We start from the raw sequence: 53,250 nt of genomic DNA on the forward strand, positions 1-53,250 counted from the left end.
GTCCTGCCCGCTTCCAGGCGGGCCGGGTCGAGGGCGAGGGCGTAGCCGCCGTCGGAGATCTGCAGGCCGCCCGACACCGAGGCACTGCCCGTCCCGCCCTCCGGGTGCACCGCGCCTCCGGTCCGTGCCGGCGCGGGATGGCTCTCGTGCCGCGCCGGCTGCACGTCCTGCACCACGGGGTCCACGACCGCGCCTACGCCGTACGCCGTCCCGAAGGCGGCCACGACTGCCGCCGCGAAGGCGGTGATCTTGATGCCGCTGTTCATGACCCCACTCCTCGATCCCGGGCCGCTGGATCGCGACCACAGATAACCACAATACCCCTGGGGGGTATCAAGTCAAGCGGAAATCCGCTGGAAAAATACACCCCAGGGGTATAGGCCGCCAGGCGGTGAGCGCCTGCACCGACCGAGCAGCGCGTCAGGCGCGCTTCACCGATTTCAGATGCGCGAAGACGACCAGGTTGTGCGTGTAGTCCTTCACCTTGCGGTCGTAGTCGCCGCTGCATGTGATCAGCCGGAGCTGGGCGTCGGGGGTGTCGGCGTACACACGGTCGTCAGGAAACGCGGCCTTGCTGAAGTTCTCGACGGCGTCGACCTCGAAGGTGGCGACGGAGCCGTCCGCGCGGCCGATCTCCACCCTGTTCCCGGGCTTGAGCAGGCTGAGGCTCACGAACACGGCGGGACCGGTCTTGGTGTCGACATGCCCCGCCACGATCGCCGCACCGCGCTCCCCCGGCGTCACACCCTCCTCGAACCAGCCGACCAGGTTGTCGTCGTCAGCCGGCGGGGCATCCAGCTGACCGGACTTGCCGATGGACAGGCCGGTGAACGGAGCGTCGACCGCGATCGCGGGGATCTTCAGCCGCTTCGGCTCGGACGGCGCGAGCGCGAGGCCGCTCGCGCCGGCCGCACGGGTGGGGGTGCCTGCGGGTGCGCTCGCCGCGGGCCGCACGGCGGCGGGCTTGTCGTCCACGGTGACGCCGAACGAGTTGAAGATCAGCAGGAAGCCGAGACCGACCGCGGCGGCCGGCCAGAGCAAGGCCCGCCCGAACGAGCTGTGGGCGGGGGCGGTCTGCGACGGCACATCCGGTTGCTGCTGCACGGTCATACGGTGGCCTGCCTTTCACGGCCGGCAACGCGGCCACGGTGAGCGGTTCCTATGAGGTGAGGGGCGAGAGTGCCGACGTCGCGGCCGCCGTCCTGTGAGGGGCGGCGGCCGCGACGGTGAGCCCGTGGATGGCGATCCGGAACCGTTACGCGGCGGTTCCGTTCACACCACGACGGCGCACGATGTACGAGCCGGCGCCGACGCCGCCGAGGAGCAGCAGCGCGCCGGCGGCCAGGCCGCCGCCCGACATGGCCGTGCCGCCACCACCGGTGTGCACGCCACCGTTGGGCTTGTCGTAGTCGTCCTTGTCGTCCTTGTCGTGCTTCCAGTCCTTCTTGTCCGAGTCGTAGTCGTCCTTCTTGTCCGAGTCGTAGTCGTCCTTCTTGTCGGAGTCGTAGTCGTCCTTCTTGTCGGACTCGTAGTCGTCCTTCTTGTCGGAGTCGTCCTTGTCCCAGTCGTCGGCGTTGACGCCGGAGAGCGCGCCACCACCGGTGTGGACGCCACCATTGGGCTTGTCGTGGTCGTCCTTGTCGTCCTTGTCGTAATCGTCCTTGTCGTCCTTGTCGTGCTTCCAGTCCTTCTTGTCCGAGTCGTAGTCGTCCTTCTTGTCAGACTCGTCCTTCTTGTCAGACTCGTCCTTCTTGTCGGAGTCGTCCTTGTCCCAGTCGTCGGCGTTGACGCCGGAGAGCGCGCCACCACCGGTGTGGACGCCACCATTGGGCTTGTCGTGGTCGTCCTTGTCGTCCTTGTCGTGCTTCCAGTCCTTCTTGTCCGAGTCGTAGTCGTCCTTCTTGTCAGACTCGTCCTTCTTGTCGGAGTCATCCTTCTTGTCGGAGTCGTCCTTGTCCCAGTCGTCGGCGTTGACGCCGGTGAGCGCGCCACCACCGGTGTGGACGCCACCATTGGGCTTGTCGTGGTCGTCCTTGTCGTCCTTGTCGTAATCGTCCTTGTCGTCCTTGTCGTGCTTCCAGTCCTTCTTGTCCGAGTCGTAGTCGTCCTTCTTGTCGGACTCGTCCTTCTTGTCGGAGTAGCCGTCCTCCTCCTTGTCCGAGTCGTCCTTCTTCTCGGAGCTGGAGCTGGAGGAGTCGTCCTTGCTCCAGTCGTCGGCCGTGATCATCGCGTACGCGGGGCCAGACACGGCCAGGGCCGCGGTGGCCACGGCCGAGGCGAGCAGAATGCGGGCAGAGCGCATGGTGAGCCTTTCCTTGCGTTGCGACTGCGAGGGCCGGCACGTCGCTGGCCCGTCGGATCGCAGTGGCGACGTGATACACCGTCAGTCCGATTCGCGACTCTCACCACCGGAGAGCCTGGCATCCGGGCGACGCTCTGGTCCCGACGGGTGATCTCGGCGCGATATTCACCCGGGGGACTGCACGCCACGCCGAGGGGAGGTTTGACCGCCCGTCACCGCCCTCGCGTGGTTTCGGGCGGAGGCACATGCACATACACTGACCGTCACCAAAACGTGCCATGACCTGGCAGAACGTGGCCCCGGAGTCGATCCGGGCAGTTGGGAGCGCCGGCGGTGTTCTATTACGTGCTCAAATACGTCCTTCTGGGGCCGCTGCTGCGGCTGCTGTTCCGCCCCAGGATCGAGGGACTCGAGCACATCCCCGCCGAGGGCGCGGCGATCGTCGCGGGGAATCATCTGTCGTTCTCCGACCACTTCCTGATGCCGGCGATCCTGAAGCGGCGCATCACCTTTCTGGCCAAGGCCGAGTACTTCACCGGACCGGGCATCAAAGGACGGCTGACGGCGGCGTTCTTCCACAGCGCGGGCCAGATCCCGGTGGACCGTTCCGGCAAGGATGCCGGGCAGGCCGCCATCCGGGAGGGGCTCGGGGTGCTGAGCAAGGACGAGCTGCTGGGCATCTACCCGGAGGGCACCCGCTCGCACGACGGCCGGCTCTACAAGGGCAAGGTGGGTGTCGCGGTGATGGCACTCAAGGCGGGTGTGCCGGTGGTGCCGTGCGCGATGGTCGGAACGTTCGAGATCCAGCCGCCCGGGCAAGCGCTGCCGAAGATCAAGCGAGTGACGGTCCGCTTCGGTGAGCCGCTGGAATTCTCCCGCTACGCGGGCATGGAGAACGAGAAGGCGGCGATCCGCGCGGTCACCGACGAGATCATGTACGCCATTCTGGAGCTGTCCGGCCAGGAGTACGTGGACCGGTACGCCGCCGAGGTGAAGGCCGAGGAGCAGGAACAGCAGCAGCGGCCCAAGAGGTTCCCGCCGCGCCGCAGCCGCTAGGGCGTGTTTCGAAGGTCCCGCCTGGCCTGCGGGCGGACGGCGCTACGTTCGAAACACGCCCCAGGCGATGTCCGGGGCGGATCCGCGCGGGCGGCCGTCACCGCGCGCTCGCCGTACGCCAGGAGGGGGCCGGCCGGATATCGGCCGGCCCCCTCCCCTGTGCGGGTGCGTTACGGCTTCGGCGTGGCGTGCGGTGCGCAGGTCACGTCGCGGCTGTCCAGCTTGCCGCTGAGCAGGTAGGCGTCGACCCGCTCGTTGATGCAGGGGTTCGTCAGACCGGTCACACCGTGGGATCCCGCGTCCTTCTCGACGACGAGACGCGAGCCCTTCAGGCGCTTGTGCAGTTCGACGGCGCCCTCGAAGGGGGTGGCCGCGTCACGGGTGGCCTGCACGATGAGGACGGGCGGCAGGCCCTTGCCCGACTTCACGTTCACCGGGGTCCGCTGCTTGGCGGACCAGGTGGCGCACGGCAGGTTCATCCAGGCGTTGGCCCACGTCATGAACGGGTGGTCCCTGTGCAGCCGCGTGTTGTCGCGGTCCCACTTCTTCCAACTGGTGGGCCACTTGGCGTCGGCGCACTCGACGGCCGTGTACACCGCGTTGCCGTTCTCCGCGCCGATGTTGCCCGCGGTGTCGGAGAGGTCGGGCGCCGCGGCGTCGACCAGTGCCTGGGTGTCACCGGCAAGGTACTTGCTCCAGGTCTGGGCGACGGGCACCCAGGCGGAGTCGTAGTACGGAGCGCTCTGGAAGAAGCCGATGAGCTCGGCCGGTCCGACGACACCGCCGAGCGGGGCCTTCTTCGCGGTGGCCCGCAGCTTCACCCACTGCGCCTCGACCTTCTCCGGTGTGTCCCCGATGTGGAAGGTGGCGTCGTTCTTCGCGACCCACGCCTTCCAGTCGTCCCAACGCATCTGGAAGGCGACGTCCTGGTCCAGGTTCGCCTGATACCAGATCTTCTCCCGCGAGGGGTTGACCACACTGTCGACGATCATGCGGCGGATGTGGCCGGGGAACAACGTCGCGTAGACCGCACCGAGGTACGTGCCGTACGAGACGCCGAGGAAGTTGAGCTTCTTCTCGCCGAGGGCGGCCCGGATGACGTCCAGGTCGCGGGCGGTGTTCGGCGTGGTCATGTGCGGCAGCATCCAGCCGCTTCGTTCGGCGCAGCCGTCGGCGTACTCGGCGGCGAGTTTGCGCTGGGCGCGCTTGTCCGCCTCGCTGTCGGGCACCGGGTCGGGCTTCGGCGCCTTCACGAACTCCTGCGGGTCCACACAGGAGATGGGTGTCGAGTGTCCGACACCCCGCGGGTCGAAGCCGACGAAGTCGTACGCCTTCGCGGTCTTGGCCCACAGCGGATTCTTGGTCGTGACCCGAGCGGGGAAGCGCATGCCCGAGCCACCGGGGCCGCCCGGGTTGTAGATCAGGGCGCCCTGCCGCTCGCCCTTCGTGCCCGTGTTGCCGATACGGTCGACGGCGATCTCGATCTGCTTGCCGTCGGGGCGTGCGTAGTCGAGCGGCACCCGCACCGAGCCGCACTGGATGGGCTTGGCAAGCCCCCAGTCCTCGGGGCAGTCCGCCCAGTCGATGCCCTTCTTCGCCGCCCGCTCCGCGGCGACCCGGACGCCGTTGGCCTCAAACCAGCCGTGGTCACGGCCGGTGGCGCTCGCCGCCGGTGCGGCAATCGCCCCGGCTATGAGAGTGCACGCCATCAGCGTGCCGGCCGAGCCGAGCACTGCGGTGCGTCTCACGTGGAACCTCCCCCTGTTGCAGTCGGAATGCTCCGGGGGATCTTTCCGTCTGCGGGTGGGTCGGCAACAGACCGTAAGGGTGTTCTTTACCCAACCCATAACCGGAGAGCCGAGTCCCGCTGAGCGGTGCGCTCGTCGCCCCTGCCGCGCATGGCGGGCTACCGTCCTGCGGAATCCAGTTCGTTCAATGCCTCGTCCAGCACGGCTCGCAGTGCGCGGGCGTCCTCGGCGACCGCTGTGACAAGTGCCCCGGGCCCGGCGAGCGGGGCCAGGGCAGCGGTCGGTCCCAGCATGCGTGCGGCCGGGGGCTTTTCGGCGAACTCCGGGTCGACGACGAGGAGTTGCCCCACACAACGGTGACCGGCGAGCACGGCGGGGCCGTCCCATCCCCCGGCCGCCCCTGGGCCGCAGGCGAGTTCGGTGTCCAACAAGGGGCGTCCGGCGCACAGCACCGTCAGCCGGCTGACGAGTGTGCCGGGCTGCTCACCGCTGCGTCCGAGGATCTGCTCCTCGCGCAGCACCAGCCGTGCCGTGTCCGCCAGTCGGACGCGGGTGTGCATCCGCAGGGTGCTGCCGCGGGCGGCGATGAGCTGTTCCGGCAGCCAGCGCAGTACCGCGTTCTCACCCGCCGTCAGTGTGACGTCGTAGCGGGCGGGTTCGGGGACCGCGCCGGGCAGGGCGATGGTGGCGGCGACGGAGTCGACGGTGAGCTTCGTCCCCTCGCACACCTCGGTGTCGATCGCCAGCCGGTCACCCCCGAGCGGCGCGCTCATCGCGCCGACGACCGTGACACGGAGTCCGGGCCCGATGGCGCGGGTGCGCCGCAGTGCGAGCGGCCCCTCGCCGACGAGGACGGGCAGTCCGGTGCGGTCGGCGACGATGCGGGCGGTCGCCTCGATACCCATGGCCCGCTCAGGCGTTCCACGCGGCGAGCTGCGTCCGTACCCAGTCGGCGACCGGTGCGACGCCCTCGTCACCGCGCAGCGAGGTGAAGACGACGGGGAGTTCGCCGCGCTGTTCCTTCGCGTCGCGCGCCATACGGGCGAGGTCGGAGCCGACATGGTGTGCGAGGTCGGTCTTGTTGACGACGAGCAGGTCGGCGGTGGTGACACCCGGGCCGCCCTTGCGGGGGATGTCGTCGCCGCCCGCGACGTCGATGACGAAGATCTGGCCGTCGACGAGCCCCTTGGAGAAGGTCGCGGTCAGGTTGTCGCCGCCGGACTCGACCAGGATGAGATCGAGCGGACCGACGCCCTGCTCCAGGTCCTCGACGGCTTCGAGATTGGCGGAGATGTCGTCGCGGATGGCGGTGTGCGGACAGGCGCCGGTCTCGACGGCCTGGATGCGCTCGGGCGGCAGAACGGCGTTGCGGAGCAGGAAGTCCGCGTCCTCGCGGGTGTAGATGTCGTTGGTGACGACGGCGATCGAGACCGTGTCGCGCAGGGCGGAGCACAGGGCGGCCACCGTCGCCGTTTTTCCGGAGCCGACGGGTCCGCCGAGGCCGATGCGCAGTGCGCGCCGTGTGCCGTCGGGGCGGACGGCGTCGGCGCTGACGGCGGACGCGGGGTCGTGGTGGTGATCGAGGTGCACGGTGCGACTCCTTGGTACGTGCGATGCGGGATGCAGGCCGGGTCAGGACGCGAAAAGGCGTACCGGCCAGGCCGCATGCGCCTCGGCGGTGATCTCGAGAAGCGGAGCGGACGCGGCGGGCAGCGCGTCGATGCCGTCGCGGGCGGCGGCCGTGGCCCGCTCCACGGTCTCGTCCATCTGCGGTGCGAGGCGGGCGAGTACGGCGGTCGCCGCGAACGGGTCGAGGCCGAGCAGTCGGACGGCGGCGGTGACCGGCCCGCCGACCGTCTCGTAGACGACGCAGTGGGCGGCGTCCTGCGGCCCGAGTCCCGCCGCGCGAGCCGTGGTCCCGAGCACGATCGGCTGGTGCGCCCCGCGCGGGAACGCGGCTGCCAGCGCGTCGAGTTCGGGGCTGGGCCATGCGGCGCGGGCTGCGCGCATCAGCTGCCGGCCGAGTTTGCGGGCGGTCGCGCGCAGGGCGGGCGAGGGTGTGCGGGCGTCGGCGGCGATGTCGAGCGCGGTGTGGTCGTGGCCGAGTGCCGCGGCGGCGGCCAGGGCCGCCGACGTGAGGCCGGTGGTGTGCAGTCTGCCCCGGCAGAAGGCGGCGAGGTCGTCCGCGGTGCGGATGCGCCCCGCTTTCACCGCGGCTTCGGCACCGCCGGAGTGGGCATGTCCTCCGGCGGGGAAGCGGCCGTCGGACAGCACGAGCAGCGCGGCGCGACTCATGGGGCGGCCACCCGTGCTGCGGAGGGCACCGGACGTGGCATGCCGGCCTCCCCCGCGATCGCCGGGGAGGCGGGGAGGACGCGCGGCAGGGGTGCGGTGGCTACGGGTCGGGGTGCCATCAGAAGAGGAAGTACCTTTGCGCCATGGGAAGCTCGGCTGCCGGGGACGGCTCCACCGCCTCCCCCTCGATCGTCACCGTGAACGTGTCTGCGTCGACCTCGACACGCGGGAGTGCGTCGTTCTCGCGCATGTCCGCCTTGGTGACGCGCCGGGTGTTCTTGATCGGCACGAACTTCTTGTCCAGGCCCAGGCGCTCCGGCAGATCGTTCTCGATCGCCGCTTCGGCGACGAAGTTGAACGAGCCGCGGGCAGCGGCGCGGCCGAGTGCTCCGAACATCGGCCGTGGCAGTACGGGCTGCGGGGTCGGGATCGACGCGTTGGCGTCGCCCATCTGGGCGTAGGCGATCTGTCCGCCCTTCAGCACGAGTTGCGGCTTGACGCCGAAGAACGCCGGTTCCCACAGCACGAGGTCGGCGAGCTTGCCGGTCTCGACCGAGCCGATCTCGTGGTCGAGACCCTGGGCGACCGCCGGGTTGATCGTGTATTTGGCGACATAGCGACGTGCTCGGTGGTTGTCCGCGCGCCCGTCCCCGGGCAGCGCGCCACGCCGCTTCTTCATCACGTGCGCGGTCTGCCAGGTGCGCAGCACGACCTCGCCGATCCGCCCCATGGCCTGCGCGTCGGAGGAGATGATCGAGATGGCGCCGAGATCGTGCAGGATGTCCTCCGCCGCGATGGTCGAGGGTCGGATCCGCGACTCGGCGAAGGCGAGGTCCTCGGGAACGGCGGGGTTGAGGTGGTGGCAGACCATCAGCATGTCGAGGTGTTCCTCGATGGTGTTGACGGTGTGCGGGCGGGTCGGATTGGTGGAGCTGGGCAGGACGTGGGGCTCGGACACCACGGTGATGATGTCGGGTGCGTGCCCGCCGCCGGCGCCCTCGGTGTGGTACGCGTGGATGGTGCGCCCGGCGATGGCTGCCAGGGTGTCACCCACGAACCCCGCCTCGTTCAAGGTGTCCGTGTGGATGGCGAGTTGGGCGCCGGTCTCGTCGCACACACTCAGGCAGGCGTCGATGACGGCGGGCGTCGCGCCCCAGTCCTCGTGGATCTTGAATCCGAGTGCCCCGCCGCGCAGCTGCGAGTGCATGGCCTCGCGCGACATGGTGTTGCCCTTGCCGAGCAGGCCGATGTTGACGGGGTACGCCTCCAGCGCCTCGAACATCCGGGCGAGGTGCCAGGGGCCGGGGGTGATGGTGGTCGCCTTTGTGCCCTCGGCGGGCCCGGTGCCGCCGCCGACCAGGGTGGTCACTCCGGTGGCGAGCGCCTGCTCGACGACGGTCGGGGAGATGAAGTGGACATGCGCGTCGATCGCGCCCGCGGTGACGATCTTCCCGTTGCCCGAGATGATCTCGGTCTCGGGGCCGATGACGAGCGCGGGGTGGACGCCGTTCATGGTGTCGGGGTTGCCGGCCTTGCCGATCGCGGTGATACGGCCGTCGCGGATGCCGATGTCCGCCTTGACGATGCCCCAGTGGTCGATGACGACGGCGCCGGTGATCACGGTGTCCGGTGCGCCCTCGGCCCGTGTCGTACGGGACTGGCCCATCGACTCCCGGATGACCTTGCCGCCTCCGAACACGGCTTCGTCGCCGGCGCGTCCGGGCCCGCCGGAGCGGTCCTCCTCGATCTCGACGAGCAGATCGGTGTCGGCGAGCCGGACACGGTCGCCGGTGGTGGGCCCGAACAGGTCCGCGTACACGGCGCGGTTCAACTCAGCCATCGAGGTGGCCTCCGGTCTCTCCGCGCAGTCCCGCGACGATGCGATGCCCGGCCAGAGGGACGAGGTCGACGTCGACGGGGATACCCGGCTCGAAGCGCACCGCCGTACCGGCGGCGATGTCGAGCCGCTTGCCGCGGGCCGCGGCGCGGTCGAAGCTCAGGCCGGGATTGGCCTCCGCGAAGTGGTAGTGGGAGCCGACCTGGACGGGCCGGTCGGCAGCGTTGAGGACGGTGAGACGGGTGACCTCGCGCCCTTCGTTGATGAGTACGGGCTCGTCGGCGAGGAGAAACTCTCCGGGAATCATCCGCGGCCCCTCAGACGATCGGGTCGTGGACGGTGACGAGCTTGGTGCCGTCCGGGAACGTGGCCTCCACCTGCACGTCATGGATCATCTCGGGGATGCCCTCCATGACGTCGGCACGGGTGAGGACCTTGCGCCCGGACGCCATGAGTTCGGCGACGGTACGGCCGTCGCGGGCGCCTTCGAGGATGTGCGAGGTGATGAGGGCGACGGCTTCGGGGTGATTCAGCCTCACGCCACGCGCCCTGCGCTTCTCGGCCACGTCGGCGGCCACGTGGATGAGAAGTCGTTCCTGCTCGTGCGGGGAGAGTTGCACGCGTCCACCTCACTGTCGTCCGGCCTCGGCCGTCGGGCGCACGGGACCGCGTCGGCACACTGCCGACGCAGGCTCGGACATCTCACGACCAGGAGGTGAACGTTAGGACGCAAGTTTTTCCGGCGCGTTAACTGGCCGCGGGTACCCGCATGGACATCAGTGCGCGGAGCCCGTCCTCCAGGACCTCCACCCGCACATCGCCGAAGAGTGCCTGCTGTGTGATGAATCCCTGTGCGGTGGCGATGAGGGTGCGCGCCACATGGTCGGCGTCCACATCCGAGTCCATCTGCCCGTTGGCGCGGTAGGCGTTCACGAGCTCGGCCCAGGCGATGCGCATCCCGCCGTACCCCTCAGCGAGGGTGGCGGCGAGCGCCTCGTTGCGCATGGTCTCCCCCCACACCTGTACGACGATCCGGGCGAAAGCACGATGATCACCGCCGGGCACCTCGTCGATCAGCACCCGGCGCAGCACCCGCCCGAGGAGCACGTCGGGGGTGGGCGGCGGGGTCGTGCCTGCGGCGTTCTCGAAGGCGGCGCGGATCCCGGTGAACGCCTGGTCGGCGATGGCCGCGATCAGCTCCTCCTTGCTGCGGAAGTAGCGGTAGACCGCCCCTGCCGACAGGCCGGACTCACGCAGGATGTCCTGCATCGACGTGGCGTGGAAGCCGTTGCGGGCGAAGCAGCGGGCGGCGCCGTCGAGGATCTGCCGGCGGCGTGCGTCGAGGTGTTCCTGGGATACGCGGGCCATGCGGCAAATTTAAAACGAACATTCATTCTTGACAAGGAACACCGCCGGGGAGACAGTGGCCGCAAGAGTAAAACGAACGATCCTTCTCTTTGATCTGGAGTCGTCATGTCCGCTACGCCAGCCCGCCGCATGATCGCGGCGATGGTCCTGATCCCGGTCGTGGTGGCGCTCGCCCTGTGGGCCTTCGCCTGGCCCGCGGCCCGCACCGCACCGCGTGACGTGCCGATCGCAGTGGCCGGCCCGCCGGCCGCCGCGGCGGGGATCGAGCAGCGCTTCGAGCAGCACGAGGGCGCGTTCGAGATCCACCGCTACGACGACGAGGCGGCGGCCCGTACCGCCGTCGAGGACCGGGTCGTATACGGCGCGGTGGTGGCGACCCCCGAGGGAGCCAAGCTCCTGACGGCGCCCGCCGCGAGCCCCGTCCTCGCACAACTACTCAAGGAGGCCGCTGCGACGCAGTCCCCCGCCGGCACACCGGTGAAGGTGGAGGACGTGGTCCCGCTCCCCTCGGGCGACCCGCGCGGCAGCGCCCTCGCCGCGAGCGTGCTTCCGATCGCGCTGGCGGGGGTCGCCGCCGGAGCGGTGGTGACGATGCTGGGGTTGCGCGGGGCGCGGGGCGCGCTCACGCTCGCCGGAGCGGCCGTACTGGTGGGCATCACAGCGACGGCGCTCACCCACAGCTGGCTGGGCGTTCTGGACGGCAACTGGTGGGCGGAGGCGGGCGCGCTGAGCCTGACGGTGCTCGCCGTCGGATCGGCGGTCGCCGGTCTCGCCGCCCTGCTCGGTACGCCCGGCATGGGGCTCGGCGCGCTGCTGATGGTGCTGATCGGCAACCCGTTCTCGGGGGCGGCCGGTGCGCCCGAGCTGCTGCCCGAGCCCGCCGGGCTCATCGGCCAGTGGCTGCCGCCGGGCGCCGGTGCGTCGCTGCTGCGTTCGGTCGCGTTCTTCGACGGGAACGCCGCCGGTCAGGCCGTGCTCACACTCTCGCTGTGGGCCGCGCTGGGACTCGCCGCCGTCATGATCGGCGGCAGGCTCAAAGGCGCCGGAGCGGCGACCGCGGCCGTATCCGCACCGACACCTGCGACCGTCACGTGACCGCCTGACCGCCTCGGCCTCCGGCCGCATGACCGGCCGCGTGCCCCCGCTGTAGCGGACGGGGGCACGCGGCCTTCCTCATGCCCGGCTCCGCCCTTCGCCCCCGCGTCGGTTCAGTGGCGCCGGTCGTCGGGGCGCCGGTGCTCGGCCGCGAGGCCGAAGCGGCCGCGTTCGCCGGAAGCGGACCCGAGCGAGCCGAGAGAGGAGACCGAGCTGATCACGTGCTCCTCGGCGGCTTCTGCCGCACCCTCCCCCGCGGACTCGAGTCGCTCCAGGTCAGCGGCGGAAACGAGCGCCACGAGCGGCTTCCCGTGACGGGTCACCACGACGCGCTCCCCGCCGTAGACGACGCGGTTGATCAGATCGGCGAGCTCTGCGCGGGCTTGCGTCACCGGAATCTCGTAGGCCATGCTCCCCAGCTTATCCGGCGTCCATGGTGTTCATACGGTCCAGAAAGCAGGACGACAGCCCTGGTCAGAGGCTCCTAGCCCGGCCGCAAGCGTCGTGTTTGTGAGACGCGTGTGAGACGGGCGGCCCCGCCGGTGTTACCGCACCAAACGGGGCCTTGATCAGACCCTTCTGCATCAAGGAGTCCAACCATGTACGAAACCGTACCGTCCAACGTCAAGCCGTCTGGTGGCCTGGTGTTGCCGGCCATCCCCACTCAGCCGACCGCGAAGGCCGTCGCCGACGCCGCCGAGGCGCCCCGCACGTGGACGTTCATCGCCACCGACACGGGCAGCCTGAAGACGGTGACCTGCCCGGACTGGTGCACCGTCGACCACTCCAACGACATGGAGACGCCGACCCACCCCGACGACATCTGGTGCCAGGCGCACAGCCAGGACGCGACCCTGCCGATCAACGACACGGGTACGCCGGAGGAGACGTCGGTTCTGTCGTCGACGCTGAACGTCCGCCCGTTCGACCGTGACTTGAACGCCCGTATGCCGCGCGTCTCGGTCGAGGTCATGCAGGACGCGTGGATCGAGGACCTCGACCCGGACGCGTTCGAGGCGGTCATCGACACGCTGGAGGGTCAGGTCAGGGCGCTGCGGCAGGCGCACGCCGAGCTGGTCCGTGCTCGTGCCGCGTACAAGGCCGGCCGGTGAGCGCCCGCACGGTGACCGTGGCCACGACGGACCACGGGGACGTGACGATGCCGGAGCCGTCGTGGTGCGTCGGATCCCACCTGTTGGGCGCCCGGTCGGACCTGAGCCACTACGGGCGGCAGACGGTGATCGAGCTGTCGGACGAGTGTCTGGTGCTGACGGTGCAGCTGGCGCAGTTCCCGTTCAGCGTCCTCAGCAGGGTGCCGTATGTGGCGCTGGAGCTGGGTGACGCGGACGGCGAGTTCGACGATGCGGCTCTGCTGGAGCTGCAGCGGAAGCTGCTGACGTTCGCCGCGGTGACGATCCCTGAGCTTCGGGTTCGTCTGGCCGCTGCTGTCGAGGAGGCCCGGCTGTGAACGAGCGTGAAGCCCTCGACCTGGTGCAGCGGCTGCTGACGGATGCGGTCGCGCAGAAGGTCGGCCCGAACCCGTTCGTGCGGGACCTGGCCGGTCACATCGGCGACCTGCACGCGACCATCCGTGCGGCCCTGACGGTCATCGAGCTGGCCGACGACGAGGGGGATGGCCGGTGAGCACTGCCCTGGTGCGCCGGCCGACTGAGGAGGCCGCGGTCAACGCGGCCTCCCGGGTCCCCCGGCAGCTTCCCCCGATTCAGACGATCCTCGCCGACCTGCTCACCGCCAACCGGCTCGGTGACAGGCACGGCGTCAACCTTGCCGCGCACCTTGCTGCGCGCGTAGCCGGAGAGGTGGGCGAGTGATGGCCCGCATGGAGCTGAACGACCACGACCGCTACCGGATCGGCCAGGCCCGCAAGGCGCTCGCCGCGGCGGCCGTCGTAGACCTGTCGGACGACCGGGCTCTGTGCCGGATGCTCGGCCGTCTCGAGGTCACCCTGAGCCAGCTGCTCGACGTCATCGACGAGGAGGGCGGCCAGTGAAGAACGACTACCTGAAGTGGGGCGCTCTGGCTGCCGCTCTGATGGCCACGGCCTCCGCCGAGTACGAGCTGGCCCGCGCGGTCGGCTTCAACCAGTGGGTGGCCGCCGCTGTCCCGGCCGCCTTGGATCTGTACACCGTGCGGGCACTGCGGGCGCACCGTGAGGTGCTGGCGGCGGTCGCCGCGATGATCGGCGTGAACGCCGCTTCGCATCTCGTGACGACGGGGCTGCTGCCGGTGAATGTGTGGCTGGTCGTGGCGGTCGCTGCGATCGCCCCGCTGGTGTTGTGGCGGGTCCACAGCCTTGCCATCGAGGTGACCACCCCGGTGACCATCGAGCGGGCCGCCGATGACCGGCCGTCTGGGGAATTTTCCCCAGTCCCCATGCCGCTCGAGCCGGTCACTGCTCCGGTCATCGAGCTGCCCGCGGTGTCGCCTCTGTGGCACGACCGGACCCCGCGCAAGGTGACCACCGCCCCGTGGTCCGGAGATCACACGCGGGCGCCATTGAAGTTCGACGACGAGCGGCAGCGCTGGGTGCCAGCAGATGACGAGCCGGTGACCGCTGCTGTACCGACTGAGACGGCCCGCCGGGTGGTAACTGAGCCGGTCGGCCTGAACCCGTCTGAGCTGCGCAGGAAGGCGCGGCAGCTTCACCGCCAGGTGGTCAGGTCGGGTGGCCGTGGCGTGACCATCGATCAGCTGCGTGAGGAGTTCGGCCTGTCTCGCCGTGAGGCGACGGACCTGCGCCGTGAAGTGGTCATCGCGGAGATGGTCACAGGTGGCCAGTCATGACCGACATCGAGAAGGCCGCGCGGGACGCGGTCGAGGCGCAGGCCAACACGGAGCAGGTGGCCATAGTGATGGCCATCCTGCAGGCCCAAAAGCTCACCCAGCAGCAGCCCTGCCAGCACCAGCCGCCGGCCCCCGTACAGCAGTCGGGCAACGGCAAGTGGATCGCCGTCGGCGTCGCCGCCCCGTTCCTCCTCGTCACCCTGTCCATTTCGCTGGTCGCGTTCGCCATCTGTGCGGTGTCGCTGACCATCTGCGTTCTCGTTCTCCGCGGCCTGTGGGCCGACATGCAGAAGGGCCGGAAGTCATGACCAGTGCCGAGTACCGGGAGCGCGCCGTGAACGCGATGCGCCGGCCCGACGCCAACAGGCCGACCCCCGCGCAGGTTGCCGAAGCCGCCGTGTGGGCGCAGCTGGCGACCGCGGCTGCGATCGAGGAGCAGGGTCAGGCGGTGCGTGATGGCGAGTGAGTCGTTCCGCAGCTACACCCCGGCCGAGCGCCGGCAGCGCGCGTTCCTGGTCTTCCGTGGCGCCAAGCAGGCCGTTGCCGATGCGGTCGACCCGCGCATCGACCGTCGTATCGACCGCCTCGACCAGGCCGCCGAGGAACGCGGCGCCCGTGAAGTCGCCTCGATGCGCAGCGCACTGGACGCGGCCAAGAACGCTGTAGCCGCGGCCAAGACCAAGGAACGGATCGCCAAGCGTGAGGACCGGGCCGCCGCCCGGACCGCCCGCCAGCAGGCCGAGAAGGACCTGCGGCGCACCGAGCAGGCCGCCAGGCGGCTCGGACTCTGACCACCTCGCGGGGCGGCCGGGAACCTCCCCAGGTACGGCCGCCCCGCCCCATCTTCCAGAGACGGAGTGTCCATCATGACCGAAATGCTGACGGAGGTGCCCGACGTGGGCAGCCTGCACCACATCGACGACCACCGGGGCGGCCGTGAGACGGCGACCCCGCCTGTGACGCTGGTGAAGCCCGGAGACGGGCATAAGCCGATCAAGCCGCCCGCCTATGCCCGTGCAACCCGGTCCGTCCGTGCCTTCGTCACCCACGACCGCACCCGTACCGTCGGCCGCCTGGCGGTGCGTCACAGTGCCTACACGTGGGGCGGAGTGCGCATCGTCACGAAGCGGGCGTGGGACGGCCGTACAGCGGCCCGGTACGAGCGGCTCCTGCGTGCCGCTGAGGCCGCCGGGAACATGGAGCTCGCCGCCGAGTGGGAGGAGCGCGGTACCGCGTTCCGTGCGGCCCGCCACAAGCGGCGTATGGAGCTGCTGACGGCGCCGCAGCAGCTGGCGAAGGCGGCCGGTGTCGGCGTCATCGCCGGAGAGGCCGGCCTGCTGCTCCTGGGCGGGGCGATGGCCATAAGCAGCGGCGAGTTCGGCGACGTCTTGGTCCCGACCGTGTTCGTCCTCGACGTCATCCGCTGGGCTGTCGTCATCGCAGGAATCGTGTGGGGCCCGCTGATCGCGATCGGCCCGTGGGTTGCCCTGTGCGCCCTGTGGGCCGTCGGACGGCACCAGCAGGCTGCGCCCAACTGGGCACTGCCCGCGCAGCAGCAGAGCACGGACAACGTGCCCATCACTCCGTCGATCGTGGTCAAGGCCCTGAAGGATCTGGGAATCTCCGCTCTGTCCAAGGCCATCAAGGAGATGGGCGACGCGGGCGCGGCGATGCTTGGGCCGATTCGGATCGCCGGGTGCGGTGTTGAGGTCGACGTGACCCTGCCGTCCGGTGTCAGCACCGAAGAGGTGATGGGCCGCCGGCGGAAGCTGGCGGAGAATCTCAACCGCCACGAGCACGAGCTCCACCCGTCCATCCCGCCGCAGCCGCGCACGGTGCGCCTGTGGATCGCCGACTCCGGCGCGCTCGACGAGCCGATCGGCCCGTCGCCGCTCACCCTCGACGAGGACATGGCGGCCGACCTGTACACCGGTTCCGCGCCGTGGGGCGTCGACCTGCGCGGCGACGCGGCCCTGGTCAACCTGAAGCAAAAGATGCTGCTCATCACGGGTCTGTCGAACCAGGGCAAGACCGCCTCGCTGCGCGCGCTGGCGCTGTGGCTGGCGTTCGACCCGTCCGTCGAGTTCCGCATCGCCGACCTGAAGGGCGTGGGCGACTGGCGCATGTTCGACGGCCTGGCCACGGTCCTGATCCAGGGGCCGACGGACGAGCACGTCGCGCAGGCCGCGCACATGCTCGAGGGCGGCGTCGAGGAGATGAACCGTCGGATCGTCGCCCTCGAGGAGTCCGGCGCCACCGACGGTGTCACCCGGGAGATGGCCCGTACCGATGAGCGGTTCAAGCCGATCGTGTTCGTCGTCGACGAGGCGCAGGTCGCCTACGGATCCGGTGCGCAGGGCGACGACAAGCGGCCCTATGGCGGCAGCAAGGCGACCAGCCGCTACTTCCAGGCGGTGAAGCGCATCCACGACCAGGGCCGGGCGGTCAACGTCACCATCTGGGAGGGCACGCAGGACCCGACGAACGAGAACCTGCCGAAGCGCTCGAGGGAGGGCAACCACATCAGGGCGTCGCTGGTGCTGGGCACCGAAGCGCAGGCGAAGATGGCGCTGGGCGACACGGCCGTCGACGCAGGCGCCGCCCCGCACAAGCTGCGCCAGGGCCTCGACAAGGGCACGGTCGTGGTCGCCGGCGACGGAGTGAAGCTGCAGCCGGGTCAGCCGAGCATCACGATCCGCACGCACTTCATCTCCGGTGAGGACGCCGCAGAGATTGCCGACCGGGCGAAGGCACGGCGGGCGGGCGTGACCACGCTCGCGCAGCTGCAGGTTGTCGCCACGGTCGACCCGCTCGCCGACATCGCGTTCGTCCTCGGCACCGAGACGCGCATGCGGACGCAGGAGGTGTTGCAGCGGCTCGTCGAGAAGAACCCGGCCGAGTACCGGGACTGGAACTTCGGCACCCTGAGAGGCTTCCTCGAGCCGCTCGGCGCGGAGCCGAAGAAGACGGGCGGCGGCGTCATGCACGTCGTGCGCGAGCTCGTCGAGAAGGCCCTCGAGGAGCGCGGCCAGGACGACGAGGAGACCGCGGCCGGCTAGAGGGAGGCGCCGGGGAGGCAGGGAGTTCTCCCCGATCACCTCCCTGCACCCAACTCCCTGGCCTGACCTGCACAAACAGTCGATCAGGGAGGCAGGGAGGCACCCTGCTGACCACACCAGAAGGCCCCCGCCGGTGGGTTCGGCGGGGGCCTTCGTGCGTCCCTCCCTCAGCCCTTGCGGCCGCCACGGATGACGGACTGGCTCACCACCCGTTGGGGCCTGCGTTCAGCCTGTCGATCAAGCTCCGGCTGAACCTTTTCACGGCTCCGTCGGCCCGCTTGTCTACGTAGCCGTGGAACTGCTGGCCGTCGACCACGAGCGTCAGCTCGTCACCCGGCTGCAGCCCACCCGCAGAGACAGCGACGGCGCGACGGGCCACGTCCCACTGGCGGGCAGTGAGCACGGCTTCCGGCTGACCGGTGGCGTTCATCGCCGTCGTCATTCCGGGCTGCAGCCATCCGCCCTGGTCGTACTTCAGGGCGTAGACGTCGGTGAACAGGCCGTCGCGGTACGAGCGGGCTCGGTTGCCGACGACCACGCCGTCGCCGCCGCGGCTCTCGACGTTGACGCCGTTGATGGTGCCTGCGGTGTGGCCGACGCCAGCGTTCGTGATACCGATCATGTACGGGGAGCGGCCGTTGTGGACCCAGTTCGGCGGAGCGGTCCTCCCGGAGAAGGCGCCCGTGGCCCACCGGCGGTGCGGCTTCTGCCCCCTAACCACTGACTCGATGGCAGAGACGAACCCACTGCAGTCCCAGCTGGGGTTTCCATTGCCGCCCCACTGGTAGCGCTTCCCGTTCTGTGTGCGCGCCCATGAGAGGCCGGCCTTGTAGCCCTTGCCGCCGATCCCCGCCTCGGACAGCTTCTTGTCCGCCTTTCCGGAGAAGTCGAAGATGGCGGACAGCATGCGCTTCGGCATGCCGCTGACCATGGTCCGGTACAGGGACGCCGAGCCTGCGATCTTGTCGATCAGTGGGCGGACCACCATGTTCAGGCCCGCCATGGCGGACGCCTTCATGCCGTCCTTCAGCCACGACACCCCGGACTTCGCCAGGTCGAGCCCCCTGGACGCGGTCTTGCCGATCCATCCGAAGATGCCGCCGTCCGCGAATCCGGGCACGCCGAGGGCACGCTGCACGCCACGGATCCCACCGCCGCGCGCAGCCGAGTTCATCGCGTTCACGTAGCCGGGACCCACCGCGCGGGTCCACTCCGGGCGCATGACGGCCTCGCCGCCGGACAGGGCTGCCAGATGGACGTCGCGGCCCGGCGTGTATCCGGGCAGGACACCACCGGTAGCCCAGCCCTTGATGTTCATCGGGTCGAGCGTCGGGGCACCGAAAGCTTTCGCGACCTTGTTCCAGGTGGGGACGATGCCCGCGTTGTAGATCTTGTCGATGATGAACTTCACGGGCTTCTTTGCAATGTCCTGGACCTTCGTCCATGCCTTGCTGATGAAGTTCTTCGCGTCCTCGAAACTCTTACCGACCGCCTCGACGCCCTTCTTCACGTTGTCGAAGGCGGGCTTCAGGGCGGTGTTCCAGAGCCACTTGCCCTTGTCGCCGATCCAGCCGAACACCGGCTTCGCGTAGTCGTTCCACAGGATCTTCATCGCGTCGCCGAGGATCTTCAGGCCCAGCTGCCAGCGGTCCCACGCAGGCTTGATGCCCTTCTCCCACAGCCACTTCGCCTTCTCGCCGATGAACCCGAACACCGGGGACAGGACGTTCCGCCACAGCCACGACGCCGTAGCACCGACGGCTTTCAGGAGGAGAACGAAGTTGTCGAACAGAGGCTTCAGGGCGTTCTCCCACACCCACAGGGCAACAGTCTTGATGCCCTCGAACGCTGCCTGAACGATCGTCCGGAACGTCTCCGAGCGCTTGTACGCCACCACGACGGCCGCAGCCAACGCCACCAGCGCGATGACGACCAGGGCGATCGGGTTGAGCGCCATGACCGCGTTCAGGAGCGCCTGGGCGGCAGCCCAGCCCTTCGTAACAAGCGCAATGCCCTTGCTCGCCGCCGCATACACGGACATGACACCGGTCACGATGCCCGTAGCGATGGCCTGCGCGGTCAGGGCCAGCGTGATACCGCCGATCAGCAGAGCGATAGGGGCAAGCACGATGCCCCAGTCCTGGAACCACTTCACCGTCCCGGCGATCGCGTCGCCGATCGTGCGGACCGCCGGCCCCAGGTTGTCGTTCAGCCATCGGGCCACGTTCTGCACGATCGGCAGGACCGTGCCGCCCAGGAAGTCGACGAAGCCCTGTTGCAGCTTGCGCGTGAACACGGTCAGCTCAAGACCGGGGCCAGACCGGATCGTCTTGCCCACCTTGTCCGCCGCACCGCCGAGTTCTCCCAGCCCCTTCGCCGCGGTCGACGGATCCATCTTGAACAGAGCCTGCCCCAAATCCTCGGCCTGCGTGCCGAACAGAGCCACAGCCGCCTGAGACTGGGCCACCGGATCCTTGATGGCCCTCAGACGGTCCAACGTGAGATCCAGGGCCGCCTTCGACGTCTCGCCGCCCTTGCCGAACTTCGCGGCCATGTCGTCGGCGTTCAGCCCCAGGGCCTTGAAGCCGTCCGACGTCGTCTTGGAGCCGTCCACGGCCCGGATGCTGAACTCCTTGATCGCATCCGCTGCGACATCCGCGTCACGGGCGCCGCCAGCAATCGCCTGCTGAATGAGGCCCATCGCCGTCGACCCGTCCAGGCCGGCCTTCTTGAACTGGACCCCGTACTCGTTGATCGTGTCCAGCAGGTCGCCGCCCTTGTCGGCACCCGACTGGAAACCCTTCGTGATGAGGTCGAAAGCCTCCGTCGAGTTCTTCGCCAGGCCCGTCTTCATCATCTGCGAAACGGCGTTCGTCACGCCGCCCAGATCCTGGCCGAACACCGTCGCGACGTCGGAGGCCTTCGTCGCAATGGCCTGCAGCTGCTTCTGTGTCGTACCGGGCGGCGCCAGACCGGACTGCACCACCGACTTGATGGCGTCCGCCGCTTCCTGGAACGAGCCCGTCACCCCGGACGAGAACAACTTGCCCGCCAGCTTGCCCTGCTGCGACGCCACCTTGTCCGACGTGCCCAGCTGCGCCTGCAGAGTCGACGACACATTCGCCTGGCCGATCGCGTCCGTCAGCCCTTTGACGATGAGAGCGCCGGCCGCGATACCCGCAGCAGCAGCCCCCACCTTGAACTTGTCACTCAGTCCGCCGCCCGCAGCCTCACCGGCCCGAGAGCCCGCGTCACCAGCGGGGCCGACGAGCTGACGCTCGATGTCCCTACCGATGCCGCGGACGCTCGGAATGATGGCGAGGGTGGCGTAGCCCACGTTGGGCATCGCCGCCCCCTTACGCAGTCAGGTCGATTTCGACGATCGCGGAAGGCTGGAAAATCTTCAGCCCCGCGTCCATCTCCGCACGGAACCGGATCATGTTCCGCTGGAAGTCCGTCGCGCCGACACCCTCGCCCAGCGCGTCCGGGTCGTAGATGTTCTCGGACCAGTCGAGACGCACGTCCTCGACGACCTGCAGTTCGGTCGCCTGCCGGAAGTTCGCCAGGTGCGCCACACCGGCCGTCTGCGACGTCGACGTCACCACCGGCAGACCCCAGATACGACGAGAGTTGACGTCCACGGTCTGCACCGGGCCACCCAGGTAGTAGTCCGCCTCGTTGTTCGCGAGGAGCTCCACCGTCTCCCAGTCACTGGGGTGCATCACGTAGGCCGCGCCGTCGACGAACGACAGCAGCTCAAGCTTCGTCTTCGCCTTCCGCAGGGTCGTCAGCAGGTCCGTCGTCCACGCCTGCGACTGAGACCCGGACACGTTCGCGATACCGGTCATGTTCTCGCCCGACCCGGAACCGTTGATGATCTGAGCCTCGAGCGCCAGGTCCACACCGAGACGCATCTCGACGTCGAGGACGCGCTGCAGCGACGGCGCGTCACGCAGATCCTGGCGGGCGATCGGCTCCGACAGGTGCGCAATGGTGCGCGTGCGGTCGTCGACGCGCTCCCACGTGAAGACGCTGGTGGGCTTCAGCGCGCCACGGGCCACGACGGCCGCGTTGTTCGTGCGCGTGGTCTGCCGCATGTAGCCGAAGCGAGACGGGCCCGTCACCGTGGGGATGAGCTGCCTGATCGACAGCACCGGCACACCGATACGGATCGGCTCCGGGTCCAGCGGCACAGTCAGCGGCACCGCACCCGACGCCAGGATGCCCTTGTACCCGTCCGCGCCAGACACGGCGCCCAGAACCTTCTGGCCCCAGTCGGAGCCGCCGGACGCCTTCACCCGCGGGTGCAGACTGTCCGCCTTCATGCCGCCCATCGGCCGGCCCTGCCCGTCAGTCGGGACGCCTTCGCCGAGCGCCACCAGGGCGCCCCGCATCGTCTCCGACGCCTGCGCCCGCTCGTACTCGCCCTTCAGTCGCTTGCCTTCATCGATGCACTTCTGCGCCTCGGCGAGTTCCGCCGCGGTGAAGTCGCGCCCTTCAGCCTCGGCAGTGTCGGCCATGGCGCGGGCCTTTTGGAGAGTTGCGACCATCTCGTCGCGCAGCTGCTCAGCAGTCTTCTGCATGGTGGTGTTCCTTCGGGAAGTCGTAGTGATTTCCCGGCGGCACTGGAACGGGCGGCTCGACGGTGGCCTTATGCAGAGGCGGCCGGAGCTCGCTGGCTCGACAGTGGATGCCGGAGGTACCGACGTGCGGACTCCGGCGGGCGGATTGCCCCGGGCTTGCTCTGCGAGAGACGGACAGCGGGGCGGCTGAGGACTGCCGGCCGGACTGCTGGCCTCACGCAAGCTTCACGCTCACGGGGTATCTCGCGGGCCGAGTGGGCCGTTGATGAACCTTCGATCATTCTAGCGGGTCAAAGTGACAGAACGGCAGATCTCCACACCATCGCGGAACGTCGTCAACTCGGCATGCTCACAGCGGCAGGAGAGCGGCACCACGCGGCCCACCTCACCGTCGCCTACGAACCACACAGCGCCTGTACCGTCCACGACGGCCGCCAAGCCCAGCTGGGCCGTCCACGGGCCCTCAGGGACGCTCTCAGCGTGCTGATAGACATCCAGCACCAGCAGCGCGCCCGCAGCGTCCGTACCGTCCAGCGTGCGCACCATCATGACCGCCTCCAATTCCGGCGGTCCCAATGCTGAGCCGCGAGAGGATCCGTCCTGACGAACTCGCGGTGCCGGCCCGTCAACGGCTCCGGCTCATCGAGCGGAACCTCGACCAACTCCGGCTCCTGGTCCTCGTTCTCTTCCATGTCCCCTCCTAGGGGTGTTCCGATCCCGAAGCGAAACCCTCAGGGGCCCGCCGCGGTCAACTCCGGTTGTCTCGCCGGGGGTTTCCGATCTTTGTGAGGGCAGACCCCCTATCGGCCGATCTGTGCAGCGGTGTTTTTCACTGACCGCGGCGGGCCCCCAGGCTGAGAGTTCAGCGATCCGAACTCCCCTACCGGGTGGGCGGTCATGCTGCGGGCGGCTGGTCGGGGCCGGATGCTTCGATGCGGGCGAGTGCGTCGCGGGCTTTGGTGAGGTTGGCCGGCCTGGCTGTCAGGGCGAGTTCGGCCAGGGCCCCCAGGGCGACGGCCGCGGACTGCCTGACGGTGCCTGTCGGCGCGTAGTCGAGGAGTCTTGCGATGGTGTCGTGTTCGCGGTTGAGCGCGGCGAGTGCGAGCTTCGCGCCGTGCTGTTCGGGTGTGCTGACGTGGACGAGCTTGGCTCGGTATCGCTCGATGAGTCCGTCGTCGCGTGCGGCTTTGAGTGCTGCTCGTCGCTGTCGTATGGCTTGTGCTTGTCGGGTGGTGCGTGTGTCGGGCATCAGGTCTCCTGCGGGTTGTTGGTGTAGGTGGTGGTGCGGAGGCTGCAGTTGGGGTTGTGCTGGGGGATGCAGGGCTGGGGGTGGCGGCAGAGGCGGGCGCCGCAGCCTTTGGAGCAGAGGAGGTAGTCGCCTTTGCGGAGCCGGCGGGCACAGCTGGCGCAGAAGCCCATGAAGCGTTTCCGGTGGGTCATGGGGTCTCCTCTCAGAACCGCAGTGCCGGGTGGCAGCGGTTGCACATGGTGGGTTCGCCGTCCTCGAGGCGGGTGCGGCTGTACTCGTCACAGTCGGGGTCTCCGCAGTGGGGGACGCGGTCGGCGCCGCCGGGCCGGGTGCCGTTCGAGACTTGCTCGCCGATCCGGTCCCAGCCCTCGTTGCTGTACGGCTTGTGGCCGCGGGGGCTGGTCTTGGCGTCGTGCTCGGCCTGCAGGCGCCGGCCGACGTCAAGGGCCTGCTGCACGCGGATGTCGGATGTGGCGGGCTTGAAGTAGCTACTGGGGAGGTGCTCTCGCTCCTCCGGTCGGAACGAGTTGCTGAGCGCCATCCATCCGGCGACGCGCTCGTCCGTTCCTGCGCCGCTCCAGTCGCCCCCCGAAACCATGCGGGTCTGTGCGCGATCCATGGCGCGGTCCCACACGCCCCCGTCGCTGCTGTCTTTCATGCCGACGACGGACGGGTGGCAGTCGGGGCACGGCTCCCCGTTCCGCATCCGCAGCCGCATGTTGCTCTGTGCGGCCTCGCGGTAGGTGTCGTAGCACTCGGCGCACGGGGGCGGGAAGGACGGAGCAGCAGTAATAGGAGTCGGAGGCTCCGGGAGCTCGTCCTCCTTCAGCCGATGGGCGTACACGGCGGCCGGGTTGCGCACGCTCGGATCGTCGCTGACGTCGAGGTAGCGGCGGAGACCGTCCTCGGTCCACCCGGCTGCGAACGCAGCGCTTACGCGCATGTTCAGTCCGCGGGTGCGCTTCGACCCCGGAGGCTTGCCGCGGTAGTCGAGACTGCGCACGAACGTGCTAGCCCGGCTCGGCTGGGGGCGGTCGTTGTTGCTGATCTCTTCAAAGGAATCATCCCCTCCGCCTCCTCCTCCCTCGATCACCACGCCTTCGAGGACTTCCGACTCGACCTCAGCCACGGAGGAGGAGGAGGGAGAGTCCTTAGGAGAAGAACAAGGAGAGACAAGAGATGGGGACCCAACCACGGTTGGGCCTTCACCCACCACGGTTGGGCCTTCACCCACCACGGTTGGGCCTTCACCCACCACGGTTGGGCCTTGGTCTCCTTCTTCGGACATAGGCCCAACCACCGTTGGGTCTATAGGGCCAACCACGGTTGGGCCTTGCTCGGACGGAGCAGCAGTAGCCACCCCCTCGTTGCTGAAGGTGTCGACGATGGCCGGGACGTCGAAGTCAGGCACCCGGAACTGCATTGCGTAGCCCGGTACGGCGTACAGCGGACGTCCGTCCTTGCCCTTACCGATCGGCAGACGGAACTCCCAGCCGGCCACGGAGAGGCGGCGCAGCATCTCGCGGACACTCAGCTCGTCCTTCGCTGCCGTCCAGCGCACCAGGTCGGCCAGGCGCGCCTTGCTCCTGCGGCCCTTGACGGCGTCGTAGTTCCACTCGTCGTCCCATCGGGCGTCGTCGGCGAGCTCAAGAGCTACGGCCCGCTGCAGGCCCTTGATGTCCGGCCCGAGCGCTTCACGCAGCTGGCGGCGCAGCTCACTGCCCATGGCCCCCTCCTTCGGTACGGGTGGGCAGGTCGACTTGCTGGCCGTCGATGCAGTGGCGCCACCAGCCGGGCCGGCCAGGGATTGCGATGGGCGGCCAGCCGGGAGTGGCCCGCACCTCCCGGCGGCCCTGGGGCTGCGCTACGGTGGCGTCGAGCCCACCGCCCACAGCGAGGCTTTTCTGAAACGCCCCGGATTCGGCCCGGGGCGTTTCTGCGTTCGTCGTCATGCGGCTACGTCCTCCTCTCCGGAGAGCACTCGGATGAGGTGGGCCGTGATGACGACGGGGCGCTGCCCGAAGGTGAGCACCTTGACGGGTGATTCGCCGCGCTTGATGAGGTCGTACAGCTTCGTCTTGCTGCAGCCGAGGGCAAGTGCGGCCTGCGGCACCGAGACGGTGGCCGGCCAGGTGCGCACATCGGCGAGCGTGGGCGGGGTTTGTGTCATGCGGCATCCCGCACCCGGTGGCCGAGGTAGGCGTCTACGGCTGCGCGGCTGTATCGGACACTCCCCCGCGTGCCGGGCAGCTTGATGTAGCTGGGCCCGATGCCCTGGTAGCGCCAGTTGGCGAGCGTTCCGACGGTGACGCGGAGCTCTGCCGCGACCTCCGGCGGCTTAAGCCATTCGATCTTCACTACAACTCCTGTCGAGATTTTCTCGATGGGGACTTGCATCATGACGTGATGTTCCGTGATGATGTGAGAGTACCGACCGAGACAGAAACCCGCAAGATCCTGGATCACGTCGAGATAATCTCGACTAATACCATCCGGGATCATGACGACAGGACGCATTGAGTTGGGATCCAACGGACGAGCAGTAGCCGCGAACGTGGCGCGCCTGCGTAAGGCGAAGGGGCTGAGCCTTCGGGCCCTCTCTGACGCCCTAGGCAAGATCGGCCGCGGCCTCAGCGCGGATGCCCTGAACAAGATCGAGAACGGCGCCGCCACGGATGCGAAGCAGATCCGGCGCGTAGACGTCGATGACCTGGTGGCTCTCGCCGTGGTCCTCGGGGTCTCCCCCGTAACCCTGCTGCTCCCGGCGGATGCGCGTACTGACGTCGAAATCACAGGCGCCGGCCCCGTCGACGGCCGCCTCGCATGGCAGTGGGCATGGTGCAACGAACCGCTCTCGCTGCCGGAAGGCGAAGAAGAGGCGGAGCGGGCGCACACGGAGTTCCTGCTGAACTCCCGCCCTATCGGTCTCTTCACCAGCCAGGGCGACGACCGGATCCCTGGGCATATCCGGAGGGGAGGTAGCGATGGCTGACCCGATCAAGAAGGTGACGCTGCAGAGCGGGAAGGTCCGCTATCGCTTCGTCATCGACGCCGGCCGGGACGCCGACGGGAAGCGCAAGCAGGTCACGGTGACGATGGACACGCTGAAGGAGGCCCGCGACGAGTTGGCCCGGATGCGTCACGAACGTCGTACCGGACAGCTGATCCTCCCCAGCAAGATGACCGTCTCCCAGCTGCTCGACGCCTACATGGAGAGCAAGCGGGGTGACCTCGAGGAGTCCACGCTCGTCGGCTACCGCAACGCGCTGGTACACGTGTACGACCAGCTCGGGCACATCCGGCTGCAAGAGCTCACCGAGGATCAGGTCGAGGAGTTCGTGGGGTGGCTACTGACGGGCGCCAGGCGCCGCGGGGGCGAGAAGGGCACGGGTATCCGCCCGTCGACCGCTGACGGCGTCCTCGGACGCCTGCGGGCTGCGCTCCGACTGGCCGTGCGTCGCCGCCTGGTGGCCCGCAACGTCGCCGAGTACGTGGCCGTCCCCCGTATGGCCCGCAAGGCGGACCGTCGGGAGAACCAGCGTCAGAAGCCGTGGGGCGAGGCGGAGGTGAAGGCGTTCGTCGTCGGCATCCGCGACGACCGGATGTTCGCACCGCTGCTGCTCGGGCTGATGGGCCTGCGCCCTGCCGAGGTAGCCGGCCTCCGCTGGGAGGACATCGACTTCGAGGCAGGCGTCCTGTCGGTGGCGAACACCCGCACGATGATCGGGAACGCCCGGGTCCTGGAGAAGGACACGAAGAGTGAGGCGGGCGAGCGCACACTCCCCCTGCCGGAGCCGGTCCGCCTGGCGCTCCTGCAGTCGCAGGTTCTGCACGAGGCAGAGAAGGCAGCAATGGGCTCGTACTACCTGGAGTCGGGGTACGTGTTCGTCGACCTGCTCGGGCAGGCGATGAGCACCCGGCAGCTGCGGGAGCACGCGTACAGCCTCATGGCCAAGCTCGGGCTGCGGAAGGTGCGCCTGTACGACGCGCGCCACAGCTGCCTGACGTTCCTGGCGAACAGCGGCATCCCGGACCACATCCTCGCCGCGTGGGCCGGCCATACGAACGCGTCCTTCACGAAGCGCGTGTACGTCCATCCCACGGCCGCAGACATGGGCGAAGCCGTGGTCCATCTGAACGCTCTGCTTGGTGTCGGCGACGGGGCTCCTGAAGCCCCGATGTGAGACATCGTGAGATATTCACTCTCACGCTGAGAGTGAAATAGCCCCTGACCTGTAGCTTTCCTCGGATCCGTAGGCCATGCTCCCCATCATAACGGCCTGTACATCCTGTACATTTTTTACAGATGGACAGTGCCACGGACCTGAGGAGAGGTACGTCATGACCCGCCCTGCCGCCCGCTACGTCCTGCCGGAGTTCACCGAACGCACCAGCACGGGAACCCGCACTCTCGACCCGTACTCCAAGCTGCTCGGCGAGCGGATCGTCTTCCTCGGCACCGCCGTCGACGACACCTCCGCGAACGACGTGATCGCACAGCTGCTGCACCTCGAATACGCGGCCCCCGACCAGGACATCTGCCTGTACATCAACTCGCCGGGCGGCTCGATCAGCGCGATGACGGCGATCTACGACACCCTGCAGGTCGTCACCTGCGACATCGCCACCACCTGCCTCGGGCAGGCCGCTTCGACCGCCGCCGTACTGCTCGCGGCCGGCACCCCCGGCAAGCGCATGGCACTGCCGGGCGCCCGCATCGTCGTCCAGCAGCCCGCCGTCGAGGAGCCGTTGCGCGGCCAGCCCTCCGATCTGGAGATCCACGCCGCGGAGTTGCTGCGTCTGCGCGAACAGCTCGCCGCGATGCTGGTGCGCCACACCGGCCAGGACGCCGAGCGCATCGCCGCCGATCTGGAGCGGGACAAGATCTTCGACGCACAGGCGGCGAAGGCGTACGGCCTGATCGATCACGTCATCGAGAGCCGCAAGGCTTCGTCGGCAGCGCCCGGCGGGCGGTGACCCACGATGCTGCCGCCCGAGATGCCGCCGCTGCCCGCCCTGACCCGCGCCGAGGCCGAGTTCATCGACCGCTTTCTCGAAGTGGTCGATCTGGTGGGGCGCATCAACCCGGCCCGCGCCACGCACACGTACGGCGCGCTGCGTGCGGCACAGGCCCTGGTCGGGCGTGCCGCCGCCCTGAAGGACGCCCTGACTCTCATGCACATGCGCGGCGAGAGCGAGGTGTACGCGGACACGCTCGCCGAAGCACTGCGCATCCTGGACGGGGAACGCCGGGCGAACCGGGTGACCATGCCGTCCGTGCCGACAAGTTGACGATCGATCCGCTCTGTCAACCGCCGACGGGGTAACGGTGTTCGTACCCCGTTCGGTGGAGTTCGGGCGAAGTTGTTGCGTGTCGCAGGACTTGCGCGGCGAGACCACCGATTTGGCGGCATCGGCGGGCTACGCCGCTGGTACGACCATGATTCCGCGTCAGGCGAATGGGCCTCCAACGCCCCTGCCCACCCGAACAGATCAGTCGTGATTGCCTTCACAAAAGCCGTTTCAACTCGGAAATCGGACACGCGTGGGTCAGGATCCGTGGGACGACAAGCCCCCGCCACCTTGACGGGGCGGTCCGAGCGGACGCTGAGTCCTGCCGCCGCATCGGATGCCTGGTCGACAGAAGTGCATCGGCAGGAGTGGAGGACCCGAGCAGTACGGGGCGACCGGTGATCCCGGTCCTCTCTTGGGGTGAAGCCGCTTCGGCGGCCGGGCGTCTTCGCCGGTCCGAACCCGACAGGTCATCCTTCACAGGCGGCTGACGAAGGGTTGCGCATGACTGCGCAGACGCATCTCCCGCTCCTGTTCTCACGCGCGGGCGCCGTTTCGGCACTGACCATGGCCGTCTTCGGCGGCACGCTCGTGGCTCCTGGCGCCACCACCCCGGGCCATGCCATCACCAGCCACGCGAGCAAGGCACTCCAAGTCGCGGAATCGAAGAAGGGATCGCCGTACAGATACGGCGGGACGGGCCCGTCGAGCTTCGACTGTTCCGGACTGACTCTCTATTCGTACAAGGAGGCGGGCAAGCAGCTGCCCCGCACCGCCCAGCAGCAGTACAACCGCACCCAGCATGTCTCCGCCGCCGATCGGGAACGCGGTGACCTGGTCTTCTTCCACGCGGGCGGGCTCGTCTACCACGTGGGCATCTACGCCGGCCATGGACAGATCTGGCATTCGCCCAAGACGGGCGACGTGGTGCGGCTGGTCAAGATCTGGACGAGCAAGGTGTACTACGGCCGCGTGGACTGACACCCCGACAGACGCTGTTCCCCAGCGGTGGTGACAGCAATTGATCGGCCGTCAACGTCGAACGGCCGCTCGACCTCCACGTCAGTGGGCGAGCGGCTGGACCAGCAGGGTCGCGCCGAGCGCGGTGAGCGCGCCGCCCGTGACGCCTTCCACGGCACGCGTGGTGCGCGGCCTGCGCAGCCATCGGCCGAGCCGGTCGACCAGCAGTGCCACCGCCGGGAACCAGACCAGTGCGAGCACGACCACGATGGTGGCGAGCAGGAGCGTGCGCGGCAGGACCGCCGCGCCGTCCGGCACGAACTGCGGCAGGAGGCTGAGGAAGAGCACCGGCGCCTTGGGGTTGAGCACGTTGGTGAGAAAGCCCCGGCGCAGGCTGAGTGCGGCACCGCCGGCGGACCGGCCCTCGTCGGCACCGGTCTCGTCGGCGAGCGGGCGCAGCGCGGAACGCACCGCACGGATGCCCAGCCACAGCACATAGGCGCCGCCCGCGATCTGCAACGTCCGGTACAGCGCGGGCACCGCCACCAGCACCGCGGCAAGCCCTGCCACGGCCAGCGCGGTGTGGACGACCAGTCCGCCCGCCACCCCGACCGCGCAGGCAACCCCTGCCCGCCGCGAGGCGAGCGCGCTGCGTACGACCACGGTGAAATCGGCACCCGGCATGGCGACCATGCCCGCGGCGACCCCGATGAATGCGACCAGGTGTGCGTCCATGGCTTCCATCGTGACGGCGCGCAGGCCTTAACGTGTGCTTGCAATCTTCTGGGTCTGCCCAAAGCAATGCTTAAGGCTGCCGACGCTCGAGGGGTGCCATGTACGACCCGACACGGCTGGCGGCCCTGGTCGCGGTGGCGGAGGCCGGTTCGATCACCCGTGCCGCCGCACGCCTCGGCTACACCGCCCCTGCGCTCTCCCAGCAGCTGGCCAAGCTGGAACGGGAAGCGGGTGCCCCACTGCTGGTACGGCACCACCGCGGGGCCCGGCTGACGGCCGCGGGCGAGCTGCTCGCGGAGCGGGCCCGCCGCGTGCTGGACGAGATGGACCGGGCACGGCACGAACTGGCCCGGCTGTCCGGACTGTCGGGGGGACGGCTACGGGTGGGGACGTTCACCACCGTCGGCGTCCATCTGCTGCCACCGGTGCTCAGCGCCTTCCGCCGTGCCCATCCGGACGTGGAGCTGACCGTGGCCGAGTACGAGCCGCCGGCAGGGGTCGCCGCGGTGGCGACCGGCGAGGTGGATCTGGCGCTGACGCACGCCTATGAACCGGCCGAACCCGCGCCTCTGCCGCCGGGCGTGGCCGTGGAACCGCTGCTGGTGGAGGAGCTGGTGCTGATCACGGCCCCCGGGCATGCGCTGGGCGGGCGGCTCGGGCCGGCTGCCGGTGAGCGCGCTCGCGGGGCAGCCGCTGATCAGCAGCGCTCCGTCGCATCCGCCGCGCAAGGGCGTGGAGGGTGCGCTGGCGCAGGCCGGCGCGACACCGGCCGTGGTGTGCGAGTCGCCCGGTTACGCGCTCGTGTGCGCCCTGGTGAGTGCCGGGATCGGTGTGGCGGTGGTGCCGGAGATGGTGGCCGCGATGTCGGCGACGCCATTGCAGGTACGGCAGTTGGAGCCAACCTCGTTCCGCAGGACGATCTCCGTGGTGCACCGGGGCGAGGAGTCCGGCCCGGCGGCGCAGTCACTGAGGGCACTGCTGCGCGGCTCGTTCGGACGCGCCGGGCAGCAGACCGCGGGCGCCCGGCCGTTGTGACAGCACGGACGCGCTGGTTCAGCTCTGCACGGGGACCGACCACGGCAGGGCGATCCAGACGGTCTTGCCGCCCTCGTCGGTGGGGGTGACGGACAGCCGTCCGCCGTACTGCGCCGTGAGGCTGCGGATGATGACCATGCCCCGGCCGTTGTCCTGGCGGACCGCGGCGGGCAGGCGACGCGGCCAGCGCGGATGACTGTCGGTGACACCGATGCGCAGCTGTTCGTCCCGTTCGAGACACAGGTCGAGGGTGAAGGTCGGCGACTGGCCGAGGGTGTGCTGCACGGCGTTGGTGGCCAGTTCGGAGACGATGAGGCGCACCGTGTCGACGGCGTCGGCACCGTCGGGCATCCCCCATCCGCGGACGACGTCGGTGGCGTATCTCCGGGCGGCCGGGACCGAGGCCGGATCGCTCGGCAGAGTGACGGATGCTTCTTGACGGTCTGCCATGGCGACGCTGCCCCTTTCCCACCGGGCCGGGCTCCGACTCGTAGCGGATGACACACGAGGACGGCCGCGGATTGTGCTTCTGCGTCAGACTGCCACCTTGCACAGGACGCGGTCGGCGATCCACCGGATAGGCTCATATCTATCGCTCAAAGCGGTGAACTCTGCGACGAGAGAGCGTATTTGGGGCGGTCCGGACCTCCCCGGCACACGCTCACGAACCGGCCGCGGTCACGCGGCGGGTGGTGTCCGTGGACGCGACGGCGTCAGCGGAGGGCGCGGCGCCGGGAAGGCCGTCGGCACCTCGTCGGCATCGGGCAGCACCGTCACCGGGCGGGCGCCGTGCCGAGGATCGTCGCAACAGCCATGTCGATCTGCCCGGCGGTGAGGTCGGCGCGCGCGGTGAGCCGGATCCGGGAGATGCCGTCCGGTACGGACGGCGGCCGGAAACAGCCCACGACGAGACCCGCCGCACGGCAGTCCGCCGCCCATCGCAGCGCCGCCTCGGGCGAGGGGGCCCGGACGGACACCACCGCCGCGTCGGGCCGCGCCGCGGTCAGACCCGCGCCGGTCAGCCGCCGGTGCAGCTCGGCGGCGACGTCCCGGGCGCGCTCCGCGAGCTGCGGCTCGCGGCGCAGGAGCCGCAGGCTCGCGAGTGCCCCACCCGCCGCAGCGGGCGCGAGGCCCGTGTCGAAGATGAAGGTCCTGGCGGTGTTGATCAGGTGCTCGATCACGCGGGCGGGGCCGAGGACCGCGCCGCCCTGGCTGCCGAGGGACTTGGACAACGTGAGCGTGGCGACGACGCCGGCAGTTCCGGCGAGGCCCGCGGCGTGGAGTGCGCCGCGGCCGCCGTCGCCGAGCACGCCCAAGCCGTGGGCGTCGTCGACGAGCAGCGCGGCAGCGTGCTCCCGGCAGGCAGCCGCGAGAGCGGGCAGCGGCGCGGCGTCGCCGTCGACCGAGAACACCGAGTCGGTGACGGCGAGGGCCCGCCGGCCGGGGTGGGCGTCGAGCGTCTTGCGCACGGCGTCGGGCGCGGCGTGCGACACGACCGCGATCTCGGCGCGGGAGAGCCGGCAGCCGTCGACGATGGAGGCGTGGTTGGACGCGTCGGAGACGACGATCGCGTCGCGGCCGCTGAGAGCGGTGACCGCGGCAAGGTTCGCGGCGTATCCGGAGGACAGGACGAGGGCCGCCTCGAATCCGCAGAAGTCGGCCAGTTCGCGTTCGAGCTCCGTGTGGAGGGCGGTGGTTCCGGTGACGAGCCGGGAGCCGGTGGCGCCGGCTCCCCAGCTGCGTGCCGCGTCGGCGGCGGCCGCGGTGACCTCGGGGTGGCGGGTCAGGCCCAGATAGTCGTTGCTCGCGAGATCGAGGGCGGCGGAGTCGGCCTCGCGCGGCCGGAGCGTGCGGACGAGGCCCGCGCGCTCACGGCGGCGCGCCTCGTCGTCGATCCAGGCGAAAGGATCGTGAGGGGCCTGCGGCATGAGAGCTCCGGTCCTTTTGTAGGCAGCGCACAGACCCTAACCGGGTCTGTCCAAGGATCGGATGTGGCCATGCACACACCTCAAACAGCCGCTGTTGTGGAGTTCCTCCTTGGCCCGAGCCCGTGCCGTACGTCAGGATCAGCGCCATGGATCTGCTGAACACGCTGGTGGAGAAGGGGCTGCGGCGCGAGCTGCCGACCCGTGAAGAAGCGCTCGCCGTGCTGGCGACCTCCGACGACGATCTGCTCGATGTGGTGGCCGCGGCCGGCAAGGTGCGCCGCCAGTGGTTCGGACGGCGGGTGAAGCTCAACTATCTGGTCAACCTGAAGTCGGGCCTGTGTCCCGAGGACTGCTCGTACTGTTCCCAGCGGCTCGGCTCGAAGGCGGAGATCCTCAAGTACACCTGGCTCAAGCCGGACGAGGCGTCCGACGCCGCGGCCGCGGGTGTGGCGGGCGGCGCCAAGCGGGTGTGCCTCGTCGCGAGCGGGCGCGGTCCCACCGACCGCGACGTCGACCGGGTCTCGAAGACGATCGCGGCGATCAAGGAGCAGAACGAGGACGTCGAGGTCTGCGCCTGCCTCGGGCTGCTCTCCGACGGCCAGGCCGAGCGGCTGCGCGAAGCGGGCGCGGATGCGTACAACCACAACCTCAACACGTCCGAGGGGACGTACGGGGACATCACGACCACGCACACCTACGCCGACCGTGTGGACACGGTGAACAAGGCGCATGACGCCGGCCTGTCCGCGTGCTCGGGTCTGATCGCCGGCATGGGCGAGAGCGACAAGGACCTGGTCGACGTCGTCTTCGCGCTGCGCGAGCTGGACCCGGACTCGGTGCCGGTGAACTTCCTGATCCCCTTCGAGGGCACGCCGCTGGCCAAGGAGTGGAACCTGACGCCGCAGCGTGCGCTGCGCATCCTCGCGATGGTGCGTTTCGTGTGCCCCGATGTCGAGGTACGCCTCGCGGGCGGGCGCGAGGTGCACCTGCGCACGCTCCAGCCGCTGGCGCTGCACCTGGCCAACTCGATCTTCCTCGGCGACTATCTGACCAGCGAGGGCCAGGCCGGCAAGGCCGACCTGGAGATGATCGCGGACGCCGGATTCGAGGTGGAGGGCGCGGACACCACCACGCTGCCGGAGCACCGCGCCGCGAGCGGCGGCTGCGGATCGGTGTGCGGCGAAGGATCGGGCGGCTGCTCGGACGAGGCCCCGCAGGCGGAGACGACGGCCGCGGAGGCGACCGAGGTACCGGCTGCCCGTACGGATCTGGTCGCTGTGCGCCGCCGTGGCGCGGGCACGGATCTCGCGCCCAATGCCTGAGTTCTCACCGGGCGAGCTGCGCGCACTGGACCGGGCCCATGTCTGGCATCCGTACGGGCCCATGCCCGGCCGTACGGATCCGCTGGTCGTCGAGTCCGCCTCCGGGGTGCGGCTCAGGCTGGCCGAAGAGGTCCATGGACAGCGTGAGTTGATCGACGGCATGTCGTCGTGGTGGTCGGCCGTCCACGGCTACAACCACCCCGTCCTCAACGAGGCGGCGACGGCTCAGCTGGGTCGGATGAGCCATGTGATGTTCGGCGGGCTCACCCATGAGCCCGCCGTGCGGCTGGCGACACGTCTGGTGGAGATCACGCCGGAGCCGCTTCGGCATGTCTTTCTGTGCGACTCGGGCTCGGTGTCGGTCGAGGTCGCGGTCAAGATGTGCCTGCAGTACTGGCGCTCGGTGGGCCGCCCGGCCAAGCAGCGACTGCTGACATGGCGCGGCGGCTACCACGGCGACACCTGGCAGCCGATGGCCGTGTGCGACCCCGATGGCGGTATGCACCAGTTGTGGCAGGGAGTCCTGCCACAACAGATCTTCGCCGACGCTCCGCCGGCCGAGTACGACGAGTCCTACGCGGACGGTCTGCGCGCCCTGATCGCCCGGCACGCCGAGGAGCTGGCCGCGGTGATCGTGGAGCCGGTGGTGCAGGGCGCGGGCGGCATGCGGTTCCACGCCCCCGAGTATCTGCGGGTGCTGCGCGAGGCGTGCGACGAGTTCGGGGTGCTGCTGGTCTTCGACGAGATCGCGACCGGCTTCGGCCGCACGGGCACGCTGTTCGCGGCGGAGCACGCGGGTGTGGCGCCGGACGTGATGTGCCTGGGCAAGGCGCTGACCGGTGGTTACCTGACGATGGCGGCGACGTTGTGCACCTCTCGGGTCGCCGACGGGATCTCGCGCGGCGAGGTGCCTGTGCTCGCCCACGGGCCGACGTTCATGGGCAACCCCCTCGCCGCTGCGGTGGCGTGCGCCTCGATCGATCTGCTGCTCGGACAGGACTGGCAGCAGGAGGTCAAGCGCCTGGAGGCCGGGCTGCGGGACGGGCTGGCACCGGCGGCGGAGCTGCCGGGTGTGCGGGACGTGCGGGTACTGGGCGGCATCGGCGTCGTCCAGCTGGACCACGAGGTCGACATGGCGGCGGCGACGGCCGCCGCGGTGCGCGAGGGCGTGTGGTTGCGGCCCTTCCGCGACCTCGTGTACACGATGCCGCCGTATGTGACGGGCGACGACGACCTGGCGCGCGTGTGCCGTGCGGTGGCCGCCGCCGCGGCGGCGGGCTGAAACGGGCCGGCCGCAGGCCCGCATCCTGGAGTGGGAACGAACGAAAGAGGCGCAGCACATGGCAGTGATCGTCGTGACCGGGACCGGCACGGAGATCGGCAAGACCGTCGTCACCGCGGCCGTTGCGGCGGTCGCCGCGGCACAGGGGCGTTCGGTCGCCGTCCTGAAGCCCGCCCAGACCGGGGTCGCGCCCGGTGAGGAGGGCGACGTCGACGTGGTGCGGCGGCTCGCCGGGGACGTCACGGCCGTCGAACTGGGCCGTTACCCCGAGCCGTTGGCGCCCGCGACTGCGGCGCGCCGCGCAGGACTCGCCCCGGTGTCCCCGGAGGAGGTGGCCGAGGCAGCCGGGAAACTCGCGGCCGAGCACGACCTGGTGCTGGTGGAGGGCGCCGGCGGACTGCTCGTACGGTTCGACGAATCCGGTGCGACCCTCGCGGATGCCGCCCGCCTGCTGGACGCGCCCGTTCTGGTCGTCGCGCCCGCGGGTCTCGGCACGCTCAACATGACGGCGCTGACCGCCGAGGCGTTGCGCGCACGCGGTCTGGAACCGCTGGGTGTCGTCGTCGGCAGCTGGCCGGACGTGCCGGACCTCGCGGCGCGTTGCAATGTGGTGGACCTGCCCCGGGCGGCGGACGCCCCGCTGCTCGGGGCCGTCCCCCAAGGTGCCGGGGCGCTCGGTGCGACCGGATTCCGGTCCCGCGCGGGCGAGTGGCTCGCACCGCGGCTCGGCGGCCGTTGGAACGCGGACGAGTTCACCGCGGCCGTACGCTGACGGTCATGCGCGCACGCATCGACGAGATCGTCCTCGACTGTCACGACCCCGCCCGCCTGGCCCGGTTCTGGGCCTCCCTGCTGGGTGGCGAACCGGTGGACCGCAGTGACGACTGGTCCTACGTCGATCCGCCGGAGTGCGTACGGATCGCGTTCCAGCGGGTGCCGGAGGGCAAGGCGGTGAAGAACCGCCTCCATCTGGACCTGGACGCGGGTGACATCGATGACGCGGCGGACGAGGCCGTACGGCTGGGCGCGGGACGCGTCGGTGCGGTGGTCACCGACGACCACGGCCGGTTCCAGGTCATGACGGACCCCGAGGGCAACGAATTCTGCTTCGTGGCGGGCACGGACGGCTGATTCACGCCTTCCGGGGGAGAATGGCGGTGACCGGCCCCGCCCGCCCGAGGAGGTCCGCGATGGCGCTGCGCAGCTCGAAAGTGCCCCGGGACGCCGTCCATCACCCGATCTTCGCCCGCTTCTACGCACGGATGAGCGTGGCGGCGGACGTGAAGGGCGGGCTCGCCGCCTACCGCTCCGAGCTGCTGTCGGGCCTGTCGGGCCGGGTCATCGAGATCGGTGCGGGCAACGGCCTGAACTTCGCGCACTACCCGGCCGCGGTCTCCGAGGTCGTGGCGATCGAACCGGAGCGCACCCTGCGGAACTTGGCGGCCGAGGCGGCGGTGCGCGCCGACGTCCCGGTGGACGTGGTGCCGGGTGCCGCGGAGGCGCTGCCGGTCAAGAGCGAGGCGTTCGACGCGGCGGTGGCGTCGCTGGTGCTGTGCACGGTGAGGGAACTGCCGAGGGCGCTCGCGGAGATCGCGCGGGTGCTGCGGCCGGGCGGCGAACTGCGGTTCTTCGAGCACGGTCTGGCAGAGAGCCCTGGGCTTGCCCGCACCCAGCGGGCGCTGGACCGCACCGTGTGGCCACGGCTGTTCGGCGGCTGCCACACGGCGCGGGACACGCTGGCCGCTATCGAGGCGGCGGGTTTCGAACTGGGCGCGCACCGCAGGTTCCGGGTGCCGGACCACGGGGTGCAGTTGCCCACGTCGCCGTGCGTCATCGGGACGGCCCGGCGGCCACCGGCCGGTCGGGTCCCGAGGGACGGTTGATCACTCGCTCCACTGCCGCAGTTCGGCAGCGATCGCCCGCACGTCCGCCTTGCCCTCCTTGACCAGGCGCGCCAGATCCCGCACCTGCTCGGGGGAGGTGACGACCTTCAGCCCGCAGGCGACGAGATAGCCGTAGGCGACGGCCGAGGCGAACATGGCGTTGGAGTGTTCCAACGCGGGCACGTGCAGCAGCAGTTGGAGCAGTGCCGCGGCCCGGGCGTGCGGATCGCTGTAGGCGGGGATGCCGAATATCTCGGCGTCGTGACGGCTGACAGCGGCGACGAGCGCGCCCCAGTCGGTGACCTGGGGGTCACCCGGGATCTTGTGCTCGGCGACCATGAGCAGCCAGGCGATGTCGATCGAGAGATTCATGCGAGTACGTGACGGTACGTCAGGGGACTCATCGTTCTCCATGTGGGGGTACGGCCCCGGAATCGGGCGGTGCCGGTCGCGTCGGGTGATCAGTATCCCCGGCGGCCGGTGCCGTCCGAGGGCGAGGGGGCAGCAACACGCCTGCCGTGACCGGGATGAGCAGGGCAGTGATGTTGTCCTCCCCGCCGGCGTCCAACGCGTGGCCCACCAGCGACCGCACGTCGTCCAGGACGCGTTCCGGCGCGGTGCGCGGTCGGCACATGGCGGCCCGCAGCGCGCCGGGGTCGGGCAGATGACGCCACAGTCCGTCGGTGCACAGCAGCAGCCGGCCGGGGCCCTGCGGCGTGTGGCTGCGAATCCGGGCACACGGATCGCCCGCCCCCGCTCCCAGCCACGCCGCCAGGGCGTCGAGTTCGCCGGTGTCGTCCTCGGTCATCGCGGCGCCGGGCCCTTCGTTGGGCAGCCAGTACGCGCGGCTGTCGCCGATCCAGGCGCTCCAGATGCCCGCCGGACCGGCGATGCCGGCGACGAAGGTGCACGCGGGCGCGGCGTCCGGGGACGTGGCAAGGGCGGTGACCGCGCGACCGGCGCGGGCGGCGGCCTCCTCCAGCGCGAGTTCGGGTACGGCGCCGTCGGGGAGCCGGGCACTCAGGGAGGCGATGGCGACCTCGGCCGCCACCTGGGCGGCCCGTTCGGCCCTGGGCGACATGGACACCCCGTCGCACACGACACCGATCGTCCAGTCGCCGGCTCCGGTCAGCGCCAGCGCGTCCGCGTTGATCCCGCGGCGTCTGCCGCGGTCGCTGACGCCCGCGGCACCGTCCTCCGTGGTGATCTCCACATGTGCGCGGAAGGCGGGCTGGGGTTTTCCGCAGTGCCAGCAGTGGCCGTCGGGTGCCACCGTGCCGCCGCACAGGACGCAGTCGTCGCTCCGTGACATCGCAGAGGCATCCTGTCAGGTCCCTGCGCCGGTGGTCAGCGCTTGTCGCCGAACTCCTCGGTGAAGACGGACTCGTACTGCTTCATGAAGTCGGCCGCCGCGTCCACGAAGGTGCGCCCCACCTCACCCGCGTCCTGAGTGACGAGCTCCTCGATGTAGCGGTTCACGCTGATGCCGCGCTGCAGCGCCCGTCGGCGTGCGGCCTCGGCGGTGGTCTCTTCGACGCGTACGTTCAACTGGGTCTTCGCCACCCCACCAAGCTAGCGCTGATTCGCTAGCACCGGCAAGGGCGCCCCCGTGGCCGTGGCACCCCCGTCTCGGTGTGCGGAACTCGCTGGCGGCCGCCGCAGCGCACATGTTTGGCTCCGCGCCATGGAAGTCCTGCAGATACGCACCGCCACCGTGGACGACGCCGAGGCAGTACTCGCCTTCTGGGAGGAGGCGGCGGAGGGCACGAGCATCACGGACGACGTGGACGGCGTGACCCGGCTCGTCACGCGGGATCCGGCGGCGCTGATCCTCGCCGAGGCGGACGGACTGCTGGTGGGTTCCGTGATCGCCGGGTACGACGGGTGGCGCTGTTCCCTGTACCGGCTCGCCGTGCTCCCCTCGCACCGGCGCCGGGGCATCTCGACGGCTCTTCTGGACGCGGCGGAGAAGCGCTTCGTGGATGCGGGCGGCCGGCGCGGCGACGCGATGGTGCTGGAGGCCAACGAGCGGGCGCATCGCGCCTGGGCCTCGGCCGGGTATCGCCGGGAGGACCACTGGCGCCGCTGGGTGAAGCCCTTCGTCTGACGGACGCCTCGACGACCGGGGCAGCCGTCGGCGATGCTTTGCCGACCCTTTACCATGGGTGGATCTGTCACTCCCCGTACGAAAGGTGTGAGCGTCCGTCCATGGGCGAGCCTCCCAGTAGCCGACATCGCGCATCCCTCCTGTCTCTGTCCGATCATGGGACGGAGGTGAACCGATGACCGAAGTGCTCCTGCTCCTCGTGGCGGTGCTGCTCTCGCTCGCCTGCGGCGCCTTCGTCGCGGCGGAGTTCTCCCTCACCACCGTCGAACGAGGAGAGCTCGAACGTGCCGCCGAACGCGGCGAACGGGGCGCGGCAGGCGCTCTGAAGGCCGTTCGCAGCCTGACGTTCCAGCTGTCCGGCGCACAGCTCGGGATCACCGTCACCAACCTGGTCGTCGGCATGCTCGCCGAGCCCTCGATCGCGAAGCTGATCCGCGGACCGCTCGAGGCGCTCGGCGTATCACCGTCGGTCGCGTCGTCGGCCGCCCTGGTCATCGGCACGGCGCTGTCCACGGTAGTGCTGATGGTCGTAGGCGAACTGGTCCCGAAGAACTGGGCGATCTCCTCGCCCCTCGCCGTCGCCAAGGTGGTCGCCCCCCCACAGCGGATCTTCACCGCGGCGTTCCGGCCGCTGATCGGCCATCTCAACAACACGGCCAACCGGATCGTGACACGGCTCGGCATGGAGCCCACCGAGGAGCTCGCGTCCGCACGCAGCCCCAAGGAACTGGTCGCCCTCGCGCGGCACTCCGCCAAGCAGGGAGCGCTCGAGGCGGACACCGCCGAGCTGTTCGTCCGCACCCTGAACCTCGCGGAGCTGAACGCGGAGAACGTGATGACGCCCCGCGTGCAGGTCATGGCGCTCGATGTGTCGGCCACCGCCGAGGACGTCGCCAACGCCACCCGTGCGACAGGTCTGTCCCGCTTCCCCGTCTACCAGGGGAGCCTGGACACGGTCGTCGGTATCGCCCACATCAAGGACATCCTCGCGGTCCCGGCCGAGCTGCGGCAGCGCCACCGGGTCACCGAGCTGCTGCGCGAGCCCGTGCTCGTCCCGGAGACGCTGACCGTGGACCGGCTGCTCGACCGGCTCGCGGGGAGGTCGACGATGGCCGTCGTCATCGACGAGTACGGAGGCACCGCGGGAGTGGTGACGATGGAGGACATCGTCGAGGAGGTCGTCGGCGAGGTGCGCGACGAGCACGACCCGCACGAGACGCCCGATCTGGCGCGGGCGGGCGAGGACGCGGACGGCCGCGATCTGTGGTCCGCCGACGGCGCGGCCCGCACCGACCAGTTGGACTCCATCGGACTGCGGGTCCCCGACGGCCCCTACGAAACGCTGGCCGGCCTGGTCGCCACCGAGCTGGGGCGCATCCCCGCCGCGGGTGACCGGATCGATCTTGCAGGCTGGCAGCTGGACGTGACCGACGCCTCCGGGCGCCGCGCGGCACGGGTGCTGCTGCACGCACCGCTCGACGCGACGGACGAGGACCTGACCGAGGAGGCCGGACGATGACGGCGATTCAGCTGCTGATCGGTCTGCTCACCCTGGTGGTCAACGCCTTCTTCGTCGGCGCCGAATTCGCGCTGATCTCGGTGCGCCGCAGTCAGATCGAGCCGGAGGCCCAGGCGGGGAACCGGCGGGCGCGCAGTGTGCTGTGGGGGCTGGAACATGTGTCGGCACTGATGGCCGCCGCCCAGCTCGGAATCACGCTGTGCACCCTGGTGCTCGGCATCGTCGCCGAACCGGCGATCGCGCATCTGCTGGAGCCGCTCTTCGACGCGGTGGGCGTGCCGCACGGCCTCGTGCATCCGATCTCGTTCGTCATTGCCCTGGCGGTGGCCACGTATCTGCACATGCTGCTGGGCGAGATGGTGCCGAAGAACATCGCCCTCGCCGAGCCGCTGCGCAGCGCGCTGCTGCTCGGCCCGCCGCTGGTCACGCTGGCACGGGCACTGCGTCCCGTGATCTTCTCGATCAACGCCATGGCGAACGGTCTGCTGAAGCTGCTGCGGGTCGAGACGAAGGACGAGGTGTCCGCGACGTTCTCGGACGACGAGCTGGCGCGTCTCGTGCACGACTCCGGCGAGGCGGGCCTGCTCGACGACCGCTCGGCAGAACGGCTGCGCGACGCGCTCGAACTGGGACGCCGGCCGGTGCGTGACGTGGTGATGCCGGTGGAGCAGGTCGTGTACGCGCAGGACGGTACGACTCCGGAACAGCTGGAGCAGCTCTCGGCCGAGTCCGGGTTCTCCCGCTTCCCCGTCGTCGACGCGGAACGCCGCATTCTCGGCTATCTGCATGTGAAGGACGCGCTGGACGCGGCCCCGCGTGATGTGGCGTTCCCGGTGAGCGCGATGCGCCCGATCGCCCGGGTGCGGGCGACGACACCGCTGGACGACGTGCTCACCGCGATGCGCCGCAGCCGTACACACCTGGCCGCGGTCCTCGACGAGGACGGCAGGCCTGAGGGTCTGGTGACGATGGAGGACGTCCTGCGCCAGTTGGTGGGCCGGCCGGGCTGACGGCCGCGGGGTGGCCGGCGCCCGGCCGCTCCCGCGCCCGGTCCGCGGCCCGACCCGGCCCGGCAGGCTGCCGGGCCGGGCCCCGTCCGGTCCGGGGCCCGGGTCCTGTCCGCCCGGACAGGGCCCAGGCCCTGTCCGGGCCTAGAACGCCGTGGCGCCGAGCCACGCGTCGAGCACCGTGCGCCCGTGCGTGACCCTGAAGCGGTCCGCGTCCGGACGGCGCCGGCCGTAGACGAGCAGCAGCAGGTCGCCGGTACCCGCCGTAACGGTGACGTCGGCGGTCCCGCCCTCCTTGGACCACGAGAATCCGGCATCGCCGAAGGCAATCGTCCACGCGGCGCCGGTGTCCTCGGCCATCAGCGCGACCGCGCCGGCGGGCAGTTCCCGGACGCGTTCGGCCATCCCCGGCACGTGCGGCAGATTCTCCAGGAACTCCTCGATGCCGTCCGCGGCGGTGCCCGGCGCGATCCGGGGCTCACGCCCCAGTGCCAGTTCCGCGTCCGCGAGATGGATCACCGCCTCGAAGAGCAGCCTCCGCGGGAAGAACGCCACCCGGTGGTCGGCGCCGTAGGACCACATCCGCAGATCGGGATCGACCTTGCGCACCGTGCGCAGTGACGCCTCGGCGCTCGCGGCCATCCAGTCCGGATACGCCGACGGGGCGTCCGGCAGGTCGAGGGGAACGTCGCGTGCCCAGACGGGCTCCGTGGCCCGCGTCCGCACCACGTGCTCCGCCCAACGGTGGGTCGTGCCGTGATGCTTCACCAGGTCGGCGATGGTCCAGCCGGGGCAGGTCGGCACCGGCGTGGCCGGGTCCACGTCCCGCACGGTCCGCGTGAAATCGGCCACGGTGTGCCGGACGGCATCGCAGTACAGCTCGTGCTGGTCGTCTTCGAGCCCGAAACCGTCGGGCACCCGCAGGAGGTCGTTGCGCCAGGCACCCTCGGGGTGTCGCGCTGCCGCGCGGCGCATGAGCCCGGCCAGCTCACGGCGGTCGGCCGGGGGCAGTCTGTCCAGCTGGGTACCGGTGGACTCCAGCCACTTCACCGCTGTGTCCGGGTCGAGCACGTCGTCGTCGCAGGTGTCGATCAGGGTCACCACTTCGGCCAGCGCTTCGGCCAGCGCGTTCAGCAGCGCGTCACTCACGAAAGCTCCCCTCCGGGTAAGGAACCGACGGACCCTACCGCGCGGTAGTATCGCTGCGCCATGGAGATGAATGCCAGTTACACCAGTTTTGTCGCCGTCGGGGACTCGTTCACCGAAGGTATGTCGGATCGGCTCCCCGACGGGTCCTACCGGGGCTGGGCCGATCTGCTCGCCTCCCGCCTGGCGGCCCGTGCGCCCGGCTTCCGGTACGCGAATCTGGCCGTGCGCGGAAAGCTGATCGGCCAGATAGTCGACGAGCAGGTGGACGTGGCGGCGGCGATGCAGGCCGATGTGGTCACGCTCGTCGGCGGGCTCAACGACACACTGCGCCCCAAGTGCGACATGGCGCGGGTGCGCGGTCTCCTGGAGGAGGCGGTGGAGCGACTTGCTCCGTCGTGCGGGACATTGGTGCTGATGCGCAGCCCGGGACGCAACGGCCCGGTGATGGAACGGTTCCGCCCCCGGATGGAGGAGCTGTTCGAGCATGTGGACGCGCTCGCCGCCCGGCACGGCGCGCTGGTCGTCGACCTCTACGGTTCCCCCGCGCTCGGCGACCAGCGGATGTGGGACGTCGACCGGCTGCACCTGACGGCCGACGGTCACCGCAGGGTCGCCGAGGCGGTATGGCAGAGGCTGGGGCACGAGGCCGAGGACGACTGGCAGACACCGCTGCCGCCTGCCCTGCTTGCGGGGTGGGCCGCGCGGCGCGCGGCGGACGTGCGGTTCGCGCGCCAGTATCTGGGGCCGTGGATCGGCCGGCGGCTGACGGGCCGGTCCTCGGGCGACGGCCTGCCGGCCAAGCGGCCCGAACTGCTGCCGTACGAGCCGCCTGTGCTCTGAGCCGGCGCCGCAGGGCCGGCTGCCCGCAAGCGCTGGGGCCGGGCACGCAGCGGTCGCGGCCGGGGCCGCGGACCGCCCGGTGGTTCGTAGCAAGGTACAACCGGGGCCGTGGCGCTGGCCTGCACAAACCGCCAGTAGAATCTGGACACGTGACTGCTGTGTCTGCGAAGCCTCGCATCCCCAATGTCCTGGCCGGCCGCTACGCCTCAACGGAGCTCGCCGTCCTCTGGTCCCCCGAGCAGAAGGTCAAGCTGGAGCGTCAGCTCTGGCTCGCGGTACTGCGCGCCCAGAAGGACCTCGGGATCGAGGTACCGGACGCCGCGCTCGCCGACTACGAGCGGGTCCTCGACCAGGTCGACCTGGCGTCGATCGCCGAGCGCGAGAAGGTCACTCGCCACGATGTGAAGGCCCGTATCGAGGAGTTCAACGCCCTCGCGGGTCATGAGCACGTCCACAAGGGCATGACCTCCCGCGATCTCACCGAGAACGTGGAGCAGCTGCAGATCCGGCTGTCCCTGGAGCTGATGCGCGACCGCGCCGTGGCCGTCCTGGCCCGGCTCGGCAAGCTGTCCGGCGAGTACGCCGAGCTGGTGATGGCGGGCCGCTCGCACAATGTGGCCGCGCAGGCGACGACGCTCGGGAAGCGGTTCGCGACGGCCGCCGACGAACTCCTGGTCGCCTACGGCCGCCTGGAGGACCTCCTCCGCCGCTACCCGCTGCGCGGGATCAAGGGCCCGGTCGGCACCGCTCAGGACATGCTCGACCTGCTCGGCGGCGACGCTGCGAAGCTGGCCGAGCTGGAGCAGCGCATCGCCTCGCACCTCGGTTTCGCGCACGCCTTCACCTCGGTGGGCCAGGTCTACCCCCGTTCGCTGGACTACGACGTCGTCTCGGCGCTGGTGCAGCTCGCCGCGGCGCCCTCCTCCGTCGCCAAGACCATCCGGCTGATGGCCGGTCACGAGCTGGTGACCGAGGGCTTCAAGCCGGGTCAGGTCGGCTCGTCGGCGATGCCGCACAAGATGAACACGCGTTCCTGCGAGCGCGTCAACGGGCTCATGGTCATCCTGCGCGGTTACGCCTCGATGACCGGCGAGCTGGCCGGCGACCAGTGGAACGAGGGCGACGTGTCCTGCTCCGTGGTCCGCCGTGTGGCGCTGCCGGACGCGTTCTTCGCCTTCGACGGCCTGCTGGAGACGTTCCTGACGGTGCTCGACGAGTTCGGCGCCTTCCCGGCCGTCGTCGCCCGTGAGCTGGACCGCTACCTGCCCTTCCTCGCCACGACCAAGGTCCTCATGGGCGCGGTCCGCGCGGGTGTCGGGCGCGAGGTCGCGCACGAGGCCATCAAGGAGAACGCGGTCGCCTCGGCCCTGGCGATGCGCGAGCAGGGCGCGGAGCGCAATGAACTGCTCGACAAGCTCGCCACGGACGAGCGGATCCCGCTGGACCGCGGTCAGCTGGACGCGCTGATGGCCGACAAGCTGTCGTTCACGGGCGCCGCGGGTGACCAGGTGGCCTCGGTCGTCTCCCGTATCGAAGAGATCGCGAAGCAGCACCCCGAGGCGGCGGGTTACGCGCCGGGGGCGATCCTCTGACGCGGTTCACCGCTGCGGACCTGGAGGCCGCCCGCGACCGGCTGGTGCCGGATGTGGTCGCGGACGGCCTCCGCGTGTTGTTCTGCGGGATCAATCCCGGGCTGATGACAGCTGCGTCGGGTCACCACTTCGCACGCCCGGGCAACCGGTTCTGGCCCGTGCTCCATCTGTCGGGGTTCACGCCGCGGCTGTTGTGCCCGTCGGAGCAGGGCGAGCTGCTGACCTACGGACTCGGCATCACGAACGTGGTGGCACGGGCCACGGCGCGTGCCGACGAGCTGCGCCCCCAGGAGTACGTGGAGGGTGGCAGAGAGCTCACGGCGAAGGTGCAGCGGCTGCGGCCGCGCTGGCTCGCCGTGGTCGGGGTCACCGCCTACCGCGCCGCGTTCCGTGAACGCAACGCAGTGATCGGGCCGCAGGAACGGACGATGGGCGACACCCGGATCTGGGTGCTCCCCAACCCGAGCGGGCTGAACGCGCATTGGACCGCCGAGACCATGGCGCACGCGTACGCCGAGCTGCGCACATCGGCTGACGAGTCCTAGTCCTGTCCGGGCGGACAGGACCTAGGGAGGGTCGATCTCGGTGACGACCGCGAGCAGTTCCCAGCGGCAGTCGCCCGCGCGCGCCACACCCACCGCTATCCAGTGGCCGTCCACCTGCCACAGACACAGCTCGTCGGTGCGGTGACCGAGCTCGTCCCACGGCTCTTCGACGTCCTCGCCCGCGACACTCCTGGCGGACACCGACCAGAGGCTGAACCTCTGCGGCTCCCCCCAGCGTGCGGTCAGCGCGTCGGCCAGCGCCTCGCACTCCGCACGGCACTGCTCCGCCGCCTCCGGCGCACGCATGCCGCACTCCTCCGTCCCGTCGTCCCCTGGCCTCAGCCGCGCCAGGTGGAAGCCGGGGCCACTGTCGCCGAGCTGCGACCGGCCGCGACCGGCCGGGAACGCCCGGCCCCGCATCAGGTCGATCGCAGCGAGGTGCTCTGCAGTGGTCATGACCTCCAGTAAACCGGCCCGCACTGACAATTGGCACGCCGTCAGGCGCCGTTGAGCCCCGGTCGCCGCGTCGCGAGCCGCCAGGTGTGCGCTGCCCGTCGGCGAGGATGGCAACGCCCTTCCGGGGCGGGCGCGCGGCGGCGGGCGGCAGCGAGTACGATCCGGCAAACACGCGCTCGAGCTGGGAGGACACACAGTGGGGCGGCTGACCGGCGGAGATCCCTCGCTGCTGCGGCGTATCAACTCCGCGGTGGTACTCCATTCCCTGCGAGGCGCCGATTCCTCCACGCTCACCGACCTGACCCGGATCACCGGCCTGTCGCGTCCGACGGTCGAGGGCGTGGTCGAGGGGCTGATCGAGGCCGGTCTGGTGGTCGAGAGCGTGCCGGAGGAGGGCGAGACGCGCCGACAGGGGCGCCCGGCCCGCCGGTTCCGGTTCCGAGCGGAGGCGGGCCACCTGCTGGGCATCGAGATCGGGGCGCACCGTATCGCCGCGCTGCTGTCCGGGCTCGACGGCCGCATCATCGGCGCCTCCTCGCGTGAGGTGCCCGAGACGGCGTGCGCGGACGACCGGCTGGAGCGGGTGCGCACGGTCGTCGCCGACGTGCTGCGCCGCGCGGGAGTTGCCCGCAGCAGCTTGCGGGCGGTGGGTGTCGGCTCGCCCGGCATCGTGGAGACCGACGGCACGGTCCGGCTGTCCACGGCGCTGCCCGGCTGGACGGGGCTGCCGCTCGGCGACCGGCTGCGACGGTCGTTCCGCTGTCCGGTGCTGGTGGAGAACGACGCCAACGCGGCCGCGGTGGCGGAGCACTGGAAGGGTGCGGGAACGGACTCCGACGACATCGTGTTCGTCCTGGCCGGACTGAGTCCGGGGGCGGGCTCACTGATCGGCGGGCGGCTGCACCGTGGCTTCGGCGGCGCGGCGGGCGAGATCGGGGCGCTGCACCTGCTGGGCCGCGATGTGACCCCGGAGAAGCTTCTGTCGACGACGGACGAGCCGCTGCATCCGCTCGACGAGCAGGCGGTGGCCGACGTGTTCGCGCTGGCGAAGGGCGGCGACGAGCGCGCCCGTGCGGCGGTCGACCGGTTCAATCAGCGGCTGGTGCACGACGTGGCGGCGCTCGTGCTCGCGCTCGACCCGGAGCTCGTGGTGATCGGGGGCTGGGCGGCCGGACTCGACGGTGTACTCGACCCGCTGCGCGACGAGTTGTCCCGCTACTGCCTGCGGCCGCCGCGGGTGGCCCTGTCGATGCTCGGCGAGGCGGCCGTGGCCACGGGCGCACTGCGGCTGGCTCTCGACCATGTGGAGGAGCAGCTCTTCGCGGTCGAGGGAACGGTGACGGCCCGCCGCTGAGCGTGCTGCTCGTGCGACGGGCCGTGGTGCGGACTGCGCGGTGTCAGGAGGCGCGGGCCACCTGGTCCTCGTGGCTGATCTCGAGGTCGCCGTAGGCGCCGAACGTGAGCCGGCAGGTGTCCGCGCGGTAGGTCGCGACGGAGACGGCCGCCGTGCGGCCGGCGGAGAAGTACCGCGTGGTGACGACGAGGACGGGAGCGCCGGGGAGGCGGTCCAGTTCCTTGGCGTCGACGGCTCCGGCCGAGCCCAGTTCGACCGCGCGCTCCTGGCCCTCCAGGTCGAGGCGGGACAGTTCGCGCAGGACGCCACGGGCGAGTGCCGGGCCCGACGGCGCGTCGATGGCGGGCAGTTCGGGCACCGACGCACCGGGCACGTACAGCAGTTCCGCGGCGACGGGCTGGCCGTGGACCGCACGCACACGGCGCACCACGTGTGTCGCCTCGTCGCTCTCGGCGTCCAGGAGGCGGGCGACCGCGACGGGCGGTACGGCGAGGGTGCACTCGGTGGCCTGCCAGGCGTCGGGGCCGGCTCCGGGCCAGTCGTGGCGGGCGGTCGAGACGTCGACACCCAAGCGGGGCGGAGCGACGGTCGTACCGACGCCGCGGCGGCGCTGGAGGCGGCCTTCGAGTTCGAGCTGTTCGAGGGCCTGCCGGAGCGTGGCGCGGGCCACCCCGAAACGCGCCGCGAGGTCACGCTCGTTGGGCAGGATCTCGCCCACCGTGAAGTCCGAGTCGAGTGCTTCGGCGAGCACGGTCTTGAGGTGCCAGTACTTCGGCTCCGGCACCGATTCCAGTTGCGTGGTCCCCACCCTGATCCTCCGCAATCGCCGTGTCCCCGGCGGCTATTCCGTGCCCTTGTTTATTAAAGGTTCCTGCACTATCCCTTGCGACCATAGGACGGGGCCCACCCTTGGTCAAGACCAATCCTCCGGGCGTCACGCTGTGAAGTCGATCCACTTCGCAGAGCGTTCACAGGGAGTTCGTACCGAGCCGTCGGCGCACAGCACAAGACCCCGCATCCGAAAGCGGACACGGGGTCTGACGTGCGGCGGGGGCGATTTCAGGCCGAACTGTGGGCGGCCAGGGAGGCGAGTTTGTCAGGGTTGCGAACGATATAGACGCAGGTGATGCGCCCGTCGACCACTTCGAGCTGGACGACGCTGTCCGGCCGTCCGCCCGAGAGGAGGAGCAGTGCCGGTGCGCCGTTGAGTTCGAGGAAGCGGATCTCGAGATCCTGGATCGACTCCTGGGTCACCGCGACGACGAAGCGCCCGACCTTGTCCGCGCTGTGCAGGACGCGCAGCGGCGCCTTGGCCTTCCCGCCGCTGTCGCCGACGAGTGTCACGTCCGGCGCGAGCAGGGACAGCAGGCCGGTGATGTCGCCGCCGGACGCCGCGGCGAGGAAACGCTCGGTCAGATCACGGCATTCGGCGGGGTCCACGTCGTAGCGGTGCTTGCGCTCGTCGACATGTTTGCGGGCGCGGCCCGCGAGCTGGCGGACGGCAGCCTCCGACCTCTCCAGAGTGGTGGCGATCTCGGCGTACGGGAAGCCGAAGGCCTCGCGCAGCACGAACACCGCGCGCTCCAGCGGGGAGAGGGATTCGAGGACGACGAGTACGGCCAGCGAGACGGAGTCGGCGAGCACGGCGCGCTCCGCCGTGTCGGGAACCTCGGGGCCGAAGTCGGTGACGATCGGCTCCGGCAGCCAGGGCCCGACATACGACTCGCGTCGCGACCGGACGTGGCGCAGCCGGTCGATGGCGAGGCGGGTGGTGATGCGGACGAGGAAGCCGCGGGGTTCGCGGACGTCGTCCCTCTCGTCGGCGGACCAGCGCAGCCACGTCTCCTGGACCACGTCCTCCGCGTCGGCGACGCGGCCCAGCATGCGGTAGGCCACGCCGGTCAGGACGGGCCGGTGCTCTTCGAAGACGTCGATCGCGGTGTCGGTTGCCACTCCTCCATCCCAGCCGACGGCGCGCCCGGTGTCCAGTTGCCGGTGCGGCGCGCGGCGCACGTGACCAATGCCCGTGCCTGGCCTCTTGAACTCGAAGCTACCGAGCGGTAATTGTTACTGACAAACTGTCCACATCTGCCAGGGGGCTGCCGCACATGGCCGCAGAGATCTCGTTCGCCGTCGAGACCGCCGAGGGCAGCCGCACCCTGTCCGTCGGCTACGAACGCAGGGGTACGGGTGAGCCCCTGCTCCTCCTCCACGGCATCGGCCATCACTGGCAGGCCTGGGAACCCGTCATGGACATCGTCGCCACCGAGCGCGACGTGATCGCCGTCGACCTGCCCGGATTCGGCAGCTCTCCCGCGCTGCCCGAGGGGGTGCCGTACGACCTCTCCACGGTCTCCACCGTCCTCGGCGCGTTCTGCGCGGAACTCGGTGTCGAGCGTCCTCACGTCGCAGGCAACTCCCTGGGCGGGCTGCTCGCCCTCGAACTGGGCCGCGACAAGGTGGTCAGGTCGGTGACTGCGCTGTCGCCCGCAGGATTCTGGTCGCGGGGCGAGCAGGTGTACGCGGTCACTACGCTGCGCGCGATGCGGGTGGGCGCGCGGTCGATGCCGGTACCGATGATCGAGCGCCTGTCGCGCTCGGTCGCCGGACGAGCTGCACTGGTGAGCACCATCTACGCACGTCCGGGCCGCCGTTCGCCCGAGGCGGCCGTGGCCGAGACCCACGCGCTGCGCGGGGCCACCGGATTCCACCAGACGCTGGCCGCGGGACGGGACGTACAGTTCACGGACGACGTCCCCGACGTACCGGTCACGATCGGCTGGGGCTCGCGGGACCGGCTGCTGCTGCGGCGCCAGGGGGTACGCGCCAAGCACGTGATTCCCGGGGCGCGGCTGGTGCGGCTGCCGGGCTGCGGCCACGTCCCGATGAACGACGACCCGGCACTGGTCGCACGGGTGCTCCTGGACGGCAGCCGCTGACGGCAGCCGCCCGAGGCGCGCGCGGCTGCACTCTTCCCGCGCAACGCATCGCGCTCGCTGTTCACTTGGGGTTGGTGTCCCGGCCGCGGCCGGGCACTAGGTATGGCGGCACACCTGTCGGCATCCCCCGTATGGAGGCGCAGCGATGTCCCACACCCCACGGAGAAACACCCCGGCCCGCCGTTCCGTTCTGCTCGGGGCGGCTGCCGCGTCCGCGGCGACGGCGCTGCCGGCGGTGGGATCGACCCCGGCCCTGGCGCTCTCCGGCCGGCCGCGCGCCGGCTGGGGTGTGCAGACCGGTGATGTGACCGCCTCGTCGGGGCTTGTGTGGGTGCGGTCGGACCGGCCGGCCAGGATGATCGTCGAGACGTCGGCGACCGAGTCGTTCCGCCGTTCGCGCCGTTGGTACGGCCCGCTGCTGGGCCCGGACACGGACTTCACCGGCACGACGGCCCTGCGCGGGCTGCCGGCCGGTGAGCAGGTCCACTACCGGGTCACGCTCGCCGACCCGGACGATCCCCGCCGTACCGGCGAGGCGGTCCACGGAACGTTCCGTACCGCGCCCCTGCGCCGCCGGGCGGGTGTGCGGTTCGTGTGGTCGGGGGACATCGCCGGGCAGGGCTGGGGCATCAACCCGGATGTCGGCGGCTTTCGCGCGTACGAGGAGATGCGCCGCCTCGACCCGGACTTCTTCCTGTGCAGCGGTGACGCGGTGTACGCGGACGGCCCGCTCGTACCGGCGGTGACGCTGCCCGACGGCCGGGTGTGGCGCAATCTGATGACGGACGAGAAGGCGAAGGTCGCCGAGACGCTCGACGAGTACCGGGGGAACTTCCGGTACAACCTGCTCGACGAGAACGTCCGCCGGTTCAACGCGCAGGTCCCCACGATCGTGCAGTGGGACGACCACGAGGTGCGCAACAACTGGTACCCGGGTCAGATCCTCGACGACCCGCGCTACACGGAGAAGAACGTCGACGTGCTCGCGCGGCGTTCGATGCGGGCGTTCGCCGAGTACTTCCCCGTCGGCACGCTCGCCCCGCGCGGCGAGGAGGGGCGCATCCACCGGGTGGTACGCCACGGGCCGCTGCTGGACGTCTTCGTGCTGGACATGCGCAGCTTCCGCAACGCCAACTCCCCCGGCCGGCAGTCCGAGGACACCCAGGGCATCCTCGGCGCGGAGCAACTGGCCTGGCTCGAGCGGGAGCTCTCGCGTTCGCGTGCCGTGTGGAAGGTGATCGCCTCGGACATGCCGCTGGGCCTGGTGGTGCCCGACGGTGCGGCGAACTTCGAGGCCGTGGCGCAGGGCGACCCCGGAGCGCCCCTCGGGCGTGAGCTGCAGATCGCCGAGCTGCTGCGGTTCATCAAGCACCGAAGGATCACGGGCACGGTGTGGCTCACGGCCGACGTCCACTACACCTCCGCGCAGCACTACGCCCCGGAGCGGGCGGCGTTCAAGGACTTCGCACCGTTCTGGGAGTTCGTGTCCGGTCCACTGGCCGCGGGCGGTTTCCCCGCCAACGCACTCGACGCGACCTTCGGCCCCGACCGGGTCTTCGTGCGGGCGCCGGAGCGGGCGAACGTGTCGCCGATGGAGTCGCCGCAGTACTTCGGCGAGGTCGACATCGACGGCGGCAGCGGGGAGTTGACGGTACGCCTTCGTGCCGAGGGCGGAACTGTGCTGTTCACCAAGACGCTCCAGCCGGGGCGCGTGGGCCAGTGACGCGGTGCCGGGCCCGGCCTTGTCCGGGCCGGGCCCGGCGGCTCCCGGAGTCCTGGCCACGACCACTCACAGAAGCGAACACTCCACGCCAGAAACAGCAAAAATCAGACTCTAACGGTCCAGATCGGGGTTTAACCCATCAGTCACAAAGCGTTCGTGATCACGCAACACCGTTCGGTCACAGT

General features: G+C 70.1%; 61 protein-coding genes, 1 pseudogene and 1 riboswitch (1 of these 63 running past the window's edge). Of the genes and pseudogenes, 32 read left to right on the top strand and 30 right to left on the bottom strand.

Annotation, left to right across the window (positions count from 1 at the left end; translation table 11 throughout):
• The 3 genes from AC067Z_RS24285 to AC067Z_RS24295 all read right to left on the bottom strand — a co-directional run.
• Positions 1-266, bottom strand: the 5' portion of a protein-coding gene (locus AC067Z_RS24285; protein WP_478791688.1) for a hypothetical protein. 691 nt of this gene lie to the left of the window's left edge; 266 of the gene's 957 nt are visible here — the first part of the coding sequence; its start codon is at positions 264-266; its stop codon lies beyond the left edge, outside the window.
• Positions 267-420: 154 nt separating this feature from the next.
• Entirely contained in the window at positions 421-1,110 is a 690-nt protein-coding gene (locus AC067Z_RS24290; protein ID WP_478791689.1) for a class F sortase, read from the bottom strand.
• Positions 1,111-1,255: 145 nt separating this feature from the next.
• The gene (locus AC067Z_RS24295; RefSeq protein ID WP_478791690.1) at positions 1,256-2,302 is read right to left on the bottom strand and encodes a hypothetical protein; all 1,047 of its coding nucleotides are present in this window, start codon (positions 2,300-2,302) and stop codon (positions 1,256-1,258) included.
• Positions 2,303-2,635: 333 nt separating this feature from the next.
• Here AC067Z_RS24295 and AC067Z_RS24300 point away from each other — a divergent pair, with 333 nt between their 5' ends.
• Complete coding sequence (locus tag AC067Z_RS24300; RefSeq protein ID WP_478791691.1) at positions 2,636-3,358, top strand: lysophospholipid acyltransferase family protein; 723 nt, start codon at positions 2,636-2,638, stop codon at positions 3,356-3,358.
• A gap of 170 nt (positions 3,359-3,528) precedes the next feature.
• On the opposite strand, the gene AC067Z_RS24305 is transcribed toward AC067Z_RS24300, so the two are convergent.
• The 8 genes from AC067Z_RS24305 to AC067Z_RS24340 form a co-directional block, all read right to left on the bottom strand.
• Positions 3,529-5,106, bottom strand: a complete 1,578-nt coding sequence (locus tag AC067Z_RS24305; RefSeq protein WP_478791692.1) for an alpha/beta hydrolase — start codon at positions 5,104-5,106, stop codon at positions 3,529-3,531.
• A gap of 158 nt (positions 5,107-5,264) precedes the next feature.
• Positions 5,265-6,011, bottom strand: coding sequence for an urease accessory protein UreD (locus AC067Z_RS24310; protein ID WP_478791693.1), 747 nt, complete (start codon positions 6,009-6,011; stop codon positions 5,265-5,267).
• Between the two features lie 7 nt (positions 6,012-6,018).
• On the bottom strand, positions 6,019-6,696 hold the full coding sequence (ureG, locus tag AC067Z_RS24315) for an urease accessory protein UreG (protein ID WP_478791694.1): 678 nt from the start codon (positions 6,694-6,696) through the stop codon (positions 6,019-6,021).
• Between the two features lie 42 nt (positions 6,697-6,738).
• Positions 6,739-7,401, bottom strand: coding sequence for an urease accessory protein UreF (locus tag AC067Z_RS24320; protein WP_478791695.1), 663 nt, complete (start codon positions 7,399-7,401; stop codon positions 6,739-6,741).
• Between the two features lie 118 nt (positions 7,402-7,519).
• On the bottom strand, positions 7,520-9,241 hold the full coding sequence (locus tag AC067Z_RS24325; protein WP_478791696.1) for an urease subunit alpha: 1,722 nt from the start codon (positions 9,239-9,241) through the stop codon (positions 7,520-7,522).
• The gene (locus tag AC067Z_RS24330) at positions 9,234-9,545 is read right to left on the bottom strand and encodes an urease subunit beta (RefSeq protein WP_478791697.1); all 312 of its coding nucleotides are present in this window, start codon (positions 9,543-9,545) and stop codon (positions 9,234-9,236) included. Before AC067Z_RS24330 ends, AC067Z_RS24325 begins: the two co-directional genes overlap by 8 nt.
• 10 nt (positions 9,546-9,555) lie before the next feature.
• On the bottom strand, positions 9,556-9,858 hold the full coding sequence (locus AC067Z_RS24335) for an urease subunit gamma (RefSeq protein ID WP_478791698.1): 303 nt from the start codon (positions 9,856-9,858) through the stop codon (positions 9,556-9,558).
• A gap of 127 nt (positions 9,859-9,985) precedes the next feature.
• A complete protein-coding gene (locus AC067Z_RS24340; protein ID WP_478791699.1) occupies positions 9,986-10,606 on the bottom strand; it encodes a TetR/AcrR family transcriptional regulator in 621 nt (206 codons plus the stop codon).
• A gap of 105 nt (positions 10,607-10,711) precedes the next feature.
• Between AC067Z_RS24340 and AC067Z_RS24345 the strand changes: the two genes are divergently transcribed.
• Positions 10,712-11,701, top strand: a complete 990-nt coding sequence (locus AC067Z_RS24345) for an ABC transporter permease (protein WP_478791700.1) — start codon at positions 10,712-10,714, stop codon at positions 11,699-11,701.
• Between the two features lie 113 nt (positions 11,702-11,814).
• Here AC067Z_RS24345 and AC067Z_RS24350 read toward each other — a convergent pair whose 3' ends face one another.
• Positions 11,815-12,111: a type II toxin-antitoxin system Phd/YefM family antitoxin gene (locus tag AC067Z_RS24350; protein ID WP_478791701.1), complete on the bottom strand. Its 297-nt coding sequence runs from the start codon at positions 12,109-12,111 to the stop codon at positions 11,815-11,817.
• Between the two features lie 189 nt (positions 12,112-12,300).
• Between AC067Z_RS24350 and AC067Z_RS24355 the strand changes: the two genes are divergently transcribed.
• The 10 genes from AC067Z_RS24355 (at position 12,301) to AC067Z_RS24400 (ending at position 17,565) form a co-directional block, all read left to right on the top strand.
• Complete coding sequence (locus tag AC067Z_RS24355) at positions 12,301-12,813, top strand: DUF6907 domain-containing protein (RefSeq protein ID WP_478791702.1); 513 nt, start codon at positions 12,301-12,303, stop codon at positions 12,811-12,813.
• Positions 12,810-13,169 (top strand): DUF6907 domain-containing protein, encoded by a 360-nt coding sequence (locus AC067Z_RS24360; RefSeq protein WP_478791703.1) that lies wholly within the window; start codon positions 12,810-12,812, stop codon positions 13,167-13,169. Before AC067Z_RS24355 ends, AC067Z_RS24360 begins: the two co-directional genes overlap by 4 nt.
• On the top strand, positions 13,166-13,345 hold the full coding sequence (locus AC067Z_RS24365) for a hypothetical protein (protein ID WP_478791704.1): 180 nt from the start codon (positions 13,166-13,168) through the stop codon (positions 13,343-13,345). Before AC067Z_RS24360 ends, AC067Z_RS24365 begins: the two co-directional genes overlap by 4 nt.
• Entirely contained in the window at positions 13,342-13,533 is a 192-nt protein-coding gene (locus AC067Z_RS24370; protein ID WP_478791705.1) for a hypothetical protein, read from the top strand. Before AC067Z_RS24365 ends, AC067Z_RS24370 begins: the two co-directional genes overlap by 4 nt.
• On the top strand, positions 13,533-13,712 hold the full coding sequence (locus AC067Z_RS24375; protein ID WP_478791706.1) for a hypothetical protein: 180 nt from the start codon (positions 13,533-13,535) through the stop codon (positions 13,710-13,712). Before AC067Z_RS24370 ends, AC067Z_RS24375 begins: the two co-directional genes overlap by 1 nt.
• On the top strand, positions 13,709-14,506 hold the full coding sequence (locus AC067Z_RS24380) for a hypothetical protein (RefSeq protein WP_478791707.1): 798 nt from the start codon (positions 13,709-13,711) through the stop codon (positions 14,504-14,506). The genes AC067Z_RS24375 and AC067Z_RS24380 overlap by 4 nt, the downstream gene beginning before the upstream one ends.
• The gene (locus tag AC067Z_RS24385) at positions 14,503-14,814 is read left to right on the top strand and encodes a hypothetical protein (RefSeq protein WP_478791708.1); all 312 of its coding nucleotides are present in this window, start codon (positions 14,503-14,505) and stop codon (positions 14,812-14,814) included. The genes AC067Z_RS24380 and AC067Z_RS24385 overlap by 4 nt, the downstream gene beginning before the upstream one ends.
• Complete coding sequence (locus AC067Z_RS24390) at positions 14,811-14,972, top strand: hypothetical protein (RefSeq protein ID WP_478791709.1); 162 nt, start codon at positions 14,811-14,813, stop codon at positions 14,970-14,972. The genes AC067Z_RS24385 and AC067Z_RS24390 overlap by 4 nt, the downstream gene beginning before the upstream one ends.
• Positions 14,962-15,297, top strand: coding sequence for a hypothetical protein (locus AC067Z_RS24395; protein WP_478791710.1), 336 nt, complete (start codon positions 14,962-14,964; stop codon positions 15,295-15,297). The genes AC067Z_RS24390 and AC067Z_RS24395 overlap by 11 nt, the downstream gene beginning before the upstream one ends.
• An 84-nt stretch (positions 15,298-15,381) precedes the next feature.
• On the top strand, positions 15,382-17,565 hold the full coding sequence (locus AC067Z_RS24400; protein WP_478791838.1) for an FtsK/SpoIIIE domain-containing protein: 2,184 nt from the start codon (positions 15,382-15,384) through the stop codon (positions 17,563-17,565).
• A gap of 202 nt (positions 17,566-17,767) precedes the next feature.
• On the opposite strand, the gene AC067Z_RS24405 is transcribed toward AC067Z_RS24400, so the two are convergent.
• The 8 genes from AC067Z_RS24405 to AC067Z_RS24440 form a co-directional block, all read right to left on the bottom strand.
• Entirely contained in the window at positions 17,768-20,911 is a 3,144-nt protein-coding gene (locus AC067Z_RS24405) for a phage tail tape measure protein (protein ID WP_478791711.1), read from the bottom strand.
• A gap of 10 nt (positions 20,912-20,921) precedes the next feature.
• Positions 20,922-22,148 carry a phage major capsid protein gene (locus tag AC067Z_RS24410; protein ID WP_478791712.1) on the bottom strand — a complete coding sequence of 409 codons (1,227 nt, stop codon included), beginning with the start codon at positions 22,146-22,148 and terminating at the stop codon, positions 20,922-20,924.
• A 282-nt stretch (positions 22,149-22,430) separates the two neighbouring features.
• Positions 22,431-22,697 (bottom strand): hypothetical protein, encoded by a 267-nt coding sequence (locus AC067Z_RS24415; RefSeq protein ID WP_478791713.1) that lies wholly within the window; start codon positions 22,695-22,697, stop codon positions 22,431-22,433.
• 346 nt (positions 22,698-23,043) lie between these two features.
• Positions 23,044-23,397, bottom strand: a complete 354-nt coding sequence (locus tag AC067Z_RS24420) for a hypothetical protein (protein ID WP_478791714.1) — start codon at positions 23,395-23,397, stop codon at positions 23,044-23,046.
• Positions 23,397-23,588 carry a hypothetical protein gene (locus tag AC067Z_RS24425; protein WP_478791715.1) on the bottom strand — a complete coding sequence of 64 codons (192 nt, stop codon included), beginning with the start codon at positions 23,586-23,588 and terminating at the stop codon, positions 23,397-23,399. The genes AC067Z_RS24420 and AC067Z_RS24425 overlap by 1 nt, the downstream gene beginning before the upstream one ends.
• An 11-nt stretch (positions 23,589-23,599) precedes the next feature.
• Entirely contained in the window at positions 23,600-25,123 is a 1,524-nt protein-coding gene (locus tag AC067Z_RS24430) for a hypothetical protein (RefSeq protein ID WP_478791716.1), read from the bottom strand.
• Positions 25,124-25,345: 222 nt separating this feature from the next.
• Complete coding sequence (locus AC067Z_RS24435) at positions 25,346-25,567, bottom strand: helix-turn-helix transcriptional regulator (protein WP_478791717.1); 222 nt, start codon at positions 25,565-25,567, stop codon at positions 25,346-25,348.
• The gene (locus tag AC067Z_RS24440; RefSeq protein ID WP_478791718.1) at positions 25,564-25,755 is read right to left on the bottom strand and encodes a helix-turn-helix transcriptional regulator; all 192 of its coding nucleotides are present in this window, start codon (positions 25,753-25,755) and stop codon (positions 25,564-25,566) included. Before AC067Z_RS24440 ends, AC067Z_RS24435 begins: the two co-directional genes overlap by 4 nt.
• Before the next feature lie 142 nt (positions 25,756-25,897).
• On the opposite strand from AC067Z_RS24440, the gene AC067Z_RS24445 reads away from it, so the two are divergent.
• From AC067Z_RS24445 to AC067Z_RS24465, 5 genes are all read left to right on the top strand, one after another.
• Complete coding sequence (locus tag AC067Z_RS24445) at positions 25,898-26,389, top strand: helix-turn-helix domain-containing protein (protein ID WP_478791719.1); 492 nt, start codon at positions 25,898-25,900, stop codon at positions 26,387-26,389.
• Positions 26,382-27,581, top strand: a complete 1,200-nt coding sequence (locus AC067Z_RS24450) for a site-specific integrase (RefSeq protein ID WP_478791720.1) — start codon at positions 26,382-26,384, stop codon at positions 27,579-27,581. Before AC067Z_RS24445 ends, AC067Z_RS24450 begins: the two co-directional genes overlap by 8 nt.
• A gap of 157 nt (positions 27,582-27,738) precedes the next feature.
• The gene (locus tag AC067Z_RS24455) at positions 27,739-28,374 is read left to right on the top strand and encodes an ATP-dependent Clp protease proteolytic subunit (protein WP_478791721.1); all 636 of its coding nucleotides are present in this window, start codon (positions 27,739-27,741) and stop codon (positions 28,372-28,374) included.
• Between the two features lie 6 nt (positions 28,375-28,380).
• Positions 28,381-28,689, top strand: a complete 309-nt coding sequence (locus AC067Z_RS24460; RefSeq protein WP_478791722.1) for a hypothetical protein — start codon at positions 28,381-28,383, stop codon at positions 28,687-28,689.
• A gap of 328 nt (positions 28,690-29,017) precedes the next feature.
• A riboswitch (cyclic di-AMP (ydaO/yuaA leader) is annotated at positions 29,018-29,190 on the top strand.
• 3 nt (positions 29,191-29,193) lie between these two features.
• Positions 29,194-29,670 carry a C40 family peptidase gene (locus AC067Z_RS24465; RefSeq protein WP_478791723.1) on the top strand — a complete coding sequence of 159 codons (477 nt, stop codon included), beginning with the start codon at positions 29,194-29,196 and terminating at the stop codon, positions 29,668-29,670.
• 81 nt (positions 29,671-29,751) lie between these two features.
• Here AC067Z_RS24465 and AC067Z_RS24470 read toward each other — a convergent pair whose 3' ends face one another.
• Positions 29,752-30,384 (bottom strand): LysE family translocator, encoded by a 633-nt coding sequence (locus tag AC067Z_RS24470; protein WP_478791724.1) that lies wholly within the window; start codon positions 30,382-30,384, stop codon positions 29,752-29,754.
• Between the two features lie 98 nt (positions 30,385-30,482).
• Here AC067Z_RS24470 and AC067Z_RS24475 point away from each other — a divergent pair.
• Positions 30,483-31,419 (top strand): annotated as a pseudogene (locus AC067Z_RS24475) (LysR family transcriptional regulator).
• An 18-nt stretch (positions 31,420-31,437) separates the two neighbouring features.
• Here AC067Z_RS24475 and AC067Z_RS24480 read toward each other — a convergent pair.
• Together AC067Z_RS24480 and AC067Z_RS24485 are read right to left on the bottom strand one after the other, a co-directional pair.
• Positions 31,438-31,869 (bottom strand): ATP-binding protein, encoded by a 432-nt coding sequence (locus tag AC067Z_RS24480; RefSeq protein ID WP_478791725.1) that lies wholly within the window; start codon positions 31,867-31,869, stop codon positions 31,438-31,440.
• 323 nt (positions 31,870-32,192) lie between these two features.
• Complete coding sequence (locus AC067Z_RS24485) at positions 32,193-33,347, bottom strand: 8-amino-7-oxononanoate synthase (protein WP_478791726.1); 1,155 nt, start codon at positions 33,345-33,347, stop codon at positions 32,193-32,195.
• A 146-nt stretch (positions 33,348-33,493) separates the two neighbouring features.
• Here AC067Z_RS24485 and bioB point away from each other — a divergent pair, with 146 nt between their 5' ends.
• The 5 genes from bioB to AC067Z_RS24510 are packed head-to-tail and all read left to right on the top strand — an operon-like array spanning position 33,494 to position 37,834.
• Complete coding sequence (gene bioB / locus AC067Z_RS24490) at positions 33,494-34,669, top strand: biotin synthase BioB (protein WP_478791727.1); 1,176 nt, start codon at positions 33,494-33,496, stop codon at positions 34,667-34,669.
• Positions 34,662-35,951 carry an adenosylmethionine--8-amino-7-oxononanoate transaminase gene (locus AC067Z_RS24495; protein ID WP_478791728.1) on the top strand — a complete coding sequence of 430 codons (1,290 nt, stop codon included), beginning with the start codon at positions 34,662-34,664 and terminating at the stop codon, positions 35,949-35,951. Before bioB ends, AC067Z_RS24495 begins: the two co-directional genes overlap by 8 nt.
• Before the next feature lie 58 nt (positions 35,952-36,009).
• A complete protein-coding gene (bioD, locus tag AC067Z_RS24500; protein WP_478791729.1) occupies positions 36,010-36,723 on the top strand; it encodes a dethiobiotin synthase in 714 nt (237 codons plus the stop codon).
• 5 nt (positions 36,724-36,728) lie between these two features.
• Positions 36,729-37,082, top strand: a complete 354-nt coding sequence (locus AC067Z_RS24505) for a VOC family protein (RefSeq protein WP_478791730.1) — start codon at positions 36,729-36,731, stop codon at positions 37,080-37,082.
• 59 nt (positions 37,083-37,141) lie between these two features.
• The gene (locus AC067Z_RS24510) at positions 37,142-37,834 is read left to right on the top strand and encodes a class I SAM-dependent methyltransferase (RefSeq protein WP_478791731.1); all 693 of its coding nucleotides are present in this window, start codon (positions 37,142-37,144) and stop codon (positions 37,832-37,834) included.
• Here AC067Z_RS24510 and AC067Z_RS24515 read toward each other — a convergent pair whose 3' ends face one another.
• The 3 genes from AC067Z_RS24515 to AC067Z_RS24525 are packed head-to-tail and all read right to left on the bottom strand — an operon-like array spanning position 37,835 to position 39,397.
• Positions 37,835-38,206 carry a fic family toxin-antitoxin system, toxin component gene (locus tag AC067Z_RS24515; RefSeq protein WP_478791732.1) on the bottom strand — a complete coding sequence of 124 codons (372 nt, stop codon included), beginning with the start codon at positions 38,204-38,206 and terminating at the stop codon, positions 37,835-37,837. It abuts the gene before it with no gap.
• Positions 38,207-38,234: 28 nt separating this feature from the next.
• Positions 38,235-39,146, bottom strand: a complete 912-nt coding sequence (locus AC067Z_RS24520; protein ID WP_478791733.1) for a PP2C family protein-serine/threonine phosphatase — start codon at positions 39,144-39,146, stop codon at positions 38,235-38,237.
• A 35-nt stretch (positions 39,147-39,181) separates the two neighbouring features.
• Positions 39,182-39,397 carry an antitoxin gene (locus AC067Z_RS24525; RefSeq protein WP_478791734.1) on the bottom strand — a complete coding sequence of 72 codons (216 nt, stop codon included), beginning with the start codon at positions 39,395-39,397 and terminating at the stop codon, positions 39,182-39,184.
• 121 nt (positions 39,398-39,518) lie between these two features.
• On the opposite strand from AC067Z_RS24525, the gene AC067Z_RS24530 reads away from it, so the two are divergent.
• The 3 genes from AC067Z_RS24530 (at position 39,519) to AC067Z_RS24540 (ending at position 42,470) form a co-directional block, all read left to right on the top strand.
• A complete protein-coding gene (locus AC067Z_RS24530; RefSeq protein ID WP_478791735.1) occupies positions 39,519-39,941 on the top strand; it encodes a GNAT family N-acetyltransferase in 423 nt (140 codons plus the stop codon).
• Between the two features lie 175 nt (positions 39,942-40,116).
• Complete coding sequence (locus AC067Z_RS24535; RefSeq protein WP_478791736.1) at positions 40,117-41,460, top strand: hemolysin family protein; 1,344 nt, start codon at positions 40,117-40,119, stop codon at positions 41,458-41,460.
• Entirely contained in the window at positions 41,457-42,470 is a 1,014-nt protein-coding gene (locus AC067Z_RS24540) for a hemolysin family protein (protein WP_478791737.1), read from the top strand. Before AC067Z_RS24535 ends, AC067Z_RS24540 begins: the two co-directional genes overlap by 4 nt.
• 141 nt (positions 42,471-42,611) lie before the next feature.
• On the opposite strand, the gene AC067Z_RS24545 is transcribed toward AC067Z_RS24540, so the two are convergent.
• Positions 42,612-43,616, bottom strand: a complete 1,005-nt coding sequence (locus AC067Z_RS24545; protein ID WP_478791738.1) for a maleylpyruvate isomerase family mycothiol-dependent enzyme — start codon at positions 43,614-43,616, stop codon at positions 42,612-42,614.
• Positions 43,617-43,676: 60 nt separating this feature from the next.
• Here AC067Z_RS24545 and AC067Z_RS24550 point away from each other — a divergent pair, with 60 nt between their 5' ends.
• The 3 genes from AC067Z_RS24550 (at position 43,677) to mug (ending at position 46,593) form a co-directional block, all read left to right on the top strand.
• Complete coding sequence (locus AC067Z_RS24550; RefSeq protein ID WP_478791739.1) at positions 43,677-44,456, top strand: SGNH/GDSL hydrolase family protein; 780 nt, start codon at positions 43,677-43,679, stop codon at positions 44,454-44,456.
• Between the two features lie 149 nt (positions 44,457-44,605).
• A complete protein-coding gene (gene purB / locus AC067Z_RS24555; RefSeq protein WP_478791740.1) occupies positions 44,606-46,048 on the top strand; it encodes an adenylosuccinate lyase in 1,443 nt (480 codons plus the stop codon).
• Positions 46,045-46,593, top strand: coding sequence for a G/U mismatch-specific DNA glycosylase (gene mug, locus AC067Z_RS24560; RefSeq protein WP_478791839.1), 549 nt, complete (start codon positions 46,045-46,047; stop codon positions 46,591-46,593). Before purB ends, mug begins: the two co-directional genes overlap by 4 nt.
• Positions 46,594-46,614: 21 nt before the next feature.
• Here mug and AC067Z_RS24565 read toward each other — a convergent pair whose 3' ends face one another.
• Positions 46,615-47,049, bottom strand: a complete 435-nt coding sequence (locus tag AC067Z_RS24565; protein WP_478791741.1) for a hypothetical protein — start codon at positions 47,047-47,049, stop codon at positions 46,615-46,617.
• A 196-nt stretch (positions 47,050-47,245) separates the two neighbouring features.
• On the opposite strand from AC067Z_RS24565, the gene AC067Z_RS24570 reads away from it, so the two are divergent.
• Entirely contained in the window at positions 47,246-48,403 is a 1,158-nt protein-coding gene (locus AC067Z_RS24570) for an ROK family transcriptional regulator (protein ID WP_478791742.1), read from the top strand.
• 43 nt (positions 48,404-48,446) lie between these two features.
• Here AC067Z_RS24570 and AC067Z_RS24575 read toward each other — a convergent pair whose 3' ends face one another.
• Together AC067Z_RS24575 and AC067Z_RS24580 are read right to left on the bottom strand one after the other, a co-directional pair.
• Complete coding sequence (locus tag AC067Z_RS24575) at positions 48,447-49,211, bottom strand: GntR family transcriptional regulator (RefSeq protein ID WP_478791743.1); 765 nt, start codon at positions 49,209-49,211, stop codon at positions 48,447-48,449.
• A 251-nt stretch (positions 49,212-49,462) separates the two neighbouring features.
• Positions 49,463-50,356 (bottom strand): RNA polymerase sigma-70 factor, encoded by an 894-nt coding sequence (locus AC067Z_RS24580; protein ID WP_478791744.1) that lies wholly within the window; start codon positions 50,354-50,356, stop codon positions 49,463-49,465.
• Positions 50,357-50,511: 155 nt separating this feature from the next.
• On the opposite strand from AC067Z_RS24580, the gene AC067Z_RS24585 reads away from it, so the two are divergent.
• Positions 50,512-51,342 carry an alpha/beta fold hydrolase gene (locus tag AC067Z_RS24585; RefSeq protein ID WP_478791745.1) on the top strand — a complete coding sequence of 277 codons (831 nt, stop codon included), beginning with the start codon at positions 50,512-50,514 and terminating at the stop codon, positions 51,340-51,342.
• Positions 51,343-51,487: 145 nt separating this feature from the next.
• Positions 51,488-53,065, top strand: coding sequence for an alkaline phosphatase D family protein (locus AC067Z_RS24590; RefSeq protein ID WP_478791746.1), 1,578 nt, complete (start codon positions 51,488-51,490; stop codon positions 53,063-53,065).
• Positions 53,066-53,250 lie beyond the last annotated feature (185 nt).

Source organism: Streptomyces sp. NPDC043812, assembly GCF_056436245.1.

What these genes read in the sequence shown, in the direction of transcription:
- AC067Z_RS24290 (WP_478791689.1), bottom strand. Translation starts at nt 1,110, where the DNA reads ATGACCGTGCAGCAGCAACCGGATGTGCCGTCGCAGACCGCCCCCGCC.
- AC067Z_RS24295 (WP_478791690.1), bottom strand. Translation starts at nt 2,302, where the DNA reads ATGCGCTCTGCCCGCATTCTGCTCGCCTCGGCCGTGGCCACCGCGGCC.
- AC067Z_RS24310 (WP_478791693.1), bottom strand. Translation starts at nt 6,011, where the DNA reads ATGGGTATCGAGGCGACCGCCCGCATCGTCGCCGACCGCACCGGACTG.
- AC067Z_RS24320 (WP_478791695.1), bottom strand. Translation starts at nt 7,401, where the DNA reads ATGAGTCGCGCCGCGCTGCTCGTGCTGTCCGACGGCCGCTTCCCCGCC.
- AC067Z_RS24325 (WP_478791696.1), bottom strand. Translation starts at nt 9,241, where the DNA reads ATGGCTGAGTTGAACCGCGCCGTGTACGCGGACCTGTTCGGGCCCACC.
- AC067Z_RS24330 (WP_478791697.1), bottom strand. Translation starts at nt 9,545, where the DNA reads ATGATTCCCGGAGAGTTTCTCCTCGCCGACGAGCCCGTACTCATCAAC.
- AC067Z_RS24340 (WP_478791699.1), bottom strand. Translation starts at nt 10,606, where the DNA reads ATGGCCCGCGTATCCCAGGAACACCTCGACGCACGCCGCCGGCAGATC.
- AC067Z_RS24345 (WP_478791700.1), top strand. Translation starts at nt 10,712, where the DNA reads ATGTCCGCTACGCCAGCCCGCCGCATGATCGCGGCGATGGTCCTGATC.
- AC067Z_RS24350 (WP_478791701.1), bottom strand. Translation starts at nt 12,111, where the DNA reads ATGGCCTACGAGATTCCGGTGACGCAAGCCCGCGCAGAGCTCGCCGAT.
- AC067Z_RS24355 (WP_478791702.1), top strand. Translation starts at nt 12,301, where the DNA reads ATGTACGAAACCGTACCGTCCAACGTCAAGCCGTCTGGTGGCCTGGTG.
- AC067Z_RS24375 (WP_478791706.1), top strand. Translation starts at nt 13,533, where the DNA reads ATGGCCCGCATGGAGCTGAACGACCACGACCGCTACCGGATCGGCCAG.
- AC067Z_RS24385 (WP_478791708.1), top strand. Translation starts at nt 14,503, where the DNA reads ATGACCGACATCGAGAAGGCCGCGCGGGACGCGGTCGAGGCGCAGGCC.
- AC067Z_RS24390 (WP_478791709.1), top strand. Translation starts at nt 14,811, where the DNA reads ATGACCAGTGCCGAGTACCGGGAGCGCGCCGTGAACGCGATGCGCCGG.
- AC067Z_RS24395 (WP_478791710.1), top strand. Translation starts at nt 14,962, where the DNA reads ATGGCGAGTGAGTCGTTCCGCAGCTACACCCCGGCCGAGCGCCGGCAG.
- AC067Z_RS24400 (WP_478791838.1), top strand. Translation starts at nt 15,382, where the DNA reads ATGCTGACGGAGGTGCCCGACGTGGGCAGCCTGCACCACATCGACGAC.
- AC067Z_RS24405 (WP_478791711.1), bottom strand. Translation starts at nt 20,911, where the DNA reads ATGCCCAACGTGGGCTACGCCACCCTCGCCATCATTCCGAGCGTCCGC.
- AC067Z_RS24410 (WP_478791712.1), bottom strand. Translation starts at nt 22,148, where the DNA reads ATGCAGAAGACTGCTGAGCAGCTGCGCGACGAGATGGTCGCAACTCTC.
- AC067Z_RS24415 (WP_478791713.1), bottom strand. Translation starts at nt 22,697, where the DNA reads ATGATGGTGCGCACGCTGGACGGTACGGACGCTGCGGGCGCGCTGCTG.
- AC067Z_RS24420 (WP_478791714.1), bottom strand. Translation starts at nt 23,397, where the DNA reads ATGCCCGACACACGCACCACCCGACAAGCACAAGCCATACGACAGCGA.
- AC067Z_RS24425 (WP_478791715.1), bottom strand. Translation starts at nt 23,588, where the DNA reads ATGACCCACCGGAAACGCTTCATGGGCTTCTGCGCCAGCTGTGCCCGC.
- AC067Z_RS24430 (WP_478791716.1), bottom strand. Translation starts at nt 25,123, where the DNA reads ATGGGCAGTGAGCTGCGCCGCCAGCTGCGTGAAGCGCTCGGGCCGGAC.
- AC067Z_RS24435 (WP_478791717.1), bottom strand. Translation starts at nt 25,567, where the DNA reads ATGACACAAACCCCGCCCACGCTCGCCGATGTGCGCACCTGGCCGGCC.
- AC067Z_RS24445 (WP_478791719.1), top strand. Translation starts at nt 25,898, where the DNA reads ATGACGACAGGACGCATTGAGTTGGGATCCAACGGACGAGCAGTAGCC.
- AC067Z_RS24450 (WP_478791720.1), top strand. Translation starts at nt 26,382, where the DNA reads ATGGCTGACCCGATCAAGAAGGTGACGCTGCAGAGCGGGAAGGTCCGC.
- AC067Z_RS24455 (WP_478791721.1), top strand. Translation starts at nt 27,739, where the DNA reads ATGACCCGCCCTGCCGCCCGCTACGTCCTGCCGGAGTTCACCGAACGC.
- AC067Z_RS24460 (WP_478791722.1), top strand. Translation starts at nt 28,381, where the DNA reads ATGCTGCCGCCCGAGATGCCGCCGCTGCCCGCCCTGACCCGCGCCGAG.
- AC067Z_RS24465 (WP_478791723.1), top strand. Translation starts at nt 29,194, where the DNA reads ATGACTGCGCAGACGCATCTCCCGCTCCTGTTCTCACGCGCGGGCGCC.
- AC067Z_RS24470 (WP_478791724.1), bottom strand. Translation starts at nt 30,384, where the DNA reads ATGGACGCACACCTGGTCGCATTCATCGGGGTCGCCGCGGGCATGGTC.
- AC067Z_RS24480 (WP_478791725.1), bottom strand. Translation starts at nt 31,869, where the DNA reads ATGGCAGACCGTCAAGAAGCATCCGTCACTCTGCCGAGCGATCCGGCC.
- AC067Z_RS24485 (WP_478791726.1), bottom strand. Translation starts at nt 33,347, where the DNA reads ATGCCGCAGGCCCCTCACGATCCTTTCGCCTGGATCGACGACGAGGCG.
- bioB (WP_478791727.1), top strand. Translation starts at nt 33,494, where the DNA reads ATGGATCTGCTGAACACGCTGGTGGAGAAGGGGCTGCGGCGCGAGCTG.
- AC067Z_RS24495 (WP_478791728.1), top strand. Translation starts at nt 34,662, where the DNA reads ATGCCTGAGTTCTCACCGGGCGAGCTGCGCGCACTGGACCGGGCCCAT.
- bioD (WP_478791729.1), top strand. Translation starts at nt 36,010, where the DNA reads ATGGCAGTGATCGTCGTGACCGGGACCGGCACGGAGATCGGCAAGACC.
- AC067Z_RS24505 (WP_478791730.1), top strand. Translation starts at nt 36,729, where the DNA reads ATGCGCGCACGCATCGACGAGATCGTCCTCGACTGTCACGACCCCGCC.
- AC067Z_RS24510 (WP_478791731.1), top strand. Translation starts at nt 37,142, where the DNA reads ATGGCGCTGCGCAGCTCGAAAGTGCCCCGGGACGCCGTCCATCACCCG.
- AC067Z_RS24515 (WP_478791732.1), bottom strand. Translation starts at nt 38,206, where the DNA reads ATGAATCTCTCGATCGACATCGCCTGGCTGCTCATGGTCGCCGAGCAC.
- AC067Z_RS24520 (WP_478791733.1), bottom strand. Translation starts at nt 39,146, where the DNA reads ATGTCACGGAGCGACGACTGCGTCCTGTGCGGCGGCACGGTGGCACCC.
- AC067Z_RS24530 (WP_478791735.1), top strand. Translation starts at nt 39,519, where the DNA reads ATGGAAGTCCTGCAGATACGCACCGCCACCGTGGACGACGCCGAGGCA.
- AC067Z_RS24535 (WP_478791736.1), top strand. Translation starts at nt 40,117, where the DNA reads ATGACCGAAGTGCTCCTGCTCCTCGTGGCGGTGCTGCTCTCGCTCGCC.
- AC067Z_RS24540 (WP_478791737.1), top strand. Translation starts at nt 41,457, where the DNA reads ATGACGGCGATTCAGCTGCTGATCGGTCTGCTCACCCTGGTGGTCAAC.
- AC067Z_RS24550 (WP_478791739.1), top strand. Translation starts at nt 43,677, where the DNA reads ATGGAGATGAATGCCAGTTACACCAGTTTTGTCGCCGTCGGGGACTCG.
- AC067Z_RS24565 (WP_478791741.1), bottom strand. Translation starts at nt 47,049, where the DNA reads ATGACCACTGCAGAGCACCTCGCTGCGATCGACCTGATGCGGGGCCGG.
- AC067Z_RS24585 (WP_478791745.1), top strand. Translation starts at nt 50,512, where the DNA reads ATGGCCGCAGAGATCTCGTTCGCCGTCGAGACCGCCGAGGGCAGCCGC.
- AC067Z_RS24590 (WP_478791746.1), top strand. Translation starts at nt 51,488, where the DNA reads ATGTCCCACACCCCACGGAGAAACACCCCGGCCCGCCGTTCCGTTCTG.